The organism is Paracoccus hibiscisoli, from assembly GCF_005048265.1.
Lineage (GTDB): Bacteria > Pseudomonadota > Alphaproteobacteria > Rhodobacterales > Rhodobacteraceae > Paracoccus > Paracoccus hibiscisoli.
This window is the reverse complement of sequence record NZ_SUNH01000017.1, coordinates 1-54,808: the sequence shown is the minus strand read 5'-3', so window position 1 is coordinate 54,808 and position 54,808 is coordinate 1. Positions and strand designations below refer to the sequence as shown.

The following is a 54,808-nucleotide window of genomic DNA, read 5'->3' as shown; positions in this document are numbered from 1 at the left end:
CGATGCGCATGGGGCGCGATCATCGCCATGTTGCGGTTGCCCGCGACGAATTCGATCATCCGGTACTGATGCGACTGGAACCCGCTGCTTTCGGCTAAAGCGGGGCGAAAGGTCGAGTATTCCGACGGCGTCATGGTGCGCAGCACGTCCCAGGCCGAATTCAGCTGCTCCATGATCCGCGCCACGCGGGTCAGCATCTTGAAGGCGGGGCGCAGGTCGCCCAACGCGATCCGCTTGCGTGCCGCCCCCATCTCCAGCAGCGCCAGCTTCATCCACAATTCAGACGTCTGGTGCTGGATGATGAACAGCATCTCGTCATGCGCGTCCGACAGGGGGGCTTGGGCCGTCAGCAGCCGGTCCAGCCCCAGATAATCGCCATAGGACATGCGCCCGTCGAACGACATGCGGGCGCCTTCTTCAGCGGGGTCGATGGTCATTGCTTCAGCCTGAACCTCTGGATCTTGCCGGTCTGGGTCTTGGGCAGGGCGTCGCAGAACACCACCCGGCGGGGATATTTGAAGGGCGCGATCGCATCCTTGACGTAGCGCTGCAACCGCTCTGCGGTGGCGGTGTCGGGGACCACGCCGGGGGCCAGCACCACATGCGCCTCGACGATCTGGCCGCGTTCCGGGTCGGGCGCGCCGATCACCGCGCATTCCAGCACGTCCGGATGCGCCAGCAGCGCGGCCTCCACATCCGGCCCGGCGATGTTATAGCCCGAGGACACGATGATGTCGTCGCAGCGGGCCGCGAAATGGAACCGCCCCTCGGCATCCTGCCAGAAGGTGTCGCCGGTCAGGTTCCAGCCATCCCGCACGTAATCCCCCTGCCGCGCATCGTTCAGATAGCGGCAGCCCGTGGGCCCGATGACGGCCAGATGGCCCAGCTCTCCGCGCGGAACCTCTTTGCCCGCGTCATCGACGATCCGCGCGCGGTATCCGGTCACGGGCCGCCCGGTGCAGCCCGGATGGCTGTCGTCCAGCCGGTTGGTCAGAAAGATGTGCAGCATCTCGGTCGCGCCGATCCCGTCCAGCATCGGCTTGCCCGTGCGGTCGTGCCAGTCCTGCCAGATGGGCGCGGGCAGGGTTTCCCCCGCGCTGATCGCCACGCGCAGGCTGGACAGGTCCGCCCCCTGATCCATCGCGCGCAGCATCACCCGATAGGCCGTGGGCGCGGTCACGCAGACGGTGGCGCGGTGGCGTTCGATGATCTCGATCAGGTTCGGGGGCGACGCATTCTCCAGCAGCACCGCGCTGGCCCCAAAGCGCAGCGGGAACACCGCCAGCCCGCCCAGCCCGAACGTGAAGGCCAAGGGCGGCGATCCGACGAAGACATCGTCCGGCGTCACCCCCAGCACCTCGCGCGCATAGCCGTCGGCGATGATCAGCAGGTCGCGATGGAAATGCATCGTGGCCTTGGGTTCCCCCGTCGATCCGGAGGTCATCCCCAACAGCGCCACGTCGTCCCGCCCGGTCCGCACCGCATCGAAGCGCACCGGTTTCGTCAGCGCCGCGCGGTCCAGGTCGGCGTCGTGGTTGGCCGTCCCGTCAAAGCCCACGATGGGCACCGGCCCCGCGGCCTGCATCTCGTCCATCAGGCGGGTGTCGCACAGCGCCAGGTCGACCTGCGCCTTGTCGATGATCTGGCGCAGCTCCTTGGCGCGCAGCATGGGCATGGTGTTCACCACCACCGCCCCGGCCTTGGTCGCGGCCAGCCAGCAGGCGACCATCGCGGGGTTGTTCGCCGACCGGATCAGCACCCGGTTGCCGGGCCGCAGCCCGTAATCCGCGACCAGCGCATGGGCCAGCCGGTTGGTCCAGTCCGACAGTTCCTTATAGGTCCGCGCCCGCCCGTTGCCGACCAGCGCCACCCGGTCGCCGAACCCGCGATCGACCATGCGATCCGTCAGTTCCGCCCCCACGTTCAGCCAATCGGGATAGTCGAAACCGGCCAGCTCGATCCGCGGCCAAGCGTCCTCTGGGGGCAGGTTGTCGCGCGTAAAGCTGTCCTCGTGCCCGCTTGGTCCCAGCATCACCGTCCCCCTATTCCGGCACCACGGCCGTGGCCTCGATCTCGACCTTGGCGCGGTCCTCGACCAGCGCCACGACCTGCACCAGCGCCATGGCCGGGTAATGCCGCCCGATCACCTCGCGATAGGCCGCCCCCACCGCGCGCAGCGCGCCCAGGTATTCGTGCTTGTCCGTGACGTACCAGGTCAGGCGCACCAGATGCTGGGGGCCCGCGCCCCCTTCCGCCAGGACTGCTACGATGTTCTCCAGCACCTGCCGGACCTGGCCCGCGAAATCGTCGGTCTGAAAGACCTGATCCGCGTCCCAGCCCACCAGCCCGCCGGTAAAGATCATCCGCCCCCGGGCCATGATCCCGTTGGAATAGCCAGATGCGCGCTTCCACGTCGCCGGATGCAGGGGTTCATGCATGATGCGCCTCCAGAATGGTGCGGATGTCGTCGGGCCAGGGGGACGGGGTGAAATCGCGCGCCATCCAGACCACGGTGGCGCGCGCCTCGACCCGGTCCTCGGCGCGGACCAGGAAGCGGGCGCTGGTCCGGCCCAGATGCTCGACCGCCAGCGTCCATTCGACCCGGTCGCCAAGGCGCGACGGCTTGCGGAATGCCATCTCCAGCGCGACGGTGGGCATCCCCTGGCCCGCCGCCATCATCGGCCCGAACCCATGGCCTACGACGTCTAGAAAGAACGTCTCGACCATGTGGTTCACCATCTCCGCATAGCGCGGATAAAAGACGATCCCCGCCGGGTCGCAATGGCAGAACTCGATGGGAATGATGCGGGTATGGGTCATGCGCCCTCCAGGATGCTGCGGGCGATGACGACGCGCTGCACGTCGCTGGCCCCCTCATAGATGCGCAGGGCGCGGATCTCGCGGTACAGGCTCTCGACCGTGCTGCCGGTGCGCACGCCGTCGCCACCATGCAGCTGCACGGCCTGGTCGATGACCTCCTGCGCGATCTCGGTGGCGTACAGCTTGGCCATCGCCGCCTCGCGCGTGATGCGGGGGGCACCTTGGTCCTTGGCCCAGGCCGCGCGATAGATCAGCAAGGCGGCGGCATCGATCTTCAGCGCCATGTCGGCCAGATGCCCCTGGACCATCTGCAGCTCCGCCATCGGCGCGCCCTGGATCTGGCGCGAGCGCACGCGGGCCAGCGCCTCGTCCAGTGCCCGGCGCGCAAAGCCCAGGGCCGCGGCCCCGACCGTGGGACGGAAATGATCCAGCACCGTCATGGCGATGCGGAACCCCTGTCCCGGCTGGCCGATCAGTGCATCATCGGGCAGCCGCACCCCGGTCAGCCGCAGATGCGCCAGCGGATGCGGCGCCATCACCGCGATTCGGCTGATCACCTCAAGGCCGGCCGTATCCGCAGGAAGCAGAAAGGCCGACAGCCCCCGCGCGCCCGGCGCCTCTCCGGTCCGCGCCACGATCACATAGACATCCGCGATCCCACCGTTCGAGATATAGGTCTTTTCCCCGTCCAGCACCCACCCGTCGCCATCGCGCCGCGCGCTGGTCGCCAGCCGCGCGACGTCGGACCCGGACCCCGGCTCGGTCAGCGCAAAGCCCGCAATCGCCCGCCCCGCCCGCGTCCGCTCCAGCCAGTCCCGCTGCGCGGCATTGCCAAACAGCGTCACGGCGCCCATGCCCAGCCCCTGCATGGCGAAGGCAAAATCCGCCAACCCGTCATGGCGCGCCAGCGTCTCCCTGATCACACACAGCGCGCGCACGTCCAGCGCCTCGCCCCCCGAATGCGCCAGCCAGCCCGCATCCCCCAACGCCCGCACCAGCCCCCGGCAGGCCCCGTCCACATCGCCGTGATCCACCGGCAGCGCCCCCACGGCCCACTCCTCCAGCCCCTGGGCCAGCACCCGATGCCGATCCTCGAAGAACGGCCAATCCAGAAAGCTGCGATCCATTTCTTCTTCACCCAAATATCCCGGGGTCCGGGGCAGAGCCCCGGTTCCCTCAGTTGCCCTCGAAGACCGGCACCTCTTTGGCGACGAACGCCCGATAGGCCCGCTCGAAATCGCGCGTGCTCATGCAGATGGCCTGGGCCTGCGCCTCGGCCTCGATCGCCTGATCCAGCCCCATGGTCCATTCCTGCAACAGCTGCGTCTTGGTGATGCCATGCGCCCAGACAGGCCCCGCCGCGATCGCGCGCGCCAACTCCATCGCGGCGGCAAACACGTCGTCATGCAGGCTGTTCCAGAACCCCCACCGCTCGCCCTCCTCGGCGCGCAGCACGCGACCGGTGTACAAAAGCTCCGCCGCCCTGCCCTGTCCCACGATCCGCGGCAGCATCGCGCAGGCGCCCATGTCGCAGCCCGCCAGTCCCACCTTGGAGAACAGGAACGCGGCCTTGGCGGACGGCGCGGCCAGCCGCAGGTCGCTGGCCATGGCCATGATGGCGCCCGCGCCCACGCAGATGCCCTCGACAGCGGCGATCACCGGCTTGCCGCAATGGATCATCGCGCGCACCAACTCCCCGGTCGTGCGGGTAAAGGCCAGCAGCTGCGGCATCTCCATGCCGACCAGCGGGCCGATGATCTCATGCACGTCGCCGCCCGAACAGAAATTCCCGCCGTTGGAGGCCAGCACCACCACATCCACGTCCGACGCATGGGCCAGCATGCGAAAGCAGGCGCCCAGCTCGGCATAGCTCTCAAAGGTCAGGGGGTTCTTGCGCTCGGGGCGGTTCAAGCGGATCACCGCGATGCGGTCCGTGACCTCCCACAGGAAATGCTCGGGCGCCAGGGCGGCCATTGTGACGGGTTTCATGCGTGCCTCCCGGCGCGGGACAGGATGTCGCGCAGCGCCTCCAGATCGGTTTCCGTCAATTGGCCAAAGATCGCATCGACCTCGGCCTCGTGGCCCAGGGCCATGATCTCGAACGCCTCCAGGCCTTCGGGCGTCAGGCGGACGCGGATGCGGCGGCGGTCGCCATCCTCGGCCTCGCGCCGGACCATGCCGTCGGCCTCCAGCCGGTCGACCACCGCCGTGGCGTTGCCATTCGACACCAGCAGCAGACGCGACAGCTCGGACATCGTGACCCCGTCCCGCCTGCGCCACAAAGCCGCCATCACGTCGAACCGCGGCAGGGTCGTGCCATGGTCGCGGCGCAGATAGTCGCGCAGGCGATTCTCGGCCCCCCGCGTCACGCCCAGCAGGCGGATCCAGGCCTTCAACCGCCGCTTGGACAGATCGCTCATGCGCTCTCGCCCCCGTCCAGGACGATGGCCTGGCCGTTCACGCTGGCCGCCGCGTTTGAGGCCAGCCACAGCGCGGTGCCCGTGACCTCGGACGGTGCGATCAGCCGCCCCTGGGGGTTCTTTCCCGCCAGCGCGGTCACCGCCGCCTCGCGGTCGCGCCCGGTCTTGTCCATGATGTTGGCGATGCTGCGCCGCGTCATGTCGGTGTCCAGATAGCCGGGGCAGATCGCGTTGACGGTGATGTCCTTCTTCGCCACCTCCAGCGCCAGCGACCGCACCAGGCCCATCACCCCATGCTTGCTGGCCGCATAGGGCGCCGCATAGGCCGCCCCGCGCACCCCCGTGATCGAACAGATCGCAATCATCCGCCCCCCCGGTCCCATCTGCGCCAGGGCCTGCCGGAAGGTCAAAAACACCCCGGTCAGGTTCACCGCGATGATGCGGTTCCAGTGGTCCATCGTGACCTTGCCGAAGGGCGCGGCCTCGGCGATGCCCGCATTGGCGATGACCACCTGACAGGGACCGGCGGCGTCAAAGACCGCGCGGACCTGATCCTCGTCGCTGACATCGCCCTGGACGGCGCGGATCAAGCCCCCGGCCACCGCCTCCAGTTTCGCCGCGTCGCGGCCGGTGATGACGACCTCGTGGCCCTGGGCGGCAAAGGCGCGGGCCATGTCGGCGCCGGTGCCGCTGCCGCCGCCGGTGATCAGGATGCGGGTCATGCGCGGATCTCCTCGGCCTGCTTTTCGGCCAGCCGACGCGCCTGATCGCGGCCCGCGTGATAGGGCAGGGGCCAGTCCGCCCCATCGCGCAGGGCCGTTGCCGCATGCAGCGTCCAATAGGGGTCGGCCAGATGCGGCCGCCCGATCGCCACCAGATCGGCGCGCCCCGCCATCAGGATGCCGTTGGCCTGATCCGCGTCGGTGATGTTGCCCACCGCCATCGTGGCCAGCCCCGCCTGGTTGCGGATGCGATCCGAGAACGGCGTCTGGAACATCCGCCCATAGACGGGCCGGGCCAGCGGCGTCGTCTGGCCGGCCGAGACGTCGATGATATCGGCCCCCGCCGCGTGGAAGGCCTGCGCAATGGCGACTGATTCGTCCGCCGTCACGCCATCCTCGGTCCAGTCCGTGGCCGAGATGCGCACCGACATCGGCTTGTCCTGCGGCCAGACGGCGCGCATGGCGGCAAAGACCTCCAGCGGCCAGCGCAGGCGGTTCTCCAGGCTACCGCCATACTCATCCGTGCGCCGGTTCGACACCGGCGACAGGAACCCCGACAGCAGATAGCCGTGTGCCGCGTGCAGCTCGATCATGTCGAAGCCCGCCGCATCGGCCATGCGGGTCGCGGCCACGAACTGTTCGTTCACTGCCTCCATATCGGCGCGGGTCATCTCGCGCGGCGTGGCGTTACCGTCGGACCAAGGCAGGGCGGAGGCGGCCATGATGGGCCAGTTGCCGTCCTCAAGGGGCTGGTCCATCCCCTCCCACCCGATGCGGGTGGAGCCCTTGCGGCCCGAATGACCGATCTGGCAGCAGATCTTGGCATCCGTCTCGGCATGGACGAAATCGGTGATCCGCCGCCACGCTGCCTGATGCTGGGGCGCATAGAGGCCCGGACAGCCCGGCGTGATGCGGCCTTCGGCGCTGACGCAGGTCATCTCGGTAAAGACCAGCCCGGCGCCGCCCTTGGCGCGTTCGCCGTAGTGGACCAGATGCCAGTCGGTGGGGCAGCCTGCGTGGGCCTTGTACTGCGCCATGGGTGACACGACGATGCGGTTTTTCAGCGCCATGTCGCGCAGGCGGAAGGGCGCAAAGATCGGCGCGCGGCCCGGCTGGCCGCCGGCCTGGGCCTGGAACCAATCCTCGGCCTCGCGGACCCAATCGGGGTCGCGCAGGCGCAGGTTTTCGTGGCCGATGCGCTGGCTGCGGGTCAGCAGGGAATAGGTGAACTGGATCGGGTCCAGGTCCAGGTAACGCTCGACCTCTTCGAACCATTCCAGGCTGTTGCGGGCCGCAGATTGCAGGCGCAGCACCTCGACCCGGCGTTCCTCCTGATAACGTTCGAAGGCGCGGGGCAGGTCGGGCTCAGAGTGGAGGTAATCGGCCAGCGCGATGGCGCTGTCCAAGGCCAGCCGCGTCCCGGACCCGATCGAGAAATGCCCCGTCGCCGCTGCGTCGCCCATCAGCACGACGTTCTCATGGTACCACCGCTCGCAGATGACGCGCGGAAAGTTCATCCAGACGGCGGACCCGCGCAGATGCGCCGCGTTCGACATCAAATCGTGCCCGCCCAGATGGTCCTTGAAGACCTCGCGGCAGGTCTCGACGATCTGCTCCTTGGACATGGCCTCGAAGCCCATCGCGTCCCAGGTCTCCTGCGCGCATTCCACGATGAAGGTCGCGGTGTCGGCGTCGAAGGAATAGACATGCGCCCAGAGCCAGCCATGGGGCGTCTTTTCGAAGATGAAGGTGAAGGCGTCGTCGAATTTCTGTTTCGTGCCCAGCCAGACGAACTTGCAGCGGCGCATGTCGATGTCGGGGCGGAAGACGTCGGCATATTCGGCGCGGACGCGGCTGTTCAGCCCGTCGCAGGCCACGACCAGATCATAGTCGCGGCGATACTGTTCGGCGGTCTGGAACTCGGTCTGAAACTGCAGGTCCACGCCCAGCTGTCGCGCGCGGTCCTGCAGCAGGATCAGCAGCTGCCGCCGCCCGATCCCGGCGAAGCCGTGCCCGCCCGACACCTGCCGGTGCCCGTCGCGGACCACCGCGATGTCGTCCCAGTAGATGAAGTGGTCGCGGATCGCCTGCGCCGAGGCGGGGTCGTTTTTCTGCAGCCGCGACAGCGCGTCGTCGGACAGCACCACCCCCCAGCCAAAGGTGTCGCCCGCGCCGTTGCGTTCCAGCACGGTCACGTCATGCGACGGATCGCGCAGCTTCATCGAGATCGCGAAATAGAGGCCCGCAGGCCCGCCGCCCAGACAGAGAATCTTCATCCCGTGCCACCTCCTGCGATGCAGGCTGGCACGGGTCCGAAATCATTTCAAGCTTGAAACTTCTGCCGCGATGGAGGCTGCGATCATCGCGGGCACTTCGGGCGCGAGGCCCACCGGATCGAGGCGCGGGCCGGTGAAGCCTGCCTGATCCAGCGCCTGCGGCAGGTCGTCGGTCACATGCTCGGCCCGCAGGGCGAACAGCGGCAGGCTGATGGCGCGGTCCAGACCGCGGGCGGCGTCGGCGATGAAGGGTTCCTGTTCGACGAAGCCCGCGACCACGCGGGCGAAATGCGGCGCGATGCGTTCGGCCAGCGCCATGGTGATGTCGTGGCTGGCCTGTCCGCGCTGCGATCCGTGCGCCGACAGCAGCAGGGTCGTGTCCGACAGCGCCCAGCCCTGGGCATCGGCGGCCTGCCGCGCCTTTTCGACGACCAGCGCGTCAAGGCCTGGATCGGTGCCAAAGGGGCGCATGATATGCGCGCCCGGCGCGCCGGCCTGCGTCAGGCGGCGGGGCAGCTCGACGCCGGTGAACCAGCCCTCGGCCATGAACATCGGATAGATGATGCAGTCGCTGCGGCAGGTGCGGGGCAGGGCATCGGGGTCGGCCAGGGTAGCGCCCATGACCTCGACGCCCGGCGCGTGGGCGGCAACCTGCGCGGCCAAAGCTTCGATGGCTTGCTGTTGGGGGGCGGGGTCGCCGGGCTGGCCATGCGAGACGATGACGGCACGCGACAGGATCTGCGGCTGGTCGGCATCATGGAAATACTGCGCCAGGGCATCGGGCATGGGGAATTCTGCCAGGGCGCGGGCGCGGGCATCGGCCGACATCTTACGGGCGGTCTTTTCGATGATGCGGGGGATCTTGTGGTCGGGCTGTTCGGCCATGAAATCGCCCAGATACCAGCGGATGAAGGTGAAGCAGATCACGTCCTCCAGCGCCTGGACCTGGGGGTCGCGCTTGATGCCCTGTTTCGTCAGCATGCGGCGGGCATCGGCGATGTCGTCGTCGTGATAGCCCGCATCGGCCATGATGCCCGCGATGCGGTCCGCGTGACGGCGGCCCTGTTCCTGGCGCCACGCGAGATAGCCGGGGCGGTTCATCGGATAGTCCGCCCGTGGAAGCAGCCAGCGTTCGACATGCTGGCCGCGACAGGCGATGCGCAGCGCGTCCGAGGCATCGGGGAAAAGGCGCTGCTGTTCCGCGGTCATGCGCTGGCCATAGAGCAGGTTCGCGGGCTGGCCATCATCCAGGTTGGGGTCTTGGGCATTGGCGGCGTCGATGGCGGTAAAGGCGTGGTCGAGGCGGGTCATCGCGGGCTCCGGCTGTTTGGGGGAGTGTGCGCAGGGCGGGCGCGGGTGGCAAGCGGGGAAGGGGGGCGCTGCCCCCCGTCCTTGCGGACTCCCCCCGGGATATTTTTCTGAAGAAGAAGGGTCAGGGCAGGGTGAAGAGGTCGGGGATGTCGGCGTGGTAGTCCAAAAGGATGCGGGCGGCGAGGTCGGCGATGAGCGGGGCCATGCCGAAGCCGATCTTGAAGCCGCCATTGGCGATCAGGTGGCCGGGGCGGCCGGGCCAGGGCGCCAGGATCGGCGCGCGCGAGCGGGCGCGGGGGCGCAGGCCGGCCCAGATGTCGAGGGTTTCGGCATGGGCCAGTGTGGGGCAGAGGGCGGTGGCGCGGGTCAGGAGGGTCCGGGCCTGATCGTCGGGGCCGGGGTGGTCCCAGGTGTTTTCCGAGGTCGAGCCGATGGCCGTGGTGCCGTCGGCATGGGGCACGATGTGCAGCCCGTCGGCAAAGAGTTGCGGGCTGTCGGGGGCGGCATGGGACAGCAGCAGCGACTGGCCCTTGACCCCTTGGCCGATCCTGCGGTCCAGCGCGGTGTTCAGCGCCATGAGGCCGGGGGTGCCGGTGGCCCAGATCGTGGGGGCGTGGTTGTCGGGGGCGGGGGTGTGTTCGTGGATCCGGCCTCCCCCGGCGCGGATCGCCGTGGCCAGCGCCTGCAGGGCGGCGCGGGGGTTCAGGCGGGCGGTCAGTCCGTCGGTGAGCCACAGGCCGGTGGGGCTGGGCGGGATCAGCGGGCCCTGGGGGTCGCGGGTCAGGGTCATGCCCAGATCGGCGGGCCAGTGGCGGGACGCGGCCTCGATCCGGGCGGGCAGGCGGGCGGCGGTCTGTGCGTCCGGCACGGGTTGCAGGCGGCCGGTGCGGGCATAGCCGGTGGGCACGCCCGAGGCCTGTTCGACGCTGGCCCAGAAGGCGGGGGCCGCCAGCAGGCTGTCCAGCTGCAGCTGTTTCTTGGTGTTCCAGGGGTCGGGCGCGTGGGGCGCCAGGGCGCCGACATGGCCGCCGGATGCGCCTGCGCCGATGGCCGCCGCCTCGAACACGGTGACCTGCGCGCCGCGCCGGATCAGCGCCCAGGCCGCGGCCAGCCCGAAGACGCCGCCGCCCGCCACATGGATCACCCTTGCCAAACCCGCGCCCTTTCCCGACAGATGCGTCATGAGCGACCTAACCCATCCCCGCCCCGATGACGAGCCTGCGCTGGACTGGCGCGACGGTAGCGTCCCCGTGTCGCAGCGGTTCGACGACCCCTATTTCAGCCTGTCCGGTGGGCTGGAGGAGACGCGCCACGTGTTTCTGGGCGGCAACGACCTGCCCGCGCGGCTGGTGCCGGGCTTTCACGTGGCCGAAACCGGGTTCGGCACCGGGCTGAACGCGCTGGCCCTGGCGCAGGTGGCGCAGGTGCCGGTGCGGATGACCAGTTTCGAGGCCTTTCCGATGAGCCGGGCGCAGCTGGAACAGGCGCATGCGGCCTTTCCCGAACTGGCCGATCTGGCGCAAGCGCTGCGCGATAGCTGGGGTCAGGGGATGATTCAGGTGGGTCAGGTTGCGTTGACGGTGGTGCTGGGCGATGTGCGTCAGACTCTGCCCGCGTGGGGGCAGGCGGCGGATGCGTGGTTCCTGGACGGCTTTTCTCCGGCCAAGAACCCTCAGATGTGGGGGGCGGATGTCATGGCGCAGGTCGCGGCGCATACGGCGCCGGAGGGCACATTCGCGACCTATACCGCGGCGGGCCATGTGCGCGGCGCGCTGGCCGAGGCGGGTTTTGCGGTCACCCGCAGCCCCGGTTTCGGGCGCAAACGGCACATGAGCCGGGGGGTTCTGACCGGCTGATCGGGCGCGCCACTGGCAATCGCGTGGCAGAGCGCCTATCTGCCAGAACCGGACAGCCGTGGCCGCGCGCCCCTGCCCCTCAACAGACCCACAGGAGAGACGCATGGCCGCGATCATCGACATCGACCATCTGTCGAAGCAATACGGCAGCGGCACCAAGGCCTTGGACGACGTGACCCTGACCATCGACGAGGGCGAGATCATCGCCCTTCTGGGCCCGAACGGCGCGGGCAAGACGACGCTGATCTCGATCATCTGCGGGCTGGTCACGCCCACCGGCGGCACGGTCCGCGTGGGCGGGCACGACATCCGCACCGACTGGCGCGCCGCGCGCAAGCTGATCGGCCTGGTCCCCCAGGAGATCGCGCTGGAGCCGTTCGAAAAGGTGATCAACTGCGTCCGCTTCACCCGCGGATTGTACGGCATGCCCCCAAATGAGGCCTATATCGAACGCATCCTGCGCGCCCTGGCCCTGTGGGACAAGCGCGACGCCGCCACGCGCGAGCTGTCGGGCGGCATGAAGCGCCGGGTGCTGATCGCCAAGGCGCTGTCGCATGAACCCAAGGTGCTGTTTCTGGACGAACCCACCGCCGGCGTCGATGTCGCGCTGCGCCGCGAGATGTGGGAGGTCGTGGGCGATCTGCGCCGCGAGGGCGTGACCATCATCCTGACCACCCATTACCTGGAGGAGGCCGAGGAGATGGCCGACCGTATCGGCGTCATCGCCAAGGGCCGCCTGCTGCTGGTCAAGCCCACGGCCGAGCTTATGGGCGATTTCGGCAAGAAGACCCTGGCGATCGACCTGGACCAGCCGCTGGCGGTCATTCCCGACGATCTGGCGGGGCGCGGCCTGACCCTGGCGGCGGATGGGCGGCGGCTGTCGTTTGAATACGACACGCGGGCCGAGCGCACCGGCATCGCGCGGCTGCTGGGCGATCTGGCGGCGCGCGGCATCACGGTGCGCGACGTGTCCACCCGGCAATCCAGCCTGGAGGACGTGTTCCTGTCCCTTGTTTCGGAGGACGCGGCATGACCGGTCTGAACTGGCCCGGCATCCGGGCGATCTTTCACCACGAGATGATGCGCTTTTTCCGCACCATCTGGCAGTCGCTGGCATCGCCGGTCCTGTCGACGGTGCTGTATTTCGTGGTCTTCGGCGCGGCCATCGGCGGGCGCATCCAGTCGGTCGAGGGGGTCGAATACGCGGCCTTCATCGTGCCCGGCCTGATGATGCTGACCGTGCTGCAGCAGGCCGTCAGCAATGCCAGCTTTGGCATCTATTTCCCGAAATTCAGCGGCACGATCTATGAATACCTGGTGTCCCCCGTCGGCTGGATCGAGGTCACGATGGGCTTTGTCGGCGCCGCCGCCGCCAAGGCGATCCTGATCGCGCTGGTGATCCTGCTGACCAGCTTTGCCTTTGTGGGGGTGCATATCCTGCACCCGTTCTGGATGGTCGGGTTCCTGGTGCTGTCCTCGGTCGCGTTCAGCCTGCTGGGCTTCATCATCGGGCTGTGGGCGAAATCGTTCGAACAGCTGCAGATCGTGCCGATGATGGTCATCATGCCGTTGGTGTTTCTGGGCGGGGCCTTCTACTCGGCCAGCATGCTGCCGCCCTTCTGGGAGGGGGTCGCGAAACTGAACCCGGTCCTCTACCTGATCTCGGGGTTCCGCTGGTCGTTCTTCGGGCTGGCCGACGTGCCGGTGGGCGTGTCGCTGGTCGCGGTGGGCATCATGGTGATCGTCTGCCTGGCCATCATCCGGCGCATCTTTGCGACCGGCTGGCGGCTGCGCGACTAGGGGCGGATGCTGTCGCAGATGCGCGCCTGCGGGTCCAGACGGACATAATCGCGGGCGCTGATCACCTGCATCTCCATCGACCGGTTCCAGCCGCCGAACCAACGGTCTCGCACGCCGCCGCGATAGTAGTTGCCCATGATCTGGTCGACATAGGGCGGGATGATCTGGGTGTTGGGGATGCGCGGGGCATGGAACCCGATCCGCGCATGCGGCCCCAGACAGGCGTTCGGCATGGTCGTCAGGATCGTGCAGGCCGACCGGCAATAGCCGCGGATGCGCACCGTGCGCCCCGACGATTCCAGCTCCTGCCGGGTCTGGACCATCTGCAGCACGTTGCCGCCCCGGTGGTTCCAGACGTCGATGAACTGGCCCGCGCGCTGGATGCCCTGCGGCTGCTGGGACAAGGCGGGGCTGGTGGCCGTCAGCGCGGCGATCACGATCAGGGCAAGGCGGCGGGCTGTTTTCATGGCGACATCTGGTCCTTTTTCGCGCCCGGGGTGAAATCACGTTCCAGCGACGGACCACGCAGGCTGCTGGCGAAACGCGCTGCGGGTTGAACCGGTTGCGGGGTGGCGGCGTTGGCGATGCGAACCCTTATTGGAGACGCCCCCATGTTCCGACTGCTCAAGCTGTTTGCCATCTTCAAGATCATCCGCCGTTTCATGGGCCGCCGCTGAGCGCGCCCTGACGGCGGAACGGTCTTTCCCCGCGCCCGCGAATCGCATATCTGCGGGCGATGCAGCAGAATCCGCCCGACATCCGCCCCGACCTTGCCCGTGCCCGCGTTCCCGATGACCGGCGCGAGGGACAGCCGACCATCGGCATGGTGTCCTTGGGCTGCCCCAAGGCGCTGGTGGACAGCGAACGCATCCTGACCCGCCTGCGGGCCGAGGGCTATGCGATCAGCGCGGACTATCACGGCGCGGATGCGGTGGTCGTCAACACCTGCGGCTTTCTGGACAGCGCCAAGGCCGAATCGCTGGACGCCATCGGAGAGGCGCTGCGCGAGAACGGCCGCGTGATCGTCACCGGCTGTCTGGGCGCGGAACCCGACTATATCACCGGCGCGCATCCCAAGGTTCTGGCCGTCACCGGCCCACATCAATACGAACAGGTGCTGGACGCGGTGCACAAGGCGGTGCCGCCGCAGCCCGACCCGTTCATCGACCTGCTGCCGGCCAGCGGGGTCAGCCTGACGCCGCGCCATTACAGCTATCTGAAGATTTCGGAAGGCTGCAATCACAAGTGCAAGTTCTGCATCATCCCCGACATGCGCGGCCGTCTGGTCAGCCGCCCGGCCCATGCCGTGGTGCGCGAGGCCGAAAAGCTGGTGCAGGCCGGGGTGCGCGAATTGCTGGTGATTTCGCAGGACACCAGCGCCTATGGCCTGGACCGCAGGCACGACACCGAACGCGGGCATCGCGCGCATATCACCGATCTGGCGCGGGATCTGGGCTCGCTTGGCGCCTGGGTGCGGTTGCATTACGTCTATCCCTATCCGCATGTGCGCGACCTGATCCCGCTGATGGCTGACGGCCTGGTGCTGCCCTATCTGGACATCCCGTTCCAGCATGCCCATCCCGACGTGCTGCGCCGCATGGCCCGCCCGGCGGCGGCGGCGAAGACCCTGGACGAGATCGCCGCATGGCGCGCGGTCTGCCCGGAGATCACCCTGCGCTCGACCTTCATCGTGGGCTATCCCGGAGAGACCGAGGCAGAGTTCCAGACCCTTCTGGACTGGCTGGACGAGGCGCAGCTGGATCGCGTGGGCGCCTTTCAGTACGAAAACGTGCGTGGCGCGCGCGCCAACGACCTGCCGGACCATGTCGACCCGGAGGTCAAGCAGGACCGCTATGACCGCTTCATGGAGAAGGCCCAGGCCATCAGCGCCGCCAAGCTGGAGGCCAAGGTCGGCACCCGGATGCAGGTGATCGTCGATGAGGTCGATGCGGATGGTGCCACCTGCCGGACCAAGGCCGATGCGCCCGAAATCGATGGTAACCTGTTCATCGATCAGGGGTTTGACGCGCTGAAGCCCGGCGATATGGTGGACGTGATCGTGGATGAGGCGGGCGAGTATGACCTTTGGGGACGCATCGATGGACCGGCTGCTGACCACGCTGGCGATCAGCCCGGCCTTTGACCCCGAAGGCCAGCCGCGCAAGCCCGGCGCGCTGTGCATCGGCGCGCAGAAGGCCGGGACCAGCTGGCTGGCCCAGATGCTGGGCCAGCACCCGCAGGTCTGGATACCGCCCTTCAAGGAGGTGCAGTATTTCAACCACCTGCACATCCCTGAACACCGCCGCTGGATCGCCTGGCACTATCGCAACAAGCCGCAGGAGATCCGCGACCGCCACAAGATGCGCAAGGTCGACCTGGTGCCCGAACTGGACGCCTATCTGACCGCCATCACCAGCGGCAAGATGTTCCACAACCAGTGGTACAAGCGCGTCTTCGCCCCCGCGCCCGAACACGCGATGCCGATGGATTTCACCCCCGAATATTCCGGCCTGCCCGACGAGGGGGTGCAGGCGGTCCATGACCTGCTGCCCAAGGCGCGCGTGATCTATCTGATCCGCCACCCGGTCGATCGGGCCATATCCCAGCTGCGCATGAACCTGCGCCGCGAAAAGCGCACGCCCGTGACCGAAGCCGACTGGCTGGCCGAGGTCGCGAACCCCGTCCTGGACGAACGCGGCGATTACGCCACCTATCTGCCGCGCTGGCTGAAGCGCTATCCCGACATGCTGGTCCTGCCCTTCGGGCAGATCGCGCGGGCCCCCCACAAGGTCATGGACGCGGTCGAGGCGCATCTGGGGCTGGGCCCCTGCTTTTACGGCAACCTGACGCAAAAGGTCTTTGCCAATCCCGACGGGCCGATGCCGCCCCCTGCGGCCGTGGCCGCACTGGAGGCCCGGCTGGCCCCGCAGATGGACGCGCTGCGCGACATCATGGGCGCCGATTTCGCAGCCGAGGTGCGCTGATCTTCCATCGGACGCCCGTTTCCCTTACAAAGCGGCAAATTCACAGGAGTTTCCGATGGCGTCCTATCAGTTCGTCTACCACATGGACGGCGTGTCCAAAACCTATCCCGGCGGCAAGAAGGTGTTCGAGAACATCAAGCTGAACTTTCTGCCGGGCGTCAAGATCGGCGTCGTCGGCGTCAACGGATCGGGCAAATCCAGCCTGATGCGCGTGATGGCCGGCATCGACAAGGATTTCACCGGCGAGGCCTGGGCCGCCAAGGGCGCGACCGTCGGCTATCTGCCGCAGGAGCCGCAGCTGGACGAATCCCTGGACGTGCGCGGCAACGTGATGCTGGGGGTCGCGGCCAAGCAGGCCAAGCTGGATCGCTATAACGAGCTGGCGATGAACTACTCGGATGAGACCGCCGAGGAGATGTCGGCCCTGCAGGACCAGATCGACGCCGAGAACCTGTGGGACCTGGACAGCCAGGTCGATGTCGCGATGGAGGCCCTGCGCTGCCCGCCCGACGACGCCGATGTCAGCACCCTGTCGGGCGGCGAACGCCGCCGGGTGGCGCTGTGCAAGCTGCTGCTTGAGGCGCCGGACATGCTGCTCTTGGACGAACCGACCAACCACCTGGACGCGGAAACCATCGCCTGGCTGCAAAAGCACCTGATCGAATACAAGGGCACGATCCTGACCGTGACCCACGACCGTTATTTCCTGGACGACATCACGACCTGGATCCTGGAGCTGGAGCGCGGCCGCGGCATCCCGCATGAGGGCAACTATTCGTCCTGGCTGGAGGCCAAGGCCAAGCGCGTCGCCCAGGAGGCCCGCGAGGACAAGTCCAAGCAGAAGGTCCTGGAAAAGGAACTGGAATGGATCCGCGCCGGTGCCAAGGCCCGTCAGGCCAAGCAGAAGGCCCGCGTCAACGCCTATAACGAGATGGCCAACAAGACCGAGAAAGAGCGCATCACCAGCGCCCAGATCATCATCCCCAACGGCGAACGCCTGGGCGGCAAGGTGATCGAGGTCACCGGCCTGAAAAAGGCCATGGGCGACAAGCTGCTGATCGAGAACCTGGACTTCACCATCCCCCCCGGCGGCATCGTCGGCGTGATCGGTCCGAACGGCGCGGGCAAGTCGACCCTGTTCCGCATGCTGACCGGACAGGAGCAGCCCGACGAGGGCACGATCACCCTGGGCGACACGGTGCAGCTGTCCTATGTCGACCAGTCGCGCGACGCGCTGGGCGATGACAAGAACGTCTGGGAGGAGATCAGCGGCGGTGCCGAGCTGATCGCGCTGGGCGATGCGACGATGAACAGCCGCGCCTATTGCAGCGCCTTCAACTTCAAGGGCAGCGACCAGCAGAAAAAGGTCGGCACCCTGTCGGGCGGCGAGCGCAACCGCGTGCATATGGCGAAACTGCTGAAATCGGGCGGCAACGTGCTGCTGCTGGACGAACCGACCAACGACCTGGACGTCGAGACCCTGCAGGCGCTGGAGGCGGCGCTGGACGACTTCGCGGGCTGCGCGGTGATCATCAGCCACGACCGCTTTTTCCTGGACCGGTTGTGCACGCACATTCTGGCCTTCGAGGGCGATGCCCATGTCGAATGGTTCGAAGGCAACTTCGAGGCCTATGAGCAGGACAAGATCCGCCGCCTGGGCCCGGATTCGGTCAACCCCAAGCGCGTGAAATACAAGAAGTTCACGCGCTGATCGCATGATCCCGCTGCGCCCGGCGCGCAGCGGGAAATCCGACGCTGGCCTGTTCTGGTCGGGGCGGTGCTTTCCTGAAAGCTTTAGGGACAGGGTGCGTTGACGCATTCGTGAATTGTCCGTAATCCGAATTATTAACTGTGTTTCGGATTATGGCAATGAAAATTAAAGCTTTTTTTACGACCTCCGTTCTGGCGGCGCTGGTGGCCAGTGCGTCATCGGCGCAGGATGCGGTGTCGCCCGACGCGGCGCCAACCCTGCGCGCGACCCTCTATGTCGCATCGGGATCGGCGCGGGCCGACGGTCCGTTCGAGAATGACGACCCGCCCTTTGCGATCGGCATCATGGCCCAGGCACCCGACAGCCGCCTGATCTTCGGCGCGGATCTGGGGCGCGAGGGAACGTTCCTCGATTCGACCTGGCGACAGAACGAGGCGGTCAAGCAAGGCACCTCTGTGAACCTGCTTGTCGGGGCGAATCTGTTGGATGCAGGCGCGTGGAAGGCGGATGCCGCTGCGCTGCTGGGGGTTCGGACGGCCTCCGCGGATTGCGCGGATTCCTATCTGGGCTATCAATGCTATGCCGATACCCCGCCCAGCACCGAATACGAGGCGAACTTCGGCGCACTGGTGACGGTAACCTATTCGCGCATGACCCTGGGCATCCGCGCGACCGGCGAAAGCACCCAGATCGTCGCGGGCCTGCGCTTCTGACAGTGCGGCGCCCATGAAAAAAGCGGCCCCGGAGCGGGGGCCGCTTTCGGTGCGTGGTTCGGCAGGGATCAGAAGCGGAACGAGGCGCGCAGCTGGATCATGTCGGTGTCCAGGTCGGCGCCGGACACGTCCAGCACGTCGTCAAAGTCCTGGCGGGTGTATTCCGCGCCGACGACGAAACGCTCGGTCACCTTGAAGTCGGCGCCCAGGCCATAGGTCACGGCCGTCTCGGACAGATCGCCGCCGTCGATATGCGCGGCGCCCAGGCTGACATAGGGCATGAAGCGGCCCAGGTCGTAGCCGGCGCGGCCGCGCAGGCGGACCAGGTCGGCATTGTCGCTGTAGTCCAGGTTGATGCGGTTATAGTCCAGCTCTCCGCCCAGGACGAACTGGCCAAAGTCGCGGTTGTAACCGGCATGCAGACCATAGGCGTCAAAATCTTCCGATAAGGACTCGCCGCCGAAGGACAGCTCGGCATCGCCCTGGCCGTACTGCAGACCGGCATAGAAGCCCGTCCAGTCCGACACCGGGGTGACGACCGGCGCCACGACCGGGGCGGGCGCGGTTTCGACCACGGGGGCGACATAGCCTCCGGCATGGGCGGCACCCGACACGAGGACGACGGCGACGGCGGCGGGAATGAATTTCATCTTGGATCTCCAGATCAGCGGTTGTCCGTCTGATCTAGGGCAGGGGTCCGGCGGGTGAAACCGACTGAACCTGTCTGTCTGATCCGTCGTGTCGCAGGGGCAACCACGACGCCGTGAGCGGATGTGAGCATGCCGCCACGGTCATTCGCGCAGGGCCCGCCCGGGCAGGCGCGGGGCGATGCGGCCCCGATCACGGCATGGGCCGACCACAGGGATCGCCCGCCGGGCGGTGCGGAAAATCCATGCACCGGGGGTTGCCGGGGTCCCGCGCATGCGGCCCGGTCTGCTGCGTCCCCTGCGATTACAGGGGCTTGGCCGCTGCGCTCAGGACATGACCTGCCGGGCACCGCCGCAGCGGGTGCGGGTCGCGGGGGTCACCGTCGCGGGCGGCGCGACGCTGTCCGGGGCGGCGATGACGGGCGGCGTGGCGGGGGTCTGCTGCGCCAGGGCGGGCAGCGGCGACAGCGCCAGGGCAAGGGCGGCGATCAGGCGGGGCATGGGATCTCCTTTCCGATGAGCCCCAACAGGGTGCGCCCGAATCGCCCGGGGACCAAACGGAAACTGCGCCTCAGCGGGTCTTGCCGGAAAAACCGGGCGGCCTGCGGGCGATCCAGGCCCAGAAGGGGGCAAGGTCGGGATGCGCGCGCAGCGCCTCGACGGTGTTGACGCTGCGGGCCAGTTCCGTCTCGCGCAGGGTCTTGTGGATGGTCTTGTGGCAGATGTGGTGCAGAAGGACCGTGGGCCCGCCCTTGCCGCCGCGCAGCTTGGGGATCAGGTGGTGGCGGCTTTGCGGGACATCCGCCGGAATGGGCCGCAGGCACAGGGGGCAGACGGGGTCCGGCCCCTCGGCATCGTGGCGCAGGGGGTCTGACGCCATCGTGACCAGCGGGTCATGGTATCGCGGTTTACGCATATGTCGGCCTCGCGTTACGCCATGGGGCATCTGACCCCAGCCCCGCCGAAAGGACAAGCCATGCCGACCCGCCGCACCCTCCTGGCCTCGGCCGCAGCCTTTGCGGCCCTGCCAGCCCTGGCGCAGCAGCGCGACAACCCCATGCCCGAGGACATGCGCCGCGCGCTGGAGCGCGAGCCGACCGCCCCGGTCCTGGGCAACCCCCAGGGCAACATCACGCTGACCGAATTCTTTGATTACAACTGCCCGCATTGCAAGACGATGCTGCCGCTGATGTCCGAGCTGGTCCGGTCGGACCCGCAGCTGCGCGTCGTCTATCGCGAATGGCCGGTCTTTGGTCCGGGGTCGGAATTCGCGGCCCGCGCGTCGCTGGCCACGCTGCCGATGGGGCAATACTGGCGGTTCCACGCGGCGCTGCTGTCCATGCGCAGCCGCGCCGAGCCCGCGACCGTCATGCGCGTCGCCCGCGACCTGGGCCTGGACGAGGCCGATCTGCGCCGCCGCATGGACGCCCCCGAGATCGAGCGCCACATCACCATGAGCCACCTGCTGGCCGATCACATGGGGCTGATGGGCACGCCGACCTTCATCTGCGGGGACGAGGCGACCTTTGGCGCAATGACCCTGGAGGAGCTGCGCGCGCTGGTCGCGCGGGGCCGTCAGACGATGGGGGTCTGAGGGTCGCCCTCGCGCAGGCCCCAGGCCGCGTCCTGCATCTCGCGCAGGCGGGAGGCGGTGCGTTCGAACTCAAAGCTGCCCTCGCCTTCGTTGTACAGCTGTTCGGGCTGGTCGGCGCCGCTGGCGATCAGCCGGACCCGCGCCTCATAAAGCGCGTCGATCAGCGTCACGAACCGCTTGGCCTCGTTGTAGTTCGAGGCCGACAGGCGCGGCACCCCGTCGATCAGCAGCACATCGACCGCCTTGGCCACCGCCAGGTAATCGGCCGGGCCAAGCGGGCGCCCGCACAGGTCCCAGAACCCCGACCGCGCCACGCGCCCGACATGGGCGGGCAGGGTGACCGCGCGCCCCTGCACCTGCAGCGTCAGGGGCGTGGGCGTGGCGCCCCCGGTCAGATCGTCCCAGGCCGCGTCCAGCGCCGCGCGGGCCTGGGCATCGGCGGGCGCGAACCAGACCGGCCCGCCCTGGCGATTCTGGCGATAGTCGGTCTGGCTGTCCAGGCAGGTGACCTCCATCCGCTCGCGGATCAGCGTGATGAAGGGCAGGAACAGCTGCCGGTTCAGGCCATGCTTGTACAGGTCCTCAGGCACGCGGTTCGAGGTCGTGACCACCGTCACCCCCTGGTCGAACAGCACCTGGAACAACCGCCCCACGATCATCGCATCGGCGATGTCGGTGATCTGCATCTCGTCAAAGCACAAAAGGCGGGTCTGCGCGGCCACGGCCTCGGCCACGGGGCGGACGGTGTCCTGTTCGCCCCGGCCCCGGGCGGCGTGCAGACCGGCCTGGATCTCCTGCATGAATTCGTGGAAATGCACACGGCGGCAGGGGATGTCGCCCGCCGCATCGGCCATCAGGTCCATCAGCATGGATTTCCCGCGCCCCACGCCGCCCCACAGATACAGGCCCTTGACCACCGGCGCGGGGTCAGGGCTGCCCACGCCCAGAAACGCCCGCCAAGCCGATTTGCGCGGCGCGGGGGCGGCGGCCATCTGGTCCAGCACGCGGTCCATCTGCGGCAGGATCGCCTGCTGCGCGGGGTCCGCCCGCAGCGCGCCCGACGCGACGCGCTGGTGATAGAGATCGGTGACCCGGCCCATGGCATGCCCCTTTTCGCGTGACCGCCGCACCCCTGCCACAGCGCCCCCCGCCGCCGCAAGGGGGCTGCGCCCTTGACCGGCCCCGCGCGCCCGTGCCACCCCCTGAGGCGTCCCCCAGCACCCCGAGGTTGCGATGTCCGACCCCTCCGTCCTTTATGTCATGGCCGCCGAACCCGAATACGGCCCCGCGCTGCGCGCCCGCATCACGCCGCTGATCACCGGCATCGGCCCGATCGAAGCCGCCGTGCAGCTGACCGCCGCGCTGGCCGCGATGGCCGAGCGCCCCCGCCTGATCGTGTCGCTGGGATCGGCCGGGTCGGCGCGGCTGGCCCAGACCCAGGTCTATCAGGTGGGCGCCGTCGCCTGGCGCGACATGGATGCCAGCGCGCTGGGGTTCGCGCGCGGCTGCACGCCGCTGCTGGATCTGCCGCGGGTGGTCCCGCTGCCGCACCGCATTCCCGGCCTGCCGGTGGCCAGCCTGTCGACCGGCGCCAACATCGTCAGCGGCCCCGCCTATGCCGCGATCCAGGAGGAGATGGTCGACATGGAGACATTCGCCCATCTGCGCGCGGCGCAGCATTTCGGCATTCCCCTGATCGGCCTGCGGGGCATTTCCGATGGCGCGGAGGAGTTGCGCGGCCTGTCCGACTGGACGCAATACCTGGAGGTGATCGACGACAGGCTGGCCCAGGCCGTCGACCTGCTGCAGGACGCGCTGGCCGGGGGCACGCTGCGGCTGTGACAGGGCGCGCGCTTGTCCTTGGGGCGGCGGACCCCTAAACCGGGGCGGCAACACAAAGTGGCAGGACCTATGGCACGCGGCGCAAGCAATCTGGAAGACCGGCCCACCAGCCGACGGGTGGGGGCGCTGGGCGCGCTGTGGCCCTTTGTGCGGCCCTATCGCGTGCAGATGCTGCTGGCGCTGGTGGCGCTGGTGGTGACATCGGCGATCAGCCTGATCCTGCCGCTGGCCGCGCGCCGCGTGGTCGACAACTTCGACGATGGCGCAGGGCTGTTGGACCAGTATTTCGGCGCCGCGCTGCTGATCGTGGCGGCACTGGCTTTGGGCACGGCGGCGCGGTATTTCTTTGTCACGCGGCTGGGCGAGCGGGTCGTGGCCGATATCCGCAAGGCGGTCTATGCCCGCGTCATCACCCTGTCGCCCGCCTTCTTCGAACGGGTGATGACGGGGGAAATCCTGTCGCGCATCACCACCGACACCACGCTGATCCAGTCGGTCGTCGGATCGTCGCTGTCCATCGCGCTGCGCAACATGCTGATCCTGGCGGGGGGGCTGGCCATGCTGGCCTGGACCTCGCTCAAGCTGATGGGGCTGGTGCTGCTGATCGTGCCGGCCATCCTGATCCCGATCATCGTGCTGGGCCGCCGTCTGCGCAGCCTGTCGCGCCAGAACCAGGACTGGATCGCGGCGTCGTCCGGCACCGCCTCCGAAACCCTTCTGGCCGCCCAGACCATCCAGGCCTATACCGCCGAGGCGCGCAGCATGGCGCGGTTCGACGAGGTGACCGAACAATCCTATCGCGTGGCCCGCACGCGCATCGGCACCCGGGCGGTGATGACCGCCATCGTGATCTTCCTGATCTTCGGCGGGGTGATCGGGGTTCTGTGGGTGGGCGCGCGCGACGTGCAGAACGGGGTGATGACGGCGGGGCAGCTGGTCCAGTTCGTGATCTATGCCATCCTGGTCGCCAGCGCCGCCGGCGCCCTCTCCGAGATCTGGGGAGAGCTGCAGCGCGCGGCAGGCGCCACCGAACGCCTGGCCGAGCTGCTGTCGGCCCAGGACACGTTGACCGACCCTTCGATGCCCGTGCCCCTGCCGGCGCCGCTGCGCGGTCAGATCGGGTTTCACGGGGTGGGGTTCAATTTCCCGTCGCGCCCCGATGTCCCGGCCCTGCACGGCTTCGACCTGACCATCCGGCCGGGCGAGACCGTGGCGCTGGTCGGCCCGTCAGGCGCGGGCAAGACCACCGTGATCCAGCTGATCCAGCGGTTCTGGGACCCGCAATCGGGGCAGGTCACGCTGGACGGGATCGACCTGCGCGATCTGGCGCGGGTCGATCTGCGCAGCCGCATCGCCCTGGTGCCGCAGGACCCGGTGATTTTTGCGGCGTCGGCGGCGGAAAACATCCGCCTGGGGCGGCCCGACGCCTCTGACGCGCAGGTGCAGGCGGCGGCGCGCGCGGCCCATGCGCATGACTTTATCGCGGCGCTGCCGCAGGGCTATGACACGGCCCTGGGCGAACGCGGCGTGATGCTGTCGGGCGGTCAGCGCCAGCGCGTGGCCATCGCCCGCGCGATCCTGCGCGACGCGCCGATCCTGCTGCTGGACGAGGCGACAAGCGCGCTGGACGCGGAATCGGAATCGCTGGTCCAGGCCGCGGTCAGCCGCCTGGCCGAGGGACGCACCACCGTCGTCGTGGCCCACCGCCTGGCGACCGTGAAAAAGGCCGACCGCATCATCGTGCTGGACCAGGGCCGCATCGTCGCCACCGGCAGCCACGATCAGCTGGTCGCGCAGGGCGGGCTCTATGCGCGGCTGGCGCGGATGCAGTTCACCGACGGTCCGGGCCAGATCGCTGCCAGCGCCTAACGCGGCGCGGCCAGCACCAGCGCCCAATAGGGCTGTCCGTTCGTGCCAACCGCCTGACCGATGCCGATATGCCGGACCCGGCGGTGCAGCAGGTTGGCGCGATGCCCCTGCGACCCGGCCCATGCGGCCAGCGCGCTGCTGGCATCGGCCTGGCCCGCGGCGATGTTCTCGGCCGCCAGGGCCGTCGGATAGCCCGCCGCGCGGGTCCGCGCGGACAGGCCGCCGCCGCCCTCATGGCTCAGCCGGCCACGGCGGGCCATGTCGCAGGCCTGCCGCGCCGCCGCCTGCGTCAGGGCCGGATCGGCCCCCACCGCCGCCAGCCCGGCCTGCGCCCGCATCCGGGTGATCGCTACGGTCATCGCCTGGCTGTCCGCGATCGAGGGCTCAGTTCAGCGCGGCGCCCCCCAGGCCACGGGCTTGGTCAGCATCATCGCGCCAAGCGCCGCGAGGCAGGACCGTGTCGGCGTCACGAGAGGCACACTTTAGAAATAGTTTGTGCAAGGTGATCACAGAGTCTGTCCTGCGGCATCCTCGGTTGGTCAGCGCGGGGCGGCATAGACCGCCGCCCAGTAGACGGTCCGCCCATCCTCGGCCAGAGCCTGTCCCACACCGAAGTCGCGCACCTGCGGCAGCAGGATGTTGTCCAAATGACCCGGCGATGTCGACCACTCCGAAAGTACGCGGGTCAGCGAGAACGGCCCTGCCGCGATGTTTTCGGCCGCGATGCTGGGCTGATAACCGGACTGTTTCAGCCGCATGGAGGGGCCGGTCGTGGTGCTGCCCAGATGGGTCATGCGCCCGCGCAGCGCCATGTCGCAGGCATGCTGCGCGGCCACGCGCGCCAGCTGCGGATTGGCCTGGACGGGGGGCAGGCCTGCGCGCGCCCGGGCGTGGTTGGTCACCTGCGCGCCTGCCGCGTTATGGGCGGTGGCGGTCGCCACGCAGGTAGCCTGGCCGGGCTGGCCGACTTGAACGGCATGAGGATCCTTGGCCGTCGGGGGCGCCGGTTGGGGCGCACAGCCCGTTACGAAAGCAGCGACCACCGCCATGCACCCAGCCGATCGAAGAATTATGAGACGCATCCGGACCCCTTATTCTGCGAGAATCGCGTATCAGGATTTATACCCGACGGTCGTTAACAAAAGGTTTCGACCGACCGCGTCCTCGGGACGCGCTTTCGGCGGAACCGCGCCGGGGCGGCGGTTGTTCGGCAGGCAGGACATCACAAGGACGATCACATCATGGCCATCTGGGATTTCGTGAAGGATGCGGGCAAGTCGGTTTTCGGCAAGGCCGAGGCCGCGGCCCCTGCCACCCCCGCGGCGCCTGCCCCCGCTGAGGCCCCCGCCCAGGACGACACGCAGCGCAAGGTCGCTGCCCTCAAGGCCGAGCTGCGCGCGCTGAACCTGGACGGGGATGACGTGCATCTGCGCCTGCGCGGCGACACGGTGATCGTGGAATCCAAAGGCGCGGACCGCGAGGTTCTGGAAAAGCTGATCCTGGCCCTGGGCAATATCGAGGGCATCGCCAAGGTCGAGGCCGACCTGCCCGCGGGCGCCCCCGAACCCGTGTTCCACACGGTCAAGAAGGGCCAGACCCTGTCCGCCATCGCCAAGGAGCATCTGGGCGACGCGAACAAGTATGCCGCCATCTTCGAGGCCAACCGCCCCATGCTGAGCGACCCCGACAAGATCTATCCCGGTCAGGTTCTGCGCATCCCGTCCTGACCCGTGACGCCGCGTCCTGCCCTTGGGTGACGCGGCGTTTTCACGCAGGCGTGCCGGGTCGGGCCTTGCCCCCTTTGCCCATATCGGACCATCCTGTCCGGCAGGGAGGGGCTGCATCTGCGGCCCGGTAAGCAGGGGGACCAGATGGGCAAGTTCGGCAGCTATGAGGATCGCGACCGGGTCGAGAGCGAATGCGGCTATGATGCGCGCGACCTGCCGGTGACGATCTATGATTTCGTGGCGCGCACGGCACAACGCTTTCCGCAGCGGCCCGCGATCTCGTTCCAGCTGTTGTCGGGGGCCAAGGATCCGTCAGTCACGCTGACCTGGGCCGAGCTGCTGGAGCGGGTGACCGAGACCGCGAACCTGTTCCGCAGCCTGGGCGTGGGTCCGACCGACACGGTTGCCTATCTACTGCCCAACAGCATCGAGACGCCGGTCGTCCTGCTGGCGGGCGCGACCGCGGGCATCGTGAACCCGATCAACCCGCTGCTGGACGCGACCCAGATCGCCGGCATCCTGCGCGAGACGAATGCCAAGGTGCTGGTGACGCTGAAGGCGTTCCCCAAGACCGACGTGGCCCAGAAGGCCGCCGAGGCCGTGGCCCAGGCCCCGGGCGTCACCCATGTGATCGAGATCGACCTGAACCGCCATCTGCGCGGCATCAAGCGTTACATCGTGCCGCTGATCCGCCCCAAGGTGAAGGTGACCCACAAGGCCAAGGTCCTGAACTTCGAGGCCGCGACCAGCGCCCGCAAGCACACCGCGCTGGATTTCGACGACCCCAAGCAGGATCGCGTCGCCGCCTATTTCCATACCGGAGGCACCACCGGCACGCCCAAGGTCGCGCAGCACAAATACAGCGGCATGATCTATAACGGCTGGCTTGGGGGGACGCTGCTCTTCGACGAGACCGACGTGCTGATGTGCCCGCTGCCGATGTTCCACGTCTTTGCGGCCTATCCGGTGCTGATGTCGTGCATCGCGTCGGGGGCGCATGTGGTGATGCCCACGCCCGCCGGATACCGGGGCGACGGGGTGTTCGACAATTTCTGGTCGCTGATCGAACGCTGGCAGGCGACGTTCCTGATCACCGTGCCGACCGCCATCGCGGCGCTGATGCAGCGTCCGGTCAACGCCGATGTCAGCAGCCTGAAGACCGCGATCTCTGGCTCGGCGCCGCTGCCGATCGAGCTGTACAACCGCTTCAAGGCCGCGACCGGGGTCGAGATCGCCGAAGGCTACGGTCTGACCGAGGCGACCTGCCTGGTCAGCTGCAACCCCGTGAACGGTCTGAAGAAGGTCGGATCGGTGGGCATTCCGCTGCCCTATACGCATGTGCGCATCCTGAACCATGACGATGCGGGGCGGGTGCATGAATGCCCGGTCGACGTCGTCGGAGAGATCTGCGTGGCGAACCCCGGCGTTTTCCCCGGCTCGACCTATACCGAGGCGGACAAGAACCATAAGCTGTTCGCCGATGACCGCTATCTGCGCACGGGCGATCTGGGCCGGATCGACGCCGACGGCTATCTGTGGATCACCGGGCGCGCCAAGGACCTGATCATCCGCGGCGGTCACAACATCGACCCCGCCGAGATCGAGGAGGGGCTGCTGTCCCACCCGGCGGTCTCCTTTGTCGGCGCGATCGGCCAGCCAGACGCCTTCGCAGGCGAATTGCCCTGCGCCTATGTGGAGCTGGTGGCGGGCGCGGATGTGTCGGTCAAGGAACTGGCCGAGCATGCCAAGACGCATATCCACGAACGCGCCGCCATCCCCAAGCATATCCAGATTCTGCCGGAACTGCCCAAGACCGCCGTTGGAAAGATCTTCAAGCCCGACCTGCGCAAGCTGGCGATCACCCGCGTCTATGACGAGGCGCTGGACGGCACCGGCGCCCGCGTCGCCGATGTGCGCGAGGACAAGAAGCGCGGCCTGGTCGCCCATCTGGCCCGCGAGGGGCGCGTGGACGAGGATCAGGTCCGCACCCGTCTGGGTCAGTTCACCACGCCCTGGGACTGGGCGTAAGGCGGGCGGGGCGTCTCAGGCGCCCCGGTCCTGTTCGTCCTTGGCCCAGAGGTAGCCGATGAAGGCGCCCTTGATCAGGCGCAGCAGGATCAGGGTCAGGGCCGTCATCACGAAACCCGTGATGGCCAGCAGCATCAGCGGTTCGGGGCGCCAGATGCCCCAGACCAGCCCCAATAGCGGGATCAGAACCAGCAGCATGATCGTCATGGTGAAGAAGGCCGGCCCGTCCGCCGCCGGATAGCGGCCCAAGGGCGCGTCGCAATGCGCGCAGACCGGGTTCAGCGTCAGATAGCCCTGCATCAACTGGCCCTCTCCGCAGGCGGGGCAGCGGTTGGCCAGACCGCGCATGATGGCGGTGCGGCTGTCTCGGGGTTGGGTCATCGGGCCTCGCAGGGGGTTGGGCGGGGGCGTATCCCGCCGGGGATGGGGCGCGTCAGCCGTTGTCGCGCAGGATGCGACCGGCCAGATACAGCGATCCGCAGATCAGGATGCGCGCGCCCGGCTCGGACGCGGCGATGGTGGCGACCGCCTGAGCGGCATCCGCGGCGATGCGCGTGGCGATGCCCACCGATTGCGCCGCCTGCGCGGTGTCGGTGGCGGGCAGGGTGTTCGGCTCTCCGGGGATGTCGATGGCGGTCAGGCTGGCGGCATGGGAGGCCAGCGGGCGCAGATAGCCCGCGATGTCCTTGGTGTTCAGCATTCCGCAGACCAGATGCGTGGGCCGCGCGGGCATGGTGTCCAGCGTCGCGGCCAAGGCCAGCCCACCCGCCGGGTTGTGGCCCCCGTCCAGCCACAGCTCTGCCCCCTGGGCCAGATCGACCAGCGGGCCGTGGCGCAGGCGCTGCATCCGGGCGGGCCATTCGGCGCGGGTGACGGCGGCGTGGGCCTGGGCGTCGGTCGCGCCAAGCGCGCGCAGGGCGGCCAGCGCGGTGCCCGCGTTCTGGATCTGATGCGGGCCGATCAGATTGGGGCGCGGCAGGTCCCACAGGCCGTGATCGTCCTGAAAGATCATGCCGTCGCGTTCCGCCTGGACCATCCAGTGCTGGCCATGCGCGATGATGGGCGCCGACAGGCCCATGGCGCGCGCCTCGATCACCTGCAGGGCGTCGTCCTGTTGGGGGCCGATGATGACGGGGATGCGGGGCTTGATGATGCCGGCCTTTTCGGCGGCGATCAGGGGCAGGGTCTCTCCCAGATACTGGGTGTGGTCGATCGAGACGGGGGTGATGACCGTCAGGCGCGGTGCGTCGATGACGTTCGTCGCATCCAGCCGGCCGCCCAGGCCGACTTCCAGCAGGGTATAGTCCGCGGGGGTGCGGGCGAAGGCCAGGAAGGCGGCGGCGGTCGTGATCTCGAAGAAGGTGATGGGCTGGCCGTCATTGGCGGCCTCGACCTGGGCCAGGAGGTCGGCCAGGGCGTCGTCGGCGATCAGGCTGCCGGCCAGGCGGATGCGTTCGCGGAACTGCGCCAGATGCGGCGAGGTATAGGCGTGGACGCGCGCACCCCCGGCCTCCAGCCCCGCGCGGATCATGGCCTGGGTGCTGCCCTTGCCGTTGGTTCCGGCGATGTGGATCACCGGGGGGATGGCGCGTTCGGGATGACCCAGGGCCGCCAGCAGGCGGTGCATGCGGTCCAGCGACAGGTCGATGACCTTGGGGTGCAGCGCCATGAGGCGGGCCAGGATCGCATCGGATGTGGTCATGTCACGCCATCTCCGGGGGCCAGCCCCCGGACCCCCGGGATATTTGGATGAAGAAGAAGCCTATTCCGCCGGGGCCGGGATGGTCTCGGGGGAGGGCAGGTCGGCGCGGGTGGGGGCGGGCAGGCCGCCCAGCATCCGCAGGATCGAGATCAGCTCGTCGCGCAGGCGGCCGCGATGGGTCACCCGGTCCAGCATGCCGTGTTCCAGCAGGTATTCGGCGCGCTGGAACCCTTCGGGCAGTTTTTCGCGGATGGTCTGTTCGATGACGCGCGGCCCCGCGAAGCAGATCAGCGCATTGGGTTCGGCGATCTGGATGTCGCCCAGCATCGCATAGCTGGCGGTGACGCCGCCCGTGGTTGGGTGGGTCAGCACGACGATGTAGGGGACGCCCGCCTCCTTGAGCATCTGGACCGCGACCGTGGTGCGGGGCATCTGCATCAGGGACAGGATCCCCTCCTGCATGCGGGCGCCACCGGCGGCGGAGAAGAGGACCAGCGGCTTTTTCACCTTCACCGCGCGTTCGGCGGCGGCGATGATGGCATTGCCCACATACATGCCCATGGACCCGCCCATGAAGCTGAAGTCCTGGCCCACGGCGATGACCGGGGTGCGGCCGATCTCTCCCTCGGCGACCAGCATGGCCTCTTTCTCGCCGGTGGATTTCTGGGCGGCCTTCATGCGGTCGGGGTATTTCTTCTGGTCGCGGAACTGCAGCGGATCAGTGATCGGCTCGGGGACCTTGACCTCGACGAAGGCGCCGCCGTCGAACAGCGCGCCAAAGCGGTCGCGCGGGGTGATCGCCATGTGGTGATCGCAGTTCGTGCAGACGTTCAGGTTGTCCGACAGCTCGCGATGGAACAGCATCGTCCCGCATTCGGGGCATTTGGTCCACAGGTTCTCGGGGACTTCGCGCCGCGAGAAGAGGGAGTTGATGCGCGGGCGGACGTAGTTCGTGATCCAGTTCATCGCGAATGGCCTTGGCTGTTTCAGGCCTCCAGATAGGCCGCGACGCGGGGAATTGCAATTGCCGGGGGCGCGGCGGATGATGCGCGCCATGTGGGCGACGCTGTTCTTTCTGACGCATACGACCGTGTCGCTGGTGATCATCGCCCGCGTGCTGCTGCGTCCGCGGGTCGAGCCGTCGGTCCGGCTGGTCTGGATCATGGTTATCGAGGCCGTGCCGCTGGTGGGTATCGCCGCCTATCTGCTGTTCGGCGAGATCCGCATGAACCAGGCCGAGGTGCAGCGCATGGCCGACGTGCGCGACCGCCTGACCGGGCTGAAGACCGAGGTGCCCGCCGTGCGCACCCGTCCCGACGACCCGGCGGGTCCGGTCATCGCGGCCAATGCGGCCGTTGGCGGCATGCAGGCGGTGGACGGCAACCACCTGGATCTGCTGGAGGAGGGCGACGGGGCCATCGACCGCCTGGTCGAGGCCATCGACGCGGCCCGCGATCACGTCCATGTGCTGTTCTATATCTGGCTGGCCGATGCCAGCGGCACCAAGATCGCCGATGCCCTGTGCCGGGCCGAGGCGCGCGGCGTGCAATGCCGGGTGATCGTCGACGCCCTGGGCTCGCGCGGGCTGGTGCGGTCGCCGCTGTGGGACCGGATGGCGCAGGCGGGCGTGGAATGCGTCACGGCCTTTCCCTGGGGCCTGCCCTTCATCAGCATCCTGTTCCAGCGGCTGGACCTGCGCAATCACCGCAAGATCCTGGTGATCGACAATGCCGTGGCCTTTACCGGCAGCCGCAACTGCGCGGACATGGCCTTTGCGGTCAAGGCGCGCTTTGGCCCCTGGGTCGACATCCTGATCCGCATCGAAGGGCCCGCGGTGCGCCAGCTGCAGGCGGTCTTTCTGGGCGACTGGATGAGCTATACCGGACGCGATCTGGGGCCGATGCTGCAGCCGGTCGATCCGGTGGCCGATCCGGGCGTCGCCACGCAGGTGGTGGCCACCGGCCCGGACCTGCGCGCGGGCAGCGTGTCGGATTGTCTGTCCGCCATGCTGCATGCGGCGCGCGACCGGGTGGTCATCACCACGCCCTATTACGTCCCCGACGCAGCGCTGGATGCGGCGATCCAGGCGGCGGCGCGGCGCGGCGTGCAGGTCACGATGATCCTGCCTGCCAAGAATGACAGCCTGATCGTGGCGGCGACCAGCCAGGGGTTCTATTACGGGCTGCTGGCCGCGGGGGTGCGGCTGATGCTGTTCCAGGACGGGCTGCTGCATTCCAAGATCCTGACCGTGGACGGGCGCATGGCAATGATCGGCAGCGCGAACCTGGACCGCCGCAGCTTTGAGCTGAACTATGAGGTGAACATGGCGGTGTTCGACCCCGATTTCGTGCGGGTGCTGGATGACCGCCAGGCCAGCTATGCCGACCGCGCCCGGCCCGTCACCCTGGAGGAGGTCCGTGCCTGGAGCGCGTGGCGGCGGCTGCGCAACAATCTGCTGGCGCTGGCCTCTCCGTTGCTGTGATGATGGGGCTGACGGCACCGGAGGCCCCATGACCGAACGCACCCCGCTGGACACCGACGACATCGCCCGCGCGCTGGAGGGCCTGACCGGCTGGTCCCTGACGCAGGAGGGGCGCGCCATTACCCGCCGCTTTGACTTCAAGGGCTTTGCCCGCGCGGTCGAGATGGCGAACCTGGCCGCCTGGCTGGGCAACCGGCACGATCATCACCCCGACATCGCCTTTGGCTGGGGCTATTGTGCGGTGACCTTCACGACCCACGACGCGGGCGGGCTGACCCGGGCTGACATCGACTGTGCGGCGCGGCTGAACGCGCTGGTCGCGTAACCAGTTGCGCGGCGACAGGGTTGTTCCGTGCGGCGTCCCGGTTTATCCATGGCATTGGGTCGTGACAGGTTGGGCGGGATGAAAAATCACAGCTTTAACAGGATCAGCCCCGGAGCAATCCCGTATGGTGGCAGATCAGTCATCCAGCGGATCGACGGGCGCGTGCATGGCGCTGCTTGACCACGGGTGGCTGTCGCGCCGACTGCGCGCGCGGGTCACCGCCCAATGGCAGCGGTTACTGAGTGCGGCGCTGCGCGGCAGAAACCCGGTCCCTGCGAACCTGCGCAAAGAGGCGCGCGCGCTGCAGCAGATCCTGTCGCGGTTTCTGCAGGCCGCCGATGCCAATGACGTCGAGGCCCGCGACTCCCTGTCGCGGATCGAGCTGCCTGCCGGCACCGACTGGCGCTGGCGTCCGCAGGTGCTGCACGCGCGCCATCCCGACGCCGCGCTGATCGCGCCCCCCGACGGCAAGTGGCTGTCCGAGGAGATCGCGCTGTTCCACGACTGCCCCGAGCGCGCGCTGATCCTGCGCCAGCTGCGCAACCGCCGCGCCACCGACCTGTCGGAATACGGGCTGGCGCTGGAGGTCATGGGCTTTGCCGGCAGCTTCCTGTCATTCTCGCTGACGCTGCCGCCCGATGCGCTGGCCGATCTGGGCGGGCATCACATCGTCCGGCTGGACGCGACGCTGCAGGCCGAACGCCCCATCACCGTCTACGCCCGGCTGAACGTCCAGCAGGGTCCCAACACAGAAAACCTGTTGCGCAAGATGGGCGACCCGATTCAGGGCCGCCATTGCGACCGCACCGTCGAATTCGACCTGGGCTATTCCCAGCTGTCGTCCCGGACCGTGGACAAGGTCTGGCTGGACCTGATCTTCGAGGCGCCCTTCATGAACGCGGTCGTGTTGCGCGACGTGATCCTGTCGCGCCACCCCCGCGCCCAGATCTGAGGAGACCGCCATGCCGCATTTCGACAATCACGGGCTGAAGGGCGGGACGTGGCGCGGTCGCCTGACCGGCATGGACCATGCCCCCGCCCGCGTCGTGCTGGTCCAGCATGCCGAGGTGCTGGCCCAGGCCCGCCTGACCGCCGATGGCGATGCCGCCTGGCTGGTCGAGGTCGACCTGCCACCCGAGGTTCTGTCGGACGGGTTGCAGACCCTGCTGCTGAAGGCCGATGACGGGCCCGAGGGTCAGGACAGCCGCCCCGAGGGCCACCTGCTGGCGCGTCTGCCGGTGTTGGCGGGGCGCCCGCTGGACGACGACCTGACCACCGAGATCGCGACCCTGCGGGCCGAACTGGAGCTGGTCAAGCGTGAGCTGCGCCGCTTTGCCGTCGAGACGCGCGGGGCCTGATCGCGCGTCACCGGGCTGTCATGGTTCCTTGCGAAAAGCGGGGGGCGTGTCTATATCGCGGCTTCGCGCCGCCCCCCCTCCCGCTGTCCGAAAGAAGGTTTCCCATGACGCTGCAGACGCCGCATTATCTGATCGACATGGCCCGTCTGCGCGCGAACATGGAAAAGGTCGCCCATATGCGCGAGGCGTCGGGGGCCAAGGCGCTGTTGGCGTTGAAATGCTTTGCCACCTGGTCGGTGTTCGACCTGATGCGCGATTACATGGACGGCACCACGTCCTCGTCGCTGTATGAGCTGCGGCTGGGGCGCGAGACCTTCGGCAAGGAGACCCATGCCTATTCCGTGGCCTGGGCCGATCACGAGATCGACGAGGCCGTGTCCTATGCCGACAAGATCATCTTCAACAGCCTGTCGCAGCTGGACCGCTTTGGCGCCAAGGCGGCGGGCATCGCCACCGGCCTGCGGCTGAACCCGCGCTTTTCCACCAGCGGGTTCGATCTGGCCGACCCGGCGCGGCCCTTCTCGCGTCTGGGTGAGGGTCAGGTCGAGCGTCTGGAATCCGCGCTGGATCGCATCAGCGGCGTGATGATCCATTATAATTGCGAGAACGGCGATTTCGACCTGTTCGACCGTCAGCTGACCCGCATCGAGGACGAGTTCGGCGCGATCCTGCACCGGCTGGACTGGGTGTCCCTGGGCGGCGGCATCCATTTCACCGGCGAGGGCTATCCGCTGGACCGCCTGGCCGACCGCCTGAAGGCCTTCCAGGACCGGTTCGGCGTGCAGGCCTATCTGGAGCCCGGAGAGGCCAGCATCACCAACACCACCACGCTGGAGGTCAGCGTCCTGGACATCATCGACACCGGCAAGCCCGTGGCGATCGTGGACAGCTCGACCGAGGCGCATATGCTGGACCTGCTGATCTATCGCCAGGACGCCCGCCTGCCGCAGGAAGGCGACCATCGCTATCAGATCGCGGGCAAGACCTGCCTGGCCGGCGACATCTTCGGAGAGGCGGGCTTTGACCGGCCCCTGCAGATCGGCGACCGGGTCAGCATCCAGGATGCGGCGGGCTATACCATGGTCAAGAAGAACTGGTTCAACGGGGTCGCCATGCCCTCGATCGCGATCCGCGACGAGGACGGGACGATCCGCACCGTCCGCAGCTTCGGCTATGACGAATTCAAAGGCAGCCTGTCGTAAGGGCCACCCATCCTCTGCCACCTGAAGGAGACAGAATTGGCGAAGAAGAACGTGCTCATCATCGGTGCGGGCGGCGTGGCGCAGGTCACCGCCCACAAGGTCGCGCAATGGGCGGCCGAATTTGGCGACCTGCATATCGCGAACCGCACGCAGACCAAGGCCGATGACATCATCGCCAGCCTGCGCGACAAGGGCCATGACATGCCCTGGACCAGCCACGCGCTGGACGCGATGGACGCGGACGCGGTCGAGGCGCTGATCCGCAAGGTCGAGGCGGGCATCGTCATCAACGTGGGCACGGCCTTCATCAACATGACCGTGCTGGAGGGCTGCATCCGCGCGGGCGCCGCCTATATCGACACGGCCATCCACGAGGACCCCTCCAAGGTCTGCGAGACGCCGCCCTGGTATGGCAATTACGAATGGAAGCGCCGCGAGGACGTGGCCAAGGCGGGCATCACCGCGATCTTGGGCGCGGGCTTCGATCCGGGCGTCGTCAACGCCTATGCGCGCCTGGCCGAGGACGAGTATTTCGACACGATCACCAGCATCGACATCGTGGACATCAACGCAGGGTCCCATGGCCGCTGGTTCGCCACGAATTTCGACCCTGAGATCAATTTCCGCGAATTCACCGGCACGGTCTATTCCTGGCAGCAGGGCGTCTGGCAGGAGAACCGCATGTTCGAGGTCGGCCGCGAATGGGACCTGCCCGTGGTGGGCAAGCGCACCGCCTATCTGTCCGGCCACGATGAGGTCCACAGCCTGGCCGCCCGCTATCCGGATGCCGACGTGCGGTTCTGGATGGGCTTTGGCGAGCATTACATCAACGTCTTTACCGTCCTGCAGAAGCTGGGCCTGCTGTCCGAACAGCCGGTGACGCTGGCCGATGGCACCGATGTCGTGCCGCTGAAGGTGGTCAAGGCCGTGCTGCCCGACCCGGCCAGCCTGGCCCCCGATTACGAGGGCAAGACCTGCATCGGCGATCTGGTCCGCGGCACCCGCGACGGCAAGGAGGCAGAGGTCTTCATCTATAACGTCGCCGACCACAAGGAGGCGTTCGAGGAGGTCGGCAGCCAGGGCATCAGCTATACCGCGGGCGTGCCGCCGGTCGCCGCCGCGATCCTGATCGCGCGCGGTCCCTGGGACGCCAGGAAGATGGCCAATGTCGAGGATCTGCCCGCCCGTCCCTTCCTGGAGCTGCTGGGCCAGATGGGCCTGCCGACCCGCGTCATCGATGCCGAGGGCGACCACGCGCTCTGACCCGCGCGCCCTGATCTGCGCACTTGGACGGCGGCCCGGAACATCCGGGCCGCCGTTTGCGTTTGCGCAGCACATGGGCGCCCCATGCGTTGGGGAACGCGGCGCCGTCATCGGGGGATATCCACATGCCGAGTCCTGAGGGGCAGTCTTTTCCGCGTTTCTCGCAGCGTTCGGACAGCAAGGTCCCGGTGCTGGCCAATTGGGCGGTCATCGGCATCTTCCTGATCCTGGGCTTTTCGGCTGTCGCGGCGGGGCGCGATTTCCTGATGCCCGTGACCATGGCCATGCTGCTATTCTTCGTCTTCACGCCGCTCAGGCGACTGGCGCAGCGGCGCGGCATTCCCGATGCGGCGACCGCCGCGGGGATCACCCTGTCGATCCTGCTGGTGGTCGGGGTCATCGCCTATGCCGCCAGCGGTCCCCTCAGCCGGGCGATGACGAACATGCCCGTCATCAGCGCCCAGCTGGAGCAGAAGTTCGACAATGTCCGCGAAAGCCTGTCGGACCTGCGCGACGCCGCGCGCCAGATCGACGAGGCCCAGGGCGGCGGCTCGGGTGACGACCCCCGCCCCGCCATCCGCGTCGAGCAGGAGGGAGAGACCACCCTGGGCATGGTCATGACGATGGCGCCCCTGCTGGTGGCGCAGGTCATGTTCACGCTGATCCTGCTGTTCTTCCTGATCGCGTCGGGCGATCTGATGTATCTCAAGATCGTGCAGAGCTTTGACCGGATGCGCGACAAACGCGGCGCCTATCTGGCCCTGCGCCAGATCGAGGATTCCCTGGGCAACTATCTGGGTGCCATCGCGATCATCAATGCGGGCCTGGGTCTGGCCATCGGCCTGGCGATGTGGGCCTGGGGGATGCCCGGCGCGCTGCTGTTCGGGATCGGGGCGTTCGTTCTGAACTTCATCCCCTATCTGGGGGCGATCACGGGGGTGGTCATCTCGGCTATCGTGGCGCTGGTGGTCATGCCGGGGCTGTTCTGGCCGGCGATGGTCGCGCTGACCTATCTGGGGCTGACCTCGCTGGAGGGGCAGATCATCACGCCCTATTTCGTGTCGCGCCGGTTGCAGATGAACACAGTCGTCGTGTTCCTGGGCGTCGCGCTGTGGGCCTGGCTGTGGTCGGTGATCGGGATGATCATCGCGGTGCCGGTGCTGGTCGTGCTGCGCGTGCTGGCCGATCACATTCCGGGTTGGGAAAAGTTCGGCAACTTTCTGGCGGGAGACGAGCCTCCGGCCCTGACGGACGAGGATGAGGAGGAGGCCCGCGAACTGGTCGAGGCCGGGGCCGAGGCCGAGGACGGCGCCGCCGCCCGTGTCGCCACGGCCCAGGTGGTCGCCGCCGCCCAGGACGACTGAGGACCGGGGCGATCCTGTCGCCCCGGTCCGGCCTGCGCGGCCTCAGCCCGCGGGCAGCGAGGGGGCGATCTCGTTGACCGCGGCCTCGATCTGCTGGCAGGTGGCCTCGACCGTGCTGCCGCGCGCCTCAACCGCCTCGGCCATGGTCAGTTCGGTGTCGCCCAAGGCTACGGTGCCCTCGGCGCCCTTCAGCTCGGCGGTCTCGCCCGCAGCGGGGTCGCCCTCGGGCAGCAGCGCGACCAGCTGTGCCTGCGCCTCGACGGCCTCGGGGCCGCTGAACCCCTGATCATTGCAGTATTGCAGGATGCCCAACTGATTGCGCGCGGCCTCATAGGTGGCGGCGGGGTCGGGGGCGGTGGCCTCCGGGGCATCGGGGGCTGCTTCCTGTGCCAGGACCGCGGCGGGGGCCAGGCCCAGGGCCAGGGCGATTGCCAGTGTGCGGGTCATGTCATCTCCTTTTGCGTCTTTGCGCCCACGCCTTGTCCGCGTGGCGTCGAACCGGACCTAGGCCCTGCATGCCGGAATGGCCCGACCTTGCAGAACATCGCCCTCTTGACCGGCGGCGCACCGCCGGAACGCCGCGTTTCGCACCCCCGCCCACCGGCAGGTTCCAGCGCATGCCGCCACCCGCAGACACGTTTTGCTGAGGTTGCCGTTCGGTCTGCCGTCGGATCACGAGGCGGTGATGGCAAGGTGATTGAACCGACTCGCCCTCGGCCCGTTGACCATCCAGACAGCGGCATTTGCCGCACATGCAATTCAGGAGAGACGTCATGACGAGCAATCCGATCGCAACCGTGAAACTGGGTGGCAAGGCCGCCATTCTGGCCACCCTGATGGCGACCGCGTCCTTTGCGCAGACCGCCACGACCGAGGCCCCTGCCGAGATGACCACCATGGACGCCGTCGAATTCCCGGTGCTGACCAGCGTCGAGACGGATCAGGAGGTCATCGACAGCCTGTCCGCCCAAGGCTACGAGAACGTCGTTGTGACGCGCGCCGACGGCACGCTGATCGTGACCGGCGAGCGCGGCGGCCTGCCGACCGAGATGATCTTCAGCGACACCGACGGCACGCTGGTTCTGGTCGATGGCGTCGAGCCTGCGACCACGGTACCTGCGCCGGACGCACCGGCGGCTGGTGCCACGGTCGACCCGGCGACGTCCACAGATGGCGACGAGCCGACCAGCGAGACGCCGGATTCGACCAACTTCAGCGGTCAGAACCAGGTTCCGCTAGATACGCCGACCGCATCGGTCGAGGGCGATGAGAGCGATCCGGTGTTCGAGACGATCCCGTCCGACGCCGTCCTGCCGACCCCCACCGAGGGCGAGACCGGCATCGACGCCGATGGCGGCGCCGAGACGGATGGCAACGAGGGCTGATCGCGCCCCCGCAGTTGGATCAAGGCCGGGCCATGTGCCCGGCCTTTTTCGTGGCTCAGACCAGCCCCAGGACCAGCGGCACCCCGATCAGCGCCGCAAGGGCCGCCGTCTGCACCAGCAGCATGACGATGGCCGCCGGGCCGACCTGGGCCAGACGGGCCAGCGCGGTCTTCATGCCGACCGCCGCGACCGCCGCGACAAGCAGCGCGCGGGACAGGACCGAGGCGCCCTCGACCACCGTCGCGGGGACCAGATGCGCGGAATTGGCCGCAGCCAGCACCAGAAAGGCCAGCACGAATCCCGGCAGCAGGGGCGGGCGCGGGCCGGTTGCCGGGCTGGTCCGGCTCAGAACCAGCGCCGCGATCAGCACCACGGGCGCCAGCAGGGTGACGCGGATCAGCTTGACCACGGTGGCGATGTCGCCTGTGCCCTCGGACACGGAATAGCCCGCGCCCACGACCTGGGCCACGTCATGGATGGTGCCGCCCAGGAACAGCCCGGTCTGATGCGCGTCCAGCCCCAGCCCCGCCGCCAGCATCGGATAGAGGATCATCGCCACCGTCGACAGGGCCGTGACGGTGATGACGGTGAAGGACAGGTCACGCTCGGACCGCTCTCGCTGCGGCAGGACCGAGGATATCGCCATGGCGGCCGACGCGCCGCAGATGGCGACCGATCCGCCAGTCAGCATCGCAAAGGCGCGGTCCTGTCCCACCCGCCGTGCCAGCGCGATGGACCCCAGGATCACCGCCGCGATGGATGCCGCGATCAGCGCGACAAAGGGCCAGCCGATCGCCGCCACCATGTCCAGCGACACCCGCAACCCCAGCAGCGCCACCCCCGCGCGCAGCAATCCGCGCGCGGCAAAGTCGATGCCGGGACCGGCGCGATCATCCTCGGCCAGGAAATGCAGCGGCATGCCCAGCAGGATCGCCATCAGCATGACCGGCGCGCCGTAATGCGTGGACAGGAACTGGGCCGCCATGGCGACGGTGACGGCCAGCATCAGGCCGGGGGCCAGAACGCGCAGGCGTTCGGGCAGTGACGGAAGGCGGATCGGCATGGGGCAGGGTTCCGGGGATGGGGCCCGCGATCAGGCAGGGCCGGACGTCACGCCCGCGAAGGGGCGGGGATGGGGCGGGGGCCGCGGCCCCCGCCACTGGGGTCAGCGGATGTCGCGGTCGCGTTCGGCGGCCAGCTCGGTCTCGGCCTGGGCCACGGCCTCGCGGAACTGGGCCAGGATCTCGTCGCCGCCGTCCACGCTGGCGGTGAACCACTCATAGACCGGGGCGGCGGCCTCGGTGAAGGCGGCCTTTTCCTCGGGGGTGGGGACATAGACCTCGCCGCCGGCGGCCGCGAATTCCTCATAGGCCGCGATGGACTTGCGCTTGGGCGAGGCAAAAGTCGCCTGCTGCAGTTGATAGAAGCCGTCGACGACGATGCGGCGCATGTCCTCGGGCATGGCGGTAAAGCTGTCGTTCGACATCCACCAATAGGCGCCCATATAGGCATGCCCGTCCAGCGTCAGATGGCGCAGACCCGCCTCGGGGAAGCGCATCGACATGATGTCGGTGATGCCGTTCGCGGTGCCCTCTACCACGTTGGTCTGCAGCGAGGTGAACAGCTCGGGCCAGGGAATCGGGGTGGGCGATGCGCCCATCGCGCGGGCCAGCTCCTGCGGCAGGTCGGCCACCACGGTGCGCAGCTTGAGGCCCTGCAGGTCGGCGGGGGTCTGCACGCGGCGCTGCGTGTTGGCGAAATTGCGCCAGCCGCCGGTATTGCCGATGGTCATCAGGCGCAGCGTGTCGCCGCTGTCGGCCAGGGCGCGGTCGCGCAGGTCGCGCATGAAATCGCCCGACAGGACGCGTTCGGCCACCCGGTCGTCGGCCATGATATAGGGCAGGTCCAGCACCTGGAAATACGGGAACAGCCCCGCCGCCCCGTCCAGCGTCGAGATATAGACGTCGATCGAGCCGTCGGCCACGCCCTGCAGGCATTCCGTCCCGTTCGAGCACAGCTGCGTGCCCATGAAGATCTCGACCGCGATGGCGCCGTTCGAGGCGGCCTCGACATGGGACTTGAAGACCTGCAGGCCGTCGAAATCCTCGTCGTTCTCGTTCGAATTGGCGACTGCGCGCAGGGTGTATTCCTGCGCCATCGCCGGGGTGGCCAGCGCCAGTGCGGCGGTCAGGGCCAGAGTGGTCTTCAGCATTGTCAGTCCTCCCTTGGTGGTCAGTTCGCGAAACCCGTCAGGCGCGGGATCGTCATGGAAATGGCGGGGAAATAGGTGATCAGGAAGATCACGAAGACCTCGACCGCCAGGAACGGCAGGATGGCGCGGGCGATGGTCATGACCTTTTCGCCCGATACCGCGGCGGCCACGAACAGCACCAGCCCCATGGGTGGCGTGGCCAGACCGACGGTCAGGTTCACGCACATGATGATGGCGAAATGCACGCTGTCGACGCCCATGCCGGTAAAGACCGGCCCCAGGATCGGCGCCAGGATGATGATCGCGGGGCCGGCATCCAGGAACATGCCCACGACGAACAGCAGGATGTTGATCATCAGCAGCAGCAAGAGCGGGTTCGCCGTCAGGGTCAGGATCCAGTCCGCCATCATCTGCGGTGTCTGTGACAGGGATACGACGGTCTTGAACGACATCGCCGCCCCGACCAGCAGCAGCACCACCGCCGAGGTCAGCGCCGCGCGGCCCAGCACGTCGGGCAGCTCCGAGATGCTCATGGTGCGCAGCACGAACAGGCTGATGACCAGCGCATAGAGGACGGCCACGGCGGCGGCCTCGGTCGGTGTGAAGACGCCGCCCAGGATGCCGCCCAGGATGATGACCGGGGTCATCAGCGGAAAGAACGCCTTGAGGCTGGCCTGGCCGCGCTCGGGCCAGCTCTGGCGGCGCGAGGCGATGGGAAAGTCGTATTTGTCGGCCATCAGCTTGACGACCAGCATCAGGCCCACGCCGACCAGGATGCCCGGCACGATGCCCGCCAGGAACAGCGCCGCCACGCTTTCGCCCATCACATAGGCATAGATGATCATGATCCCCGAGGGCGGGATGATCGGCCCGATGACCGAGCTGGCCGCCGTGATCGCGGCGGCAAAGCGGCGGGTATAGCCCTGCTTTTCCATCGCCGGGATCAGCATCGACCCAAGCGCCGAGGTATCGGCCACCGCCGACCCCGACAGGCCCGCGAACAGCATCGACGACAGGATGTTCACATGCGCCAGCCCGCCGCGGAAATGCCCCATCAGCGCCTGCGCGAATTCCACCAGGCGCAGCGTGATGCCGCCCCGGTTCATCAATTCGCCCGCCAGCATGAAGAAGGGGATCGCCATCAGCGGGAAGCTGTCGATGCCGTTATAGAGGTTGCGATACAGCAGCGTCAGGTCACGCTCCTGCCCGTTCAGCCATAACAGGATGCCGGGGGCGGCCAGCATGCCGAAGACCACCGGCAGGCCGATCAGCAGGAACACCAGAAACAGCGGCAGGAACCAGATCAGCATCATTCGGCCCCCCTCAGGGCTGGGTCCAGCCCCTCGATCGGGGGCAGGTCGCGCGTGCCCGCCAGATCGGCCAGCGTGCGCAGGATCAGTTCCACGTTCACCGCGATCAGCAGCACCAGTCCGGTCGGAATCGACGCCATCATCCAGGACCGCGGCACCCGGTACCAGCTGTCCAGACCCCAGGAGGTGGGGATGAACAGCGACGCACTGGCGAACCGCCCGCCCAGGCCCACGACCTCGCGCCAGCCGATCTGGACGGCGACGATCATCACCAGCAGCGACACCGACAGCAGCATCAGGTTCAGCAGCCGCGCCAGCGTCGCGGGCAGCAGCGTCGGGACAAAGTCGATGGCCACGAATCCGCCGCGCCGGAACGCGGTCGGCGCCATCAGCCCGGTCATCCACAGCATGCAGAAGCGTGCGGCCTCGTCCGGCCAGGCCAGCGCGCTGTTCAGGCCGTACCGCGCGACGACCTGCGCAATGGTGACCGCGACCATCACCCCGATGGCCAGGATCCCCACCGCGCGGCCCGCGCGCAGCAGGCGTTCGTTGATCCAGGACAGCGGCCGGATCAGGCCCCTCAGCAGGCTCATCGGATGGTTCCTCCCCCCGTTTCTAGGGCGCGGCCAATCCTCCCCCGGACGGGCCGCGCCTTGTGTCGTGCCCTCAGCCGCGCGCGATCCCCGCGATCTGGCCGCCGAAGAAGGCCAGCGGCTCGCCTTCGGTGATCTGGGCGCGCAGGACGCGCCCGACGACGATCATGTGGTCGCCCGCCTCGTGCATGGCGAACAGGCCGCAATCGAACCGCGCCAGGCAGCGGTCCAAGACCGGCACGCCTTCGGGGTTCGCGACCAGCCCGGCCTCGTCCAGGGCGTTGCGGTTGCGTGCCACGGTCCAGGCCAGGTCGGCCTGGTCGGCGGCCAGCACATGGACCGCGAAATGCGCGGCCTTTGCGAACATCGGAAACCGGGAACTGGCGCGGGCGGGCGCCCACATCACCAGCGGCGGGTCCATCGAGATCGACGAAAAGCTGTTGGCGGTCATCGCCGCGCAGCCATCATCGCTGGCTGCGGTGACCACGGTGACGCCGGTGGCGAAGCGGCCAAAGGCGTCGCGCAGCAGCCGCCCGTTCTGCGCATCGGGGACGAAACTGTGCGGGATCGGACGCGTCATGGCACCTCTTGCCCAAGGGCTGCTTGGTAAAGGCGGAACCACTGCACGCGGTCCAGCCCGACCGTTCCGGCATCCGCGATCCGCGCGATCCGCGCAAGCGAATTGGTGCCCAGGACCGGCATGATGGTCGCCGGGTGACGCAACAGGAACGCAACGGCCACCGCCGCCCGGTCCACGCCGAATTCGGCGGCCAGCGCGTCCAGTTCGGCCGCAACGGGGCCGTGACCGGTCATCAGGCTGCCGCCGCCCAGGGGCGACCAGGCCATGACCGGGTCGCGGCGGCGCTGATGGAACGCCAGATCGCCATTGGTGAAGGGCGCGGGCGCCGCCAGCGAGATCTCGATCTGGTTGGTGGCCAGCTTGGTCTGCATCGACGCCTGCAGCAGCTCGACGTCCCAGGGGCGGAAATTCGACACGCCCACCGCGCGGACCTTGCCCGACGCGACCAGCGCGTCCAGCGCCGCGCCCGTGTCATCGGGGTCCATCAGCGGATCGGGGCGGTGGATCAGCAGCAGGTCGATCCGGTCGGTGCCCATGTCGCGCAGCGAATTGTCGACCGACGCGCGGATGTGGTCGCCCGAGGTATCGTAATGCTTGCAGGCGGCGTCGGCGTATTTGCCGATCGGCGCGATGATGTCGCATTTCGTGACGATCTCGATCCGGTCGCGCAGGCCGGGGCTGGCGCGCAGGGCGGCGCCCATGATGCCTTCGGCGGTATAGGCGCCATAAATGTCGGCCTGGTCCATCGTGGTGATGCCCTGGGCCAGGCAGGCCTCGATCTTGGCCTGGACATGGGCGGGGCTGGTATCGGCGTCGTCGCCGATCCGCCACATGCCATAGACCAGCCGCGACAGCGATACGTCGTTGTTCAGCGTCACACGGTTCATCTCAGCGCCTTTCGCCGGTGCCCAGGGGCGTTGCGGGGGTGGTGTCGGGCACGCGGCCCTGGACACGGTTCAACTGGCAGGTGTTCATCTGCGGCAGGACGCGGCTGCCGAAATGGCAGGCCTCGTCCTCGTGGGGATAGCCCGACAGGATGAAGGCGCGGATGCCCATGCGGCGCAGCTCCTCCAGCTTGGTCAGGACCTGATCGGTCGATCCGACGATGGCCGCGCCGCAGCCCGACCGCGCCCGGCCCACGCCGGTCCACAGGTTGGGCTCGATATAGCCCTCCAGATCGGCCAGCTCGCGGTTGCGCGCCTGCCGGCTGACGCCGAGAGAGCCTGCATCCAGCGCCCGTTCGCGGATCGCGCGGCCCTGTTCGTCATCCAGCTGGCTGACCAGGTCGCGGGCGTATTCGCGGGCCTCGGCCTCGGTGTCGCGGACGATCACATGGGCGCGAAAGCCGTAATCCAAGGTGCGGCCGTATTTCTGGGCCGCGGCATGGGCGGCGCGCATCCGGTCGGCGATGTCCTCGGTCTTTTCGGGCCACATCAGATAGACATCGCAATGCTGGCCGCACAGGTCCAGCGCATCGGGGGAATAGCCGCCGAAATACAGCATCGGCCCGCCCGACTGATAGGGGCGCACCGGGTCGGTGGTCAGGCCGCTGAAATCATAGACCTGACCCTGATAGTTGATTTCGTCCTGGGTCCAGGCCTGTTTCAGGATCTCGACCACCTCGCGCGACCGCTGATAGCGGAAGGGGCTGGGCTCCTGCTGGCCGGGAAAGTCGCTGGAGATGATGTTGACCGTCAGGCGGCCCTCCAGCATGTGATCCAGCGTGGCGATGGTGCGGGCCAGCATGATCGGCTGCATCTCTCCGCAGCGGACGGCGGCCAGCAGGTTGATGCGGTCGGTGATCGGCGCGCAGCCCGCGACGAAGGACAGCGTGTCCTGGCCGACCTGATAGCTGGACGGGCACAGGATGTTGCCGAATCCCTGCTGTTCCGCCGTGCGCACGATGTCCGAGCAATGCGCCCAGGATGAGCGCAGCGACCCGTCCGGCACGCCCAGATGGCGGTAATCGTCGGAGCACAGCGCCGAGAACCAGGCGACCTCGACGGCGTCCAGATCGGCTGAGGTGACGGGAACGACGGTCATGGTTTCCTCCCGGGATGACGTCCGATTTCCCTTTGCTTAGCCCTGTCCTTGATGTAAATCAATGGTGCATCAATTTAGGGGGCATCTTTTGGCGCAGGGGGGGCAACATCGGTCGGACGCGCTTCCGATCCACCTGCAGATCACCGAGATGATGATCCGCGACATCGCCGCCGGTCGCCTGATCGACGGCCAGAAGCTGCCCCCCGAACGCCAGATGGCCGAGGCCCATGCGACCACCGTGCGCACCCTGCGCAAGGCCCTGGCCGAGCTGGAGGTCGAAGGCCTGCTGGAGCGGCGGCAGGGGTCGGGCAACTATATCCGTGCGGGCGCGCCCACGCGGGCGGTCTATTCCATGTTCCGGCTGGAGCATGCGCAGGGCGGCGGCGGTCTGCCGCGCGCGCGGCTGCTGTCGGTCGATCTGCTGCCCAAGGATGCGGATCAGCCCGCCTATGGCAGTTCGGATCACGGCACGCGGTTCCGCCGGCTGCGGTTCCTTGACGACACGCCCATCGCCGTCGAGGAGATCTGGCTGGATGCGGGCGCCGGAGAGATCCCGCCCGCGATGGTCCAGGATTCGCTGTATCTGACCTATAAACGCGCGCTGAAGCTGTGGATCACCCGGGCCGAGGACCGCGTGGGCCTGGGCACCGTCCCCGATTGGGCGCCCGCCGAATTCGCCCCGCGCCCCGGCGCGACCGCCGCCTTCATCCAGCGCCTGTCCTGGGCGCAGGGGGCGCAGGCGGTCGAATATTCCCGCACCTGGTACGACACCGACCGGGCGCTGTACGTCCAGCGCCTTATCTGAGGAGAGCCCCATGACCCTGCAACCGCCCCCCCTGCGCAGCCGCACCATCACCTATGGCGTGATCGGCTGCGGGATGATGGGTCAGGAACACCTGCGCAACATCGCCCTGCTGCCCGGCACCGCGGTCGGCGCGATATTCGAGCCCGACGCCGCGATGCGCGCCCGCGCCGCGGCCCTGGTTCCCGATGCGCGTTTCGTGGACAGCATCGAGGCGCTGCTGGCCCAGCCCGATCTGGACTGTCTGCTGATCGCCAGCCCGAATCACCGCCATGTCGAACAGCTGCAGGCCGCCGCCGCCCGCCGCCCCCTGCCGGTGCTGGTGGAAAAGCCGCTGTTCACCGATCCGCGCGATCTGGCCGCGGTCCAGGCGCTGGCCGCCGATTACCCGGCGCCGGTCTGGGTGGCGATGGAATACCGCTATATGCCGCCCGTCGCGCGCCTGCTGGAGATGGCAGCGGATGCCACCGGCGGCATCCGCATGTTCTCGATCCGAGAGCATCGCTTTCCGTTCCTGTCCAAGGTCGGCAACTGGAACCGCTTCAACAACCAGACCGGCGGCACCTTTGTCGAGAAATGCTGCCATTTCTTTGACCTGATGCGGCTGGCCATGGGGTCGGACCCGGTGCGCGTCATGGCGACCGGCGGGCAGGCCGTGAACCATCTGGACGAATCCCATGACGGCCGGGTGCCCGACATCTTTGATCATGGCTATGTCGCGGTGGATTTCGCCAATGGCACCCGCGCCATGCTGGAGCTGTGCATGTTCGCCGAGGGCGCCCGCTGGCAGGAGGAGATCAGCGCCGTCGGCCCCCGGGGCAAGATCGAGGCCTTCGTTCCCGGCCCGACCCGGTTCTGGCCCGACCATCTGGGCGCGCCGCCGGTGGCGCAGGTGGTCGTGTCGCCGCGCGACCCCAAGGGGCCGCAGGTCCATGAGATCCCGGTCGATCCGACCCTGCTGGAGGCGGGCGATCACAACGGCTCGACCTTCTATCAGCATCAGCGGTTCCTGGAGCTGGTGCGCGGCCAGCGCACAGCCCCCGAGGTCACGGTCCTGGACGGCATCTGGGCCGTGCGTATGGGCCTGGCGGCCCAGACCGCCATGACCGAAGGGCGCGTCATCGACCTGTGACGGCCCGCACAGCCGATGTGCGGCGGGGACAGTGCCCCCGCCGCGCGTTCTGCGCTATGGCTGGGGAAACCGGAACCAAGGGTCCCCCATGCGCCACAACACCGCCCGCAGCTATGGCAGCGTCGCCCGCAGCCTGCATTGGCTGACCGCCCTGATCATCCTGTCCAACATCGCCCTGGGTCTGTGGGCCGAACGCATCCCGCTGGACCAGATGGCGCTCAAGGTGCAGGTCTTTTCCGTGCACAAGACGCTGGGCATCGCGGCGCTGGTCGTGGCGCTGGCGCGGATCGGCTGGGCGCTGACCCAGACCCGCCCCGCCCCCGTCCATCCCGAACGCCGCCTTGAGACGCTGCTGGCCGAGGCGGTGCACTGGACCCTCTATGGCGCGATGGTGCTGGTCCCGGTGACCGGCTGGATCGAACATGCCGCGTCCGAGGGCTATGCCCCGATCCTGTGGCCGCTGGGGCAGGGCCTGCCACTGGTGCCGAAATCGCCCGCGCTGGCGATGACGATGGCGCAGGTGCATCACGTCTTTGCCTTTCTGCTGATCGGGTCGGTCGCCCTGCATGTGGCGGGCGCCGTCAAGCACGCCGTGATCGACCGCGACGGCGTGCTATCGCGCATGACGCGGGGCCTGCCCGCGGGCGACGGCATCGTGGCGCGGCACCTGATGCCCGCGCTGGTCGCGCTGGCGGTGTTCGGGGCGGGGGCGGCCTATGCGCTGGCCACCCGGCCCATTGACGCGGCCCCCGGTGCGACGCTGGAACAGGCGGCCTCGGACTGGCAGGTCCAGGACGGGACGCTGGGCTTCGCCGTGCGCCAGATGGGGTCGACCGTCACCGGGCAGTTCTCCGACTGGACGGCGGCGATCACCTTTGACCCGGACAGCGGGGCAGGGGCGGTGACCGTGACCATCAACATGGACAGCGTGACCATCGGCACCGTCACCGATCAGGCCAAGGGCGCCGAATTCTTTGACGTCGCCGCCAACCCCACCGCCGTCTTTGAGGGCATCATCCGCCCCGAGGGCGACGGCTATGTCGCCGAAGGCCCGCTGAGCCTGCGCGGCCAGCAGATGCCCGTCACGCTGCCCTTTACCCTGACCATCACCGACGGCTTGGCGCAGATGCAGGGTCAGGCGGTCATGGACCGCCGCGACTGGCAGGTGGGGGCGGGCTATTCCGATGAATCGACGGTGGGATTCGAGGTGGACCTGACCGTGGCCCTGACCGCCCGGCGCTGACGATCCCACGCAGATGTGCGCAGGCTGACAGGGCCTGTTCGCGCATCGCTAGTTGCCCCGCACCCCCTTTTGCAAGGATGGTGCCCCCATAACGAATGGAGATTTCGATGCTGAAAACAACCGCCCTGACCGCCGCCCTGACCCTTGTCGCCGGTGCCGCCCTGGCCGAGCCTGTGGCCTATGACCTGGACACCTCGCACAGCCAGATCGTGTTCAACTATGACCACCTGGGCTTTTCGACCACCTACGGGATGTTCGGCGACATCACCGGCGTGATCACCTTCGACGCCGAGGACCCGGCCGCCTCCTCAGTCGAGGCCACGTTCCCCGTCGCCTCGCTGATGACCGGCTTTGCCGGCCGTGACGAGCATTTCCTGTCGGGCGACTTCTTCGGCGCCGAGGGTGCCGCCCCCGAGGTCACCTTCGTGTCCACGGGCATCGAGGTCACCGGCGACACCACCGCGCTGATCACCGGCGATCTGACGCTGAACGGCGTGACCCAGTCGGTCGTGCTGGACACCACGCTGAACCAGCAGGGCACCCACCCGATGGAGAACAAGCCGTGGCTGGGCTTCAACGCCACCACGACCCTGCTGCGCAGCGACTATGGCCTGGGCATGTTCGCCCCCGCCGTGTCGGACGAGGTCGAGGTGATCATCTCGGTCGAGGCCATGCCGCAGGAGTGATCCCGCGCAGGGACGACCATCAGGCCCGCGACATCGTCGCGGGCCTTTTGCATGGCGCGATGCGGTTTGCGCGAACCATGCGGTTTGAATTGACTTTTTGGCCCCGCACGCGCACTGACGGCTGAACGAAAGCGAGTGCAAGCGGCCATGACCACCGGCGATGCGTCCCTTTCCAACCTGTCCGTCACCCCGTCCGACAACGGCGTGATGCTGTCCGGCGATCTGGTCGTGTGGACGCTTGGCGCGCTGGCCCCGGTTTCCCCTTCGGCGCGGATCGACCTGTCCGGCCTGTCGCGGCTGGACACGGCGGGGGCCTGGGATCTGGTGGCGCGCCGCGCGGCGGGGGCCGATCTGGTCGGGCTGTCCGCGGGCCATGCGAGGTTGCTGGACACCGTCGCCGAGGCCCTGCCCCTGCGCAAGGCCGACCCTGCGCCCGACCCTCGCTGGCGGCGGCTGCTGGTCGCGACCGGGGCGCGGGTGGTGGGCGCGCTGCGCTATCTGGCGCAGCTGGCCGAATATCTGGGCCGCGTGCTGGCCGCCCTGGCCCGCGGCCTCCGCAGGCCGTCGCGCTTTCCGATGACATCGCTGGTCCATCATGCACAGCAGACCGGCCTGCGCGCTGTGCCCATCGTCGCGGTGATGTCCTTTCTGATCGGGGTGGTGCTGGCCTATCAGGGGTCCGACCAGCTGCGCCAGTTCGGGGCCGAGGTCTTTGTCGTGGACCTGATCGCCATTTCCATCCTGCGCGAACTGGGCATCCTGCTGACCGCCATCGTGGTGGCGGGGCGCACGGCATCGGCGCTGACGGCGTCGATCGGGTCGATGAAGATGCGCCAGGAAATCGACGCGATGCGCACCCTGGGGTTGGACCCCGACATGGTGCTGATCCTGCCGCGCGTGCTGGCGCTGGTGGTGATGCTGCCCATCCTGGGGCTGATCTCGGCGCTGTCGGGGCTGATCGGGGGCGCGGTGATGTCCTGGGTCGAGCTGGGGATATCGCCCGCCGTGTTCCTGGCGCGGCTGGCCGATATCAGCGTGACCCATGCCATCGTCGGGCTGCTCAAGGCGCCGGTCTTCGCGCTGATCATCGGGGTGATCGGCTGTCACGCGGGCATGCAGGTCGGCAAGGACGCGGAATCCCTGGGGCGGATGACCTCCTCTGCGGTGGTCAGCGCGATCTTTGCGGTGATCATCGCGGATGCGGCCTTTTCCATCTTTTTCGCGCAGGTCGGGCTGTGAGCGGGGACCCCGTGATCCGCGTCCGGGGCCTGCGCACGGCCTTTGGGTCGCATGTGGTCCATGACGATCTGGACCTGGACCTGCGGCGCGGAGAGATCCTGGGCGTGGTCGGCGGTTCGGGCACCGGCAAGTCGGTTCTGCTGCGTGCCATCGTCGGGCTGGAGGCCACGCAGGCCGGCAGCATCGAGGTTCTGGGCCGCCAGATCGGTGCGCTGTCGGGCGACGACCGCCGCGCGCTGGAACAGCGGTGGGGCGTGATGTTTCAGGACGGGGCGCTGTTCTCGGCCCTGACCGTGCGCGAGAATGTCGAGGTGCCGCTGCGCGCCGTGCCCAGCCTGACCGATGCGCAACGCGAGGGTCTGGCCGAGCTGAAGGTCAGCATGGCGGGCCTGCCGTGGAAGGCCAATGCCGATTTCCCCGCCGACCTGTCGGGCGGCATGCGCAAGCGCGCCGGTCTGGCCCGGGCCCTGGCCCTGGACCCCGAGATCCTGTTTCTGGACGAACCCACCGCCGGTCTGGACCCGATCGGGGCCACGGCCTTTGACCGGCTGATCGTGACGCTGCGCGACGCGCTGAACCTGTCGGTGTTTCTGGTCACGCATGATCTGGACACGCTGCATGCCTGTTGCGACCGGGTGGCGGTGCTGGCCGAACGCCGCGTGCTGACCACCGGCACCATGGCCGATATGCTGACCGTCGATCACCCTTGGGTGCATGAATATTTCCACGGGCCCCGCGCCCGCGCCGCCACCGGCAAGGAGTAGACGCGTGGAGACCAAAGCCAGCTATGCCCTGATCGGCGCCTTTACCATCGCGGGGTTCCTGGGAATCCTGGGGTTCGTGCTGTGGTTCACCAACCTGCAGCTGGACCGCCAGTTTCAGCAGTATGACGTGTATTTCCCGGAGGTCTCGGGCCTTGGTGCCGCATCCGAGGTGCGGTTCGCGGGCCTGCCCGTGGGGCGGGTGATCGACATGCAGCTGGCCCCCGGCAACCCGCTGCCGGTCCGCGTGCGCATCGAGGTGACGCTGGACACGCCCATCCGCACCGACAGCACCGCAGCCCTGGAGGTGCAGGGCGTGACCGGGGTGGCACTGATCGCGATCAGCGCGGGGTCGGCGCGCGCGCCGCTGCTGCGCGATGCCGATACGGGGGCGGTGCCGGTCATCGCCTCCAGCCGCTCGGCGTTGCAGACGCTGTCGGACGAGGGGCCGCAGATCATCGAACGCCTCAGCCTGGTGGCCGAACAGCTGACCCAGGTGCTGGGCCCCGAGAACCAGGGTCGGGTGGCGGCGATCCTGGACAATGTCGAACGCTCCAGCGGCAATCTGGACCGGGCGCTGGACGATGTGGCGACCGCCACCGATGCCATCGCGCAGGCGGCCACCGGCATCGCGGCCTTTGGCGCGCAGATGGACGGCCTCAGCCGCAGCGCAGGCGTCACGCTGGACCGCTTTGCCGATGCCGCCAGCCGGGCCGAGACGACGCTGGCCGCGGCGACCGCTACGCTGGAGGGGGTGGACGGCTATGTCGCGGGCGACCTGACCACGCTGACCCAGCAGCTGGAACGCAGTGCCGCCGGGTTGACCCAGCTGACCGACCGCGGTCTGGCCAGTCTGGACGGGCTGGACCGGACGCTGGCCTCGGGGACGCGGGCCTTTGACGCGGCCGAGGGCGTGATCAGCCGTGACCTGGCCCCGGTGGCCACCGACCTGCGCGCCACGCTGGCGGCGCTGAACGGCGCGCTGGCCAGCCTGCCCGCCGACCTGCCGCAGATCAGCGCCAGCTTGCGCCAGGCCTCGGACAATGCCGCCGCCGCCTTTGCCGCGCTGCGCGGCGTGCTGGACGGCGCGCGCGGGCCGGTGCAGTCCTTTGCGGGCGACACGCTGCCCCAGATCACCCGCCTGTCCCAGGACATGCGCGCGCTGGTCCAGAACATGAATCAGCTGGTCTCGACCCTGCGGCGCAACCCGGCGCAGCTGCTGACCGGCCCCCGCACCCCCGAATTCCGCAGATGAGGTTCCCCATGCGCCTGCCCCCGACCCGTCTGATCCGCGCCCTTGCGGTCGCAGCCATGGCCGCCCTGCCCGGATGCGGCGCGCTGTCCGCCCTGCAGGGCGAACCCGAGCGCGACCTGTTCGAGCTGCGCCCCCCCGCCGCGCTGACCTGCGGCCCCGCCCGCATCGGCGAGCTGGTGGTCGAGCCGCCCAAGACACGCGGCACGCTGGACAGCAACCGCATCATGATCCGCCCGTCGGTCCTGCAGACGCAATACCTGCCCGATGCGGAATGGGGCGACACCGTGCCCCTGACGCTGCAACGCCTGCTGGTCGAAAGCCTGGGCGCCACGGGCAGCTTTCGCCATGTGGGCCGCGCGCCCTTGGGCCTGTCGGGTGATTACGCCCTGATCAGCGACATTCGCGATTTCAATGCCGAGATGGCCGATGGCGGCGTGGTCATCCGCCTGACCGTCGATGCCCAGATGGTCAGCGAGATGGAGGCCAATGTCGTATCCCGCGCCAGCTTTTCCGCCACCGTGCCCGCCGCCAGCACCCGCACCGCGGATCTGATCCCGGCCTTTGACGCGGGCGCGCGCCAGCTGGTGGGGCAGATGCGCGGATGGGCGCTGACTGCGTCTGGCGTCGCGCCGTCCAGCTGCCGCTGAGGCCCGCGCCGGTGACGCCAACGTCCGTAAGGGCCGTTGACAGCCACCCGAACGGGAGGCAGCGCCAGACCCGACGGCGTATCTGAGCGCGGCCCTCCGGCGATTGCCGGGGGCCGCGCGCTTGGGTCTGTTTATGTTGGCGCGGTCCCTGCGGGTCAGTCCGTGGGCGTGACGCTGATGGTGTCGAAGCGGTTAAACGCATTGGCGACCCCGGCTCCGGACTGGATCATCAGGTGATGCGTGGTCTGCGTAGCGGTAAACTGGAACGTGTGCGTCTCCTCGGGGATGATGTTCTCGACGGACAGGCGGTGGCTGCTGTTCAGCGAGAACTCGTTGTTCGCGTCCAGGACCAGCGGAACAGGAAATCGGTGGACATGACGGTCTCGAATGCAAAGGGCCTCGCGATGAGGCGGCGCTGAGCAGTCGGATAGTCCTGCGGATTGGCTAACAAAGCCTCACCCCACCGCGCGTTGCAATGACCTCGCGCCCGCCCGCGGAATGACGACGGCCTGATTCTCACTCCGCGTGAACACCCGGCGACCGTGGCAAAGATCAGTATGGCCAGCATTGCCCGGACTGGTCAGATCCCGGACGGCGCAACCACCAGGATATCGGCCGCTGCTCCGGCTGGAACCGGTCCGGACATGCCGTGGCGGCGGCACGCCCCGCCGCGTCCACCGTGCCGGTGGCGGTCCGGCGTTGTTGCAGAACTCTGACCTTCGAGGATTCACATTTGTGAATCTATGCGGTTAGACGGTCCGCATGAGCAAGCCATCGCCCGCCCGCTATCGCACGACGAACTGGTCTAGCTACACAGCCTCGCTTCGCAAGCGCGGGTCGCTGCTGATCTGGCTGGACAAGGACCTGTCCTGGCTTGCGCCGTTTGATGGCAAGCCCGGTCGCC

57 protein-coding genes and 2 pseudogenes (1 of these 59 cut by a window edge) are annotated in these 54,808 nt (G+C 68.2%); 29 read left to right on the top strand and 30 right to left on the bottom strand.

Translation table 11 applies throughout. The features are described 5' to 3' along the window. The 12 genes and pseudogenes from FA740_RS12850 to FA740_RS12795 all read right to left on the bottom strand — a co-directional run. On the bottom strand, positions 1-437 hold the 5' portion of the coding sequence (locus FA740_RS12850) for a tryptophan 2,3-dioxygenase (RefSeq protein WP_136857177.1). It extends 385 nt beyond the left edge of the window; the window shows 437 of its 822 coding nt (coding positions 1-437); the start codon lies at positions 435-437; its stop codon lies off the left edge, out of view. Next, positions 434-2,032: an AMP-binding protein gene (locus FA740_RS12845; RefSeq protein ID WP_136857176.1), complete on the bottom strand. Its 1,599-nt coding sequence runs from the start codon at positions 2,030-2,032 to the stop codon at positions 434-436. Before FA740_RS12845 ends, FA740_RS12850 begins: the two co-directional genes overlap by 4 nt. 10 nt (positions 2,033-2,042) lie before the next feature. Continuing rightward, positions 2,043-2,438 (bottom strand): RidA family protein, encoded by a 396-nt coding sequence (locus FA740_RS12840; RefSeq protein WP_136857175.1) that lies wholly within the window; start codon positions 2,436-2,438, stop codon positions 2,043-2,045. Then, the gene (locus FA740_RS12835; RefSeq protein WP_136857174.1) at positions 2,431-2,820 is read right to left on the bottom strand and encodes an acyl-CoA thioesterase; all 390 of its coding nucleotides are present in this window, start codon (positions 2,818-2,820) and stop codon (positions 2,431-2,433) included. The genes FA740_RS12840 and FA740_RS12835 overlap by 8 nt, the downstream gene beginning before the upstream one ends. After that, positions 2,817-3,947, bottom strand: coding sequence for an acyl-CoA dehydrogenase family protein (locus FA740_RS12830; protein WP_136857173.1), 1,131 nt, complete (start codon positions 3,945-3,947; stop codon positions 2,817-2,819). The genes FA740_RS12835 and FA740_RS12830 overlap by 4 nt, the downstream gene beginning before the upstream one ends. A 49-nt stretch (positions 3,948-3,996) precedes the next feature. Then, on the bottom strand, positions 3,997-4,809 hold the full coding sequence (locus FA740_RS12825; RefSeq protein ID WP_136857172.1) for an enoyl-CoA hydratase family protein: 813 nt from the start codon (positions 4,807-4,809) through the stop codon (positions 3,997-3,999). Then, entirely contained in the window at positions 4,806-5,240 is a 435-nt protein-coding gene (locus FA740_RS12820) for a MarR family winged helix-turn-helix transcriptional regulator (protein WP_136857171.1), read from the bottom strand. The genes FA740_RS12825 and FA740_RS12820 overlap by 4 nt, the downstream gene beginning before the upstream one ends. Continuing rightward, a complete protein-coding gene (locus tag FA740_RS12815; RefSeq protein ID WP_136857170.1) occupies positions 5,237-5,962 on the bottom strand; it encodes an SDR family NAD(P)-dependent oxidoreductase in 726 nt (241 codons plus the stop codon). Before FA740_RS12815 ends, FA740_RS12820 begins: the two co-directional genes overlap by 4 nt. Further along, positions 5,959-8,238 (bottom strand): bifunctional salicylyl-CoA 5-hydroxylase/oxidoreductase, encoded by a 2,280-nt coding sequence (locus FA740_RS12810; protein WP_136857169.1) that lies wholly within the window; start codon positions 8,236-8,238, stop codon positions 5,959-5,961. The genes FA740_RS12815 and FA740_RS12810 overlap by 4 nt, the downstream gene beginning before the upstream one ends. Positions 8,239-8,280: 42 nt before the next feature. Then, entirely contained in the window at positions 8,281-8,709 is a 429-nt protein-coding gene (locus FA740_RS20350) for a CbiX/SirB N-terminal domain-containing protein (protein ID WP_277355206.1), read from the bottom strand. A 288-nt stretch (positions 8,710-8,997) separates the two neighbouring features. After that, positions 8,998-9,549: pseudogene (locus FA740_RS12800) on the bottom strand (DUF4202 domain-containing protein); the annotation flags it as partial. Between the two features lie 121 nt (positions 9,550-9,670). Further along, complete coding sequence (locus FA740_RS12795) at positions 9,671-10,732, bottom strand: NAD(P)/FAD-dependent oxidoreductase (RefSeq protein WP_169306297.1); 1,062 nt, start codon at positions 10,730-10,732, stop codon at positions 9,671-9,673. Between FA740_RS12795 and mnmC2 the strand changes: the two genes are divergently transcribed. The 3 genes from mnmC2 to FA740_RS12780 all read left to right on the top strand — a co-directional run bounded on the left by mnmC2 (position 10,731) and on the right by FA740_RS12780 (position 13,205). Beyond that, positions 10,731-11,405: a tRNA (5-methylaminomethyl-2-thiouridine)(34)-methyltransferase MnmC2 gene (gene mnmC2 / locus FA740_RS12790; RefSeq protein WP_136857168.1), complete on the top strand. Its 675-nt coding sequence runs from the start codon at positions 10,731-10,733 to the stop codon at positions 11,403-11,405. The genes FA740_RS12795 and mnmC2 overlap by 2 nt on opposite strands. A 103-nt stretch (positions 11,406-11,508) precedes the next feature. Continuing rightward, complete coding sequence (locus FA740_RS12785) at positions 11,509-12,438, top strand: ABC transporter ATP-binding protein (RefSeq protein ID WP_136857167.1); 930 nt, start codon at positions 11,509-11,511, stop codon at positions 12,436-12,438. Then, positions 12,435-13,205 (top strand): ABC transporter permease, encoded by a 771-nt coding sequence (locus FA740_RS12780; protein WP_409780800.1) that lies wholly within the window; start codon positions 12,435-12,437, stop codon positions 13,203-13,205. The genes FA740_RS12785 and FA740_RS12780 overlap by 4 nt, the downstream gene beginning before the upstream one ends. Here FA740_RS12780 and FA740_RS12775 read toward each other — a convergent pair. After that, positions 13,202-13,672 carry a hypothetical protein gene (locus FA740_RS12775; protein WP_136857166.1) on the bottom strand — a complete coding sequence of 157 codons (471 nt, stop codon included), beginning with the start codon at positions 13,670-13,672 and terminating at the stop codon, positions 13,202-13,204. The two genes, FA740_RS12780 and FA740_RS12775, sit on opposite strands and share 4 nt — an antisense overlap. Before the next feature lie 269 nt (positions 13,673-13,941). On the opposite strand from FA740_RS12775, the gene rimO reads away from it, so the two are divergent. The 4 genes from rimO to FA740_RS12755 all read left to right on the top strand — a co-directional run bounded on the left by rimO (position 13,942) and on the right by FA740_RS12755 (position 18,613). Further along, entirely contained in the window at positions 13,942-15,348 is a 1,407-nt protein-coding gene (gene rimO, locus FA740_RS12770) for a 30S ribosomal protein S12 methylthiotransferase RimO (RefSeq protein ID WP_169306296.1), read from the top strand. Further along, a complete protein-coding gene (locus tag FA740_RS12765) occupies positions 15,305-16,189 on the top strand; it encodes a sulfotransferase family protein (protein WP_169306295.1) in 885 nt (294 codons plus the stop codon). The genes rimO and FA740_RS12765 overlap by 44 nt, the downstream gene beginning before the upstream one ends. A gap of 55 nt (positions 16,190-16,244) precedes the next feature. Next, a complete protein-coding gene (gene ettA / locus FA740_RS12760) occupies positions 16,245-17,900 on the top strand; it encodes an energy-dependent translational throttle protein EttA (RefSeq protein ID WP_136857163.1) in 1,656 nt (551 codons plus the stop codon). A gap of 158 nt (positions 17,901-18,058) precedes the next feature. Beyond that, positions 18,059-18,613 (top strand): hypothetical protein, encoded by a 555-nt coding sequence (locus FA740_RS12755; RefSeq protein ID WP_136857162.1) that lies wholly within the window; start codon positions 18,059-18,061, stop codon positions 18,611-18,613. A gap of 68 nt (positions 18,614-18,681) precedes the next feature. Here FA740_RS12755 and FA740_RS12750 read toward each other — a convergent pair whose 3' ends face one another. From FA740_RS12750 to FA740_RS12745, 3 genes are all read right to left on the bottom strand, one after another. Continuing rightward, positions 18,682-19,263, bottom strand: a complete 582-nt coding sequence (locus FA740_RS12750) for an outer membrane protein (protein WP_136857161.1) — start codon at positions 19,261-19,263, stop codon at positions 18,682-18,684. A 324-nt stretch (positions 19,264-19,587) separates the two neighbouring features. Further along, positions 19,588-19,761: a hypothetical protein gene (locus FA740_RS19730; RefSeq protein WP_169306294.1), complete on the bottom strand. Its 174-nt coding sequence runs from the start codon at positions 19,759-19,761 to the stop codon at positions 19,588-19,590. Between the two features lie 70 nt (positions 19,762-19,831). After that, positions 19,832-20,140, bottom strand: coding sequence for an HNH endonuclease family protein (locus FA740_RS12745; RefSeq protein ID WP_136857160.1), 309 nt, complete (start codon positions 20,138-20,140; stop codon positions 19,832-19,834). Between the two features lie 96 nt (positions 20,141-20,236). On the opposite strand from FA740_RS12745, the gene FA740_RS12740 reads away from it, so the two are divergent. Then, positions 20,237-20,854: a DsbA family protein gene (locus tag FA740_RS12740; RefSeq protein ID WP_136857159.1), complete on the top strand. Its 618-nt coding sequence runs from the start codon at positions 20,237-20,239 to the stop codon at positions 20,852-20,854. Here the strand turns inward: FA740_RS12740 and zapE are convergent. Beyond that, on the bottom strand, positions 20,836-21,954 hold the full coding sequence (zapE, locus tag FA740_RS12735; protein ID WP_136857158.1) for a cell division protein ZapE: 1,119 nt from the start codon (positions 21,952-21,954) through the stop codon (positions 20,836-20,838). The genes FA740_RS12740 and zapE overlap by 19 nt on opposite strands. A 133-nt stretch (positions 21,955-22,087) precedes the next feature. On the opposite strand from zapE, the gene FA740_RS12730 reads away from it, so the two are divergent. Further along, entirely contained in the window at positions 22,088-22,696 is a 609-nt protein-coding gene (locus FA740_RS12730) for a 5'-methylthioadenosine/S-adenosylhomocysteine nucleosidase (RefSeq protein WP_136857157.1), read from the top strand. Positions 22,697-22,765: 69 nt separating this feature from the next. Continuing rightward, positions 22,766-24,565, top strand: coding sequence for an ABC transporter transmembrane domain-containing protein (locus FA740_RS12725; protein WP_136857156.1), 1,800 nt, complete (start codon positions 22,766-22,768; stop codon positions 24,563-24,565). Here the strand turns inward: FA740_RS12725 and FA740_RS12720 are convergent. Further along, the gene (locus FA740_RS12720; RefSeq protein WP_136857155.1) at positions 24,562-24,924 is read right to left on the bottom strand and encodes a CAP domain-containing protein; all 363 of its coding nucleotides are present in this window, start codon (positions 24,922-24,924) and stop codon (positions 24,562-24,564) included. The genes FA740_RS12725 and FA740_RS12720 overlap by 4 nt on opposite strands. 180 nt (positions 24,925-25,104) lie before the next feature. Next, positions 25,105-25,506, bottom strand: a complete 402-nt coding sequence (locus FA740_RS12715; protein ID WP_246053621.1) for a CAP domain-containing protein — start codon at positions 25,504-25,506, stop codon at positions 25,105-25,107. Between the two features lie 300 nt (positions 25,507-25,806). On the opposite strand from FA740_RS12715, the gene lysM reads away from it, so the two are divergent. Both lysM and FA740_RS12705 read left to right on the top strand, forming a co-directional pair. Beyond that, positions 25,807-26,292 carry a peptidoglycan-binding protein LysM gene (lysM, locus tag FA740_RS12710; protein WP_136857153.1) on the top strand — a complete coding sequence of 162 codons (486 nt, stop codon included), beginning with the start codon at positions 25,807-25,809 and terminating at the stop codon, positions 26,290-26,292. A 144-nt stretch (positions 26,293-26,436) separates the two neighbouring features. Beyond that, on the top strand, positions 26,437-28,320 hold the full coding sequence (locus tag FA740_RS12705) for an acyl-CoA synthetase (RefSeq protein ID WP_136857152.1): 1,884 nt from the start codon (positions 26,437-26,439) through the stop codon (positions 28,318-28,320). A 15-nt stretch (positions 28,321-28,335) separates the two neighbouring features. Here the strand turns inward: FA740_RS12705 and FA740_RS12700 are convergent, their stop codons facing one another. From FA740_RS12700 to accD, 3 genes are read right to left on the bottom strand one after another with little or no spacing between them, the layout of a single operon-like run. After that, positions 28,336-28,701 carry a DUF983 domain-containing protein gene (locus FA740_RS12700; RefSeq protein WP_136857151.1) on the bottom strand — a complete coding sequence of 122 codons (366 nt, stop codon included), beginning with the start codon at positions 28,699-28,701 and terminating at the stop codon, positions 28,336-28,338. Positions 28,702-28,753: 52 nt separating this feature from the next. Continuing rightward, positions 28,754-30,022 carry a bifunctional folylpolyglutamate synthase/dihydrofolate synthase gene (locus FA740_RS12695; protein WP_136857150.1) on the bottom strand — a complete coding sequence of 423 codons (1,269 nt, stop codon included), beginning with the start codon at positions 30,020-30,022 and terminating at the stop codon, positions 28,754-28,756. Between the two features lie 60 nt (positions 30,023-30,082). Continuing rightward, positions 30,083-30,988, bottom strand: coding sequence for an acetyl-CoA carboxylase, carboxyltransferase subunit beta (gene accD / locus FA740_RS12690; RefSeq protein ID WP_136857149.1), 906 nt, complete (start codon positions 30,986-30,988; stop codon positions 30,083-30,085). A 76-nt stretch (positions 30,989-31,064) separates the two neighbouring features. Between accD and cls the strand changes: the two genes are divergently transcribed. The 7 genes from cls to FA740_RS12655 all read left to right on the top strand — a co-directional run bounded on the left by cls (position 31,065) and on the right by FA740_RS12655 (position 38,016). Further along, positions 31,065-32,504, top strand: a complete 1,440-nt coding sequence (cls, locus tag FA740_RS12685) for a cardiolipin synthase (RefSeq protein WP_246053619.1) — start codon at positions 31,065-31,067, stop codon at positions 32,502-32,504. Positions 32,505-32,532: 28 nt separating this feature from the next. Further along, positions 32,533-32,829 (top strand): 4a-hydroxytetrahydrobiopterin dehydratase, encoded by a 297-nt coding sequence (locus FA740_RS12680; protein WP_136857148.1) that lies wholly within the window; start codon positions 32,533-32,535, stop codon positions 32,827-32,829. A 166-nt stretch (positions 32,830-32,995) separates the two neighbouring features. Continuing rightward, positions 32,996-33,781 (top strand): DUF6478 family protein, encoded by a 786-nt coding sequence (locus tag FA740_RS12675; RefSeq protein WP_136857147.1) that lies wholly within the window; start codon positions 32,996-32,998, stop codon positions 33,779-33,781. A 10-nt stretch (positions 33,782-33,791) separates the two neighbouring features. Next, on the top strand, positions 33,792-34,187 hold the full coding sequence (locus tag FA740_RS12670) for a hypothetical protein (RefSeq protein ID WP_136857146.1): 396 nt from the start codon (positions 33,792-33,794) through the stop codon (positions 34,185-34,187). A gap of 104 nt (positions 34,188-34,291) precedes the next feature. Continuing rightward, positions 34,292-35,389, top strand: coding sequence for a carboxynorspermidine decarboxylase (nspC, locus tag FA740_RS12665; RefSeq protein ID WP_136857145.1), 1,098 nt, complete (start codon positions 34,292-34,294; stop codon positions 35,387-35,389). A 36-nt stretch (positions 35,390-35,425) separates the two neighbouring features. Further along, positions 35,426-36,652, top strand: a complete 1,227-nt coding sequence (locus FA740_RS12660) for a saccharopine dehydrogenase family protein (protein WP_136857144.1) — start codon at positions 35,426-35,428, stop codon at positions 36,650-36,652. A gap of 125 nt (positions 36,653-36,777) precedes the next feature. Continuing rightward, positions 36,778-38,016, top strand: coding sequence for an AI-2E family transporter (locus tag FA740_RS12655; protein WP_136857143.1), 1,239 nt, complete (start codon positions 36,778-36,780; stop codon positions 38,014-38,016). 42 nt (positions 38,017-38,058) lie between these two features. Here FA740_RS12655 and FA740_RS12650 read toward each other — a convergent pair whose 3' ends face one another. Beyond that, positions 38,059-38,463: a pore-forming ESAT-6 family protein gene (locus tag FA740_RS12650; RefSeq protein WP_136857142.1), complete on the bottom strand. Its 405-nt coding sequence runs from the start codon at positions 38,461-38,463 to the stop codon at positions 38,059-38,061. A gap of 326 nt (positions 38,464-38,789) precedes the next feature. Here FA740_RS12650 and FA740_RS12645 point away from each other — a divergent pair, with 326 nt between their 5' ends. After that, a complete protein-coding gene (locus tag FA740_RS12645) occupies positions 38,790-39,401 on the top strand; it encodes a hypothetical protein (protein WP_136857141.1) in 612 nt (203 codons plus the stop codon). A 55-nt stretch (positions 39,402-39,456) separates the two neighbouring features. Here FA740_RS12645 and FA740_RS12640 read toward each other — a convergent pair whose 3' ends face one another. The 7 genes from FA740_RS12640 to FA740_RS12610 form a co-directional block, all read right to left on the bottom strand. Continuing rightward, complete coding sequence (locus tag FA740_RS12640) at positions 39,457-40,464, bottom strand: YeiH family protein (protein WP_136857140.1); 1,008 nt, start codon at positions 40,462-40,464, stop codon at positions 39,457-39,459. Between the two features lie 102 nt (positions 40,465-40,566). After that, a complete protein-coding gene (locus FA740_RS12635) occupies positions 40,567-41,613 on the bottom strand; it encodes a TRAP transporter substrate-binding protein (RefSeq protein ID WP_136857139.1) in 1,047 nt (348 codons plus the stop codon). Between the two features lie 20 nt (positions 41,614-41,633). Next, positions 41,634-42,923, bottom strand: coding sequence for a TRAP transporter large permease (locus FA740_RS12630; RefSeq protein WP_136857233.1), 1,290 nt, complete (start codon positions 42,921-42,923; stop codon positions 41,634-41,636). Then, complete coding sequence (locus FA740_RS12625) at positions 42,923-43,516, bottom strand: TRAP transporter small permease (protein WP_136857138.1); 594 nt, start codon at positions 43,514-43,516, stop codon at positions 42,923-42,925. The genes FA740_RS12630 and FA740_RS12625 overlap by 1 nt, the downstream gene beginning before the upstream one ends. Before the next feature lie 73 nt (positions 43,517-43,589). Continuing rightward, on the bottom strand, positions 43,590-44,096 hold the full coding sequence (locus tag FA740_RS12620; RefSeq protein ID WP_136857137.1) for a flavin reductase family protein: 507 nt from the start codon (positions 44,094-44,096) through the stop codon (positions 43,590-43,592). Beyond that, entirely contained in the window at positions 44,093-44,983 is an 891-nt protein-coding gene (locus FA740_RS12615) for an aldo/keto reductase (protein WP_136857136.1), read from the bottom strand. Before FA740_RS12615 ends, FA740_RS12620 begins: the two co-directional genes overlap by 4 nt. 1 nt (position 44,984) lies before the next feature. Continuing rightward, complete coding sequence (locus FA740_RS12610) at positions 44,985-46,139, bottom strand: LLM class flavin-dependent oxidoreductase (RefSeq protein ID WP_136857135.1); 1,155 nt, start codon at positions 46,137-46,139, stop codon at positions 44,985-44,987. A gap of 61 nt (positions 46,140-46,200) precedes the next feature. On the opposite strand from FA740_RS12610, the gene FA740_RS12605 reads away from it, so the two are divergent. The 9 genes and pseudogenes from FA740_RS12605 to FA740_RS12565 all read left to right on the top strand — a co-directional run. Continuing rightward, entirely contained in the window at positions 46,201-46,944 is a 744-nt protein-coding gene (locus tag FA740_RS12605; protein WP_136857134.1) for a GntR family transcriptional regulator, read from the top strand. Positions 46,945-46,954: 10 nt separating this feature from the next. Beyond that, on the top strand, positions 46,955-48,073 hold the full coding sequence (locus tag FA740_RS12600; RefSeq protein ID WP_136857133.1) for a Gfo/Idh/MocA family protein: 1,119 nt from the start codon (positions 46,955-46,957) through the stop codon (positions 48,071-48,073). 88 nt (positions 48,074-48,161) lie between these two features. Further along, a complete protein-coding gene (locus FA740_RS12595; RefSeq protein ID WP_136857132.1) occupies positions 48,162-49,316 on the top strand; it encodes a cytochrome b/b6 domain-containing protein in 1,155 nt (384 codons plus the stop codon). Between the two features lie 107 nt (positions 49,317-49,423). After that, complete coding sequence (locus FA740_RS12590; RefSeq protein WP_211243705.1) at positions 49,424-50,002, top strand: YceI family protein; 579 nt, start codon at positions 49,424-49,426, stop codon at positions 50,000-50,002. 147 nt (positions 50,003-50,149) lie between these two features. Continuing rightward, positions 50,150-51,241 carry an MlaE family ABC transporter permease gene (locus tag FA740_RS12585; RefSeq protein ID WP_136857131.1) on the top strand — a complete coding sequence of 364 codons (1,092 nt, stop codon included), beginning with the start codon at positions 50,150-50,152 and terminating at the stop codon, positions 51,239-51,241. Next, a complete protein-coding gene (locus FA740_RS12580; protein WP_136857130.1) occupies positions 51,238-52,005 on the top strand; it encodes an ABC transporter ATP-binding protein in 768 nt (255 codons plus the stop codon). The genes FA740_RS12585 and FA740_RS12580 overlap by 4 nt, the downstream gene beginning before the upstream one ends. 4 nt (positions 52,006-52,009) lie before the next feature. After that, entirely contained in the window at positions 52,010-53,257 is a 1,248-nt protein-coding gene (locus FA740_RS12575) for an MlaD family protein (RefSeq protein ID WP_136857129.1), read from the top strand. Positions 53,258-53,265: 8 nt separating this feature from the next. Continuing rightward, positions 53,266-53,904: an ABC-type transport auxiliary lipoprotein family protein gene (locus FA740_RS12570; RefSeq protein ID WP_136857128.1), complete on the top strand. Its 639-nt coding sequence runs from the start codon at positions 53,266-53,268 to the stop codon at positions 53,902-53,904. 762 nt (positions 53,905-54,666) lie between these two features. After that, positions 54,667-54,808 (top strand): annotated as a pseudogene (locus FA740_RS12565) (IS5/IS1182 family transposase); the annotation flags it as partial.

What these genes read in the sequence shown, in the direction of transcription:
- FA740_RS20350 (WP_277355206.1), bottom strand. Translation starts at nt 8,709, where the DNA reads ATGCGCCCCTTTGGCACCGATCCAGGCCTTGACGCGCTGGTCGTCGAA.
- FA740_RS12650 (WP_136857142.1), bottom strand. Translation starts at nt 38,463, where the DNA reads ATGACCCGCACACTGGCAATCGCCCTGGCCCTGGGCCTGGCCCCCGCC.
- zapE (WP_136857158.1), bottom strand. Translation starts at nt 21,954, where the DNA reads ATGGGCCGGGTCACCGATCTCTATCACCAGCGCGTCGCGTCGGGCGCG.
- FA740_RS12795 (WP_169306297.1), bottom strand. Translation starts at nt 10,732, where the DNA reads ATGACGCATCTGTCGGGAAAGGGCGCGGGTTTGGCAAGGGTGATCCAT.
- FA740_RS12600 (WP_136857133.1), top strand. Translation starts at nt 46,955, where the DNA reads ATGACCCTGCAACCGCCCCCCCTGCGCAGCCGCACCATCACCTATGGC.
- FA740_RS12755 (WP_136857162.1), top strand. Translation starts at nt 18,059, where the DNA reads ATGAAAATTAAAGCTTTTTTTACGACCTCCGTTCTGGCGGCGCTGGTG.
- FA740_RS12585 (WP_136857131.1), top strand. Translation starts at nt 50,150, where the DNA reads ATGACCACCGGCGATGCGTCCCTTTCCAACCTGTCCGTCACCCCGTCC.
- FA740_RS12725 (WP_136857156.1), top strand. Translation starts at nt 22,766, where the DNA reads ATGGCACGCGGCGCAAGCAATCTGGAAGACCGGCCCACCAGCCGACGG.
- FA740_RS12700 (WP_136857151.1), bottom strand. Translation starts at nt 28,701, where the DNA reads ATGACCCAACCCCGAGACAGCCGCACCGCCATCATGCGCGGTCTGGCC.
- FA740_RS12680 (WP_136857148.1), top strand. Translation starts at nt 32,533, where the DNA reads ATGACCGAACGCACCCCGCTGGACACCGACGACATCGCCCGCGCGCTG.
- FA740_RS12590 (WP_211243705.1), top strand. Translation starts at nt 49,424, where the DNA reads ATGCTGAAAACAACCGCCCTGACCGCCGCCCTGACCCTTGTCGCCGGT.
- FA740_RS12675 (WP_136857147.1), top strand. Translation starts at nt 32,996, where the DNA reads ATGGCGCTGCTTGACCACGGGTGGCTGTCGCGCCGACTGCGCGCGCGG.
- FA740_RS12595 (WP_136857132.1), top strand. Translation starts at nt 48,162, where the DNA reads ATGCGCCACAACACCGCCCGCAGCTATGGCAGCGTCGCCCGCAGCCTG.
- cls (WP_246053619.1), top strand. Translation starts at nt 31,065, where the DNA reads ATGATGCGCGCCATGTGGGCGACGCTGTTCTTTCTGACGCATACGACC.
- rimO (WP_169306296.1), top strand. Translation starts at nt 13,942, where the DNA reads ATGCAGCAGAATCCGCCCGACATCCGCCCCGACCTTGCCCGTGCCCGC.
- FA740_RS12730 (WP_136857157.1), top strand. Translation starts at nt 22,088, where the DNA reads ATGTCCGACCCCTCCGTCCTTTATGTCATGGCCGCCGAACCCGAATAC.
- FA740_RS12570 (WP_136857128.1), top strand. Translation starts at nt 53,266, where the DNA reads ATGCGCCTGCCCCCGACCCGTCTGATCCGCGCCCTTGCGGTCGCAGCC.
- FA740_RS12750 (WP_136857161.1), bottom strand. Translation starts at nt 19,263, where the DNA reads ATGAAATTCATTCCCGCCGCCGTCGCCGTCGTCCTCGTGTCGGGTGCC.
- FA740_RS12605 (WP_136857134.1), top strand. Translation starts at nt 46,201, where the DNA reads ATGGTGCATCAATTTAGGGGGCATCTTTTGGCGCAGGGGGGGCAACAT.
- lysM (WP_136857153.1), top strand. Translation starts at nt 25,807, where the DNA reads ATGGCCATCTGGGATTTCGTGAAGGATGCGGGCAAGTCGGTTTTCGGC.
- FA740_RS12695 (WP_136857150.1), bottom strand. Translation starts at nt 30,022, where the DNA reads ATGACCACATCCGATGCGATCCTGGCCCGCCTCATGGCGCTGCACCCC.
- FA740_RS12745 (WP_136857160.1), bottom strand. Translation starts at nt 20,140, where the DNA reads ATGGCGTCAGACCCCCTGCGCCACGATGCCGAGGGGCCGGACCCCGTC.
- FA740_RS12615 (WP_136857136.1), bottom strand. Translation starts at nt 44,983, where the DNA reads ATGAACCGTGTGACGCTGAACAACGACGTATCGCTGTCGCGGCTGGTC.
- FA740_RS12830 (WP_136857173.1), bottom strand. Translation starts at nt 3,947, where the DNA reads ATGGATCGCAGCTTTCTGGATTGGCCGTTCTTCGAGGATCGGCATCGG.
- FA740_RS12825 (WP_136857172.1), bottom strand. Translation starts at nt 4,809, where the DNA reads ATGAAACCCGTCACAATGGCCGCCCTGGCGCCCGAGCATTTCCTGTGG.
- ettA (WP_136857163.1), top strand. Translation starts at nt 16,245, where the DNA reads ATGGCGTCCTATCAGTTCGTCTACCACATGGACGGCGTGTCCAAAACC.
- FA740_RS12840 (WP_136857175.1), bottom strand. Translation starts at nt 2,438, where the DNA reads ATGCATGAACCCCTGCATCCGGCGACGTGGAAGCGCGCATCTGGCTAT.
- FA740_RS12845 (WP_136857176.1), bottom strand. Translation starts at nt 2,032, where the DNA reads ATGCTGGGACCAAGCGGGCACGAGGACAGCTTTACGCGCGACAACCTG.
- accD (WP_136857149.1), bottom strand. Translation starts at nt 30,988, where the DNA reads ATGAACTGGATCACGAACTACGTCCGCCCGCGCATCAACTCCCTCTTC.
- FA740_RS12655 (WP_136857143.1), top strand. Translation starts at nt 36,778, where the DNA reads ATGCCGAGTCCTGAGGGGCAGTCTTTTCCGCGTTTCTCGCAGCGTTCG.
- FA740_RS12670 (WP_136857146.1), top strand. Translation starts at nt 33,792, where the DNA reads ATGCCGCATTTCGACAATCACGGGCTGAAGGGCGGGACGTGGCGCGGT.
- FA740_RS12780 (WP_409780800.1), top strand. Translation starts at nt 12,435, where the DNA reads ATGACCGGTCTGAACTGGCCCGGCATCCGGGCGATCTTTCACCACGAG.
- FA740_RS12815 (WP_136857170.1), bottom strand. Translation starts at nt 5,962, where the DNA reads ATGACCCGCATCCTGATCACCGGCGGCGGCAGCGGCACCGGCGCCGAC.
- FA740_RS12775 (WP_136857166.1), bottom strand. Translation starts at nt 13,672, where the DNA reads ATGAAAACAGCCCGCCGCCTTGCCCTGATCGTGATCGCCGCGCTGACG.
- FA740_RS12625 (WP_136857138.1), bottom strand. Translation starts at nt 43,516, where the DNA reads ATGAGCCTGCTGAGGGGCCTGATCCGGCCGCTGTCCTGGATCAACGAA.
- FA740_RS12645 (WP_136857141.1), top strand. Translation starts at nt 38,790, where the DNA reads ATGACGAGCAATCCGATCGCAACCGTGAAACTGGGTGGCAAGGCCGCC.
- FA740_RS12705 (WP_136857152.1), top strand. Translation starts at nt 26,437, where the DNA reads ATGGGCAAGTTCGGCAGCTATGAGGATCGCGACCGGGTCGAGAGCGAA.
- FA740_RS12835 (WP_136857174.1), bottom strand. Translation starts at nt 2,820, where the DNA reads ATGACCCATACCCGCATCATTCCCATCGAGTTCTGCCATTGCGACCCG.
- FA740_RS12610 (WP_136857135.1), bottom strand. Translation starts at nt 46,139, where the DNA reads ATGACCGTCGTTCCCGTCACCTCAGCCGATCTGGACGCCGTCGAGGTC.
- nspC (WP_136857145.1), top strand. Translation starts at nt 34,292, where the DNA reads ATGACGCTGCAGACGCCGCATTATCTGATCGACATGGCCCGTCTGCGC.
- FA740_RS19730 (WP_169306294.1), bottom strand. Translation starts at nt 19,761, where the DNA reads ATGCCCCGCCTGATCGCCGCCCTTGCCCTGGCGCTGTCGCCGCTGCCC.
- FA740_RS12740 (WP_136857159.1), top strand. Translation starts at nt 20,237, where the DNA reads ATGCCGACCCGCCGCACCCTCCTGGCCTCGGCCGCAGCCTTTGCGGCC.
- FA740_RS12640 (WP_136857140.1), bottom strand. Translation starts at nt 40,464, where the DNA reads ATGCCGATCCGCCTTCCGTCACTGCCCGAACGCCTGCGCGTTCTGGCC.
- mnmC2 (WP_136857168.1), top strand. Translation starts at nt 10,731, where the DNA reads ATGAGCGACCTAACCCATCCCCGCCCCGATGACGAGCCTGCGCTGGAC.
- FA740_RS12630 (WP_136857233.1), bottom strand. Translation starts at nt 42,923, where the DNA reads ATGCTGATCTGGTTCCTGCCGCTGTTTCTGGTGTTCCTGCTGATCGGC.
- FA740_RS12785 (WP_136857167.1), top strand. Translation starts at nt 11,509, where the DNA reads ATGGCCGCGATCATCGACATCGACCATCTGTCGAAGCAATACGGCAGC.
- FA740_RS12720 (WP_136857155.1), bottom strand. Translation starts at nt 24,924, where the DNA reads ATGACCGTAGCGATCACCCGGATGCGGGCGCAGGCCGGGCTGGCGGCG.
- FA740_RS12765 (WP_169306295.1), top strand. Translation starts at nt 15,305, where the DNA reads ATGGACCGGCTGCTGACCACGCTGGCGATCAGCCCGGCCTTTGACCCC.
- FA740_RS12635 (WP_136857139.1), bottom strand. Translation starts at nt 41,613, where the DNA reads ATGCTGAAGACCACTCTGGCCCTGACCGCCGCACTGGCGCTGGCCACC.
- FA740_RS12620 (WP_136857137.1), bottom strand. Translation starts at nt 44,096, where the DNA reads ATGACGCGTCCGATCCCGCACAGTTTCGTCCCCGATGCGCAGAACGGG.
- FA740_RS12820 (WP_136857171.1), bottom strand. Translation starts at nt 5,240, where the DNA reads ATGAGCGATCTGTCCAAGCGGCGGTTGAAGGCCTGGATCCGCCTGCTG.
- FA740_RS12810 (WP_136857169.1), bottom strand. Translation starts at nt 8,238, where the DNA reads ATGAAGATTCTCTGTCTGGGCGGCGGGCCTGCGGGCCTCTATTTCGCG.